The following is a 57,231-nucleotide window of genomic DNA, read 5'->3' as shown; positions in this document are numbered from 1 at the left end:
CATCGCGGGGCTCTGGCGCCGCTCACTGCGGTTCCGCACGATCCTGGTGACCATCGGCCTCACCGCGCTCGCCGTCGTGGTCGCGTGCGTGTGGATGGCACTCGCGATCCAGAACGATCTCTTCGCCTCGCGCAAAGACCAGGTGCTGATGGACGCCGAGCAGGCGCGTGCCGCTGCGCAGCGCACCCTCGACGCCTCCGTGCAGAACGACTCCATCCAGCTGCAGAACGTCATGACCCTGGCGTTCACGGCGCTGCGCGACCAGTCATCGGCCGTGATCGTCGGAGCGTACCGGATCGGGCCCCTCGTGCCGAACGCGCCGCAGGACTTCAGCACGAACGAGGAGGTGATGAACGAGCTGCTCACCATCCCGATGCGGGCGCTCGTGCGCACCAATGCCGACCAGCAGATCTGGCAGCCGGTCGCGCTTCCCGTCGGTGACGACTCCGCGGTCCCGGGGATCCTCGTGGGGCAGCAGCTCACGATCGAGGGGGTCGCGTCGTACGAGCTGTACCTCGCCTACGACCTCGCGAACGCCCCCGAGACGCTCACGTTCGTGCAGCGGACGCTGTGGGTGGTCGGCATCGGGCTCGTCCTGCTCATCAGCGGCATCGCCTGGTTCGTCCTGCGATCGGTCACGACCCCCATCAGCGAGGCCGCCGACACCAGCGCCAAGCTCGCGGCGGGCCGTCTCGACGTTCGCCTCGAGGTGCGCGGCGAGGACGAGCTGGCGACGCTCGGCCGCTCGTTCAACGCGATGGCCGACAGCATGGAGTCGCAGATCAAGGAGCTCGCTGATCTCTCGCTCGTGCAGCAGCGCTTCGTCTCCGACGTGTCGCACGAGCTGCGCACGCCGATGACGACGATCCGGCTGGCAGCCGACATGATCAACGACCAGCGCGACGAGTTCGACCCCGCGACCGCGCGGGCCGCGGAGCTGCTGAACGCGCAGGTGCAGCGCTTCGAGACGCTCCTCACCGACCTGCTCGAGATCAGCCGCTACGACGCCGGCTCCGTGCAGCTCGAACTCGAGCCGACGAGTCTCGCCCACCTCGCCGAGGACGTCATCGGGTCGATGCAGCAGCTCGCCGAGCAGCACGGCACGGACGTGCGTCTCGTCGCACCCGGGGGATACTCCCCGGTGGACATGGACCCGCGGCGCGTGCGCCGCGTGGTGCGCAATCTGCTCGGAAACGCGATCGAGCACGGCGAAGGGCGCCCCATCGTGGTCACCGTCGACAGCAACCAGCAGGCGGTGGCCATCGGCGTGCGCGACTTCGGCATGGGGATGAAGCCCGAGGACGTCGAGCACGTCTTCGACCGGTTCTGGCGCGCCGACCCCTCGCGCAAGCGCACCATCGGCGGCACGGGTCTCGGCCTGTCGATCGCGCTGGGCGACGCGAAGCTCCACGGTGGAGAGCTCGCGGTCTGGTCGGAGGTCGGTCGCGGCACCAACTTCGTCCTGACCCTCCCGCGGCAGGCGGTGCCGCTCGACGGGGAGTCTCCGATCCCGGTCGATCCGGGCGACGACGCAGTCGCCGCCCTCGACGACCTCGGCCTCACCGCGCCGATCGACCTGCCGCGTGCAGACGGTGCGCACGGCGGGAGCAGAACGGATGCTGCGCCCCCCGGAGGATCCGCATGACCCGGGTACGCGGCATCCTCGCCCTCATCCTCGCGGTCTGTGCGGTGGTGGTGACCGGCTGCGCGGGCTTTCCCACGAGCGGGCCCCCGGAGTACGGCCTCGAGAACGGCAACACCGGCAACGGCTCGCAGAACGTGGCCTTCATCCCGAACCGGCCGCAGCCGGGGGCGACGCCGCAGCAGATCGTCGAGGGCTTCATCGACGCCGGCTCGGGTCCGGGAGTTCTGGGCAACTGGGCGGTCGCTCAGGAGTTCCTCGCGCCGTCCTTGCGCGGCACGTGGAACCCGGACGCCCAGGTGATCGTCGACGAGCGGGCCGATCGCGACTATGTCGAGACCGGGGAGGGAGTGGTCGACTTCGCCTCGGAGGTGGTGGGATCCGTCGATGACAAGGGCGCCTACCAGCCCGCCGAACTCTCGCCGGGCAACTGGACGTTCCGGCTGGAGCAGCAGGACGACGGCGAATGGCGCATCACCGAGGCACCCGACGGCATCTGGCTCGACGAGGCGCAGTTCCCGCAGGTGTTCCACCGCTACCCGGTGATGTACTTCGACCTCTCGTGGCAGTACCTCGTCCCCGACGTCCGCTGGTTCCCGGTCGCCAAGGCGGCGCGGAGCATCGCGAACGCGCTCGTCAACGAGCCGGTGAGCGAGTGGCTGGCGGAGTCGGTTCAATCCGCGTTCCCGGATGGCGTGTCGGCGGTGACGGTGGTCCCCACGGCGGAGGAAGGCGTCTCCGACGTCGCCCTCAAGGGAGACGGGATGCTGGCGGCGAGCAGCGACGCCCGCAACCGGATGCTCACGCAGCTCGAGGAGAGCCTGCGCGCCGCGGGCGTGACCGAGGTCGTGATGACCGTCGATTCCGCTCCGATCGACGCGCAGCCGGTCGCGGTGCGCTCGACCCGCGTGCCGGCGGCACCCCTGGTGCTGGCGGACGCCGGCTTCGGCTTCCTCACCGGCGAAGAGATCGACAAGATCCCCGGGCTCTCGGCCGCGGTGGAGGCGGCGTCGCCGGTCAGCGTGCAGGTCGGTGCCGAGCGCGATCTGGCCGCTGCGCGACTCGCCTCGGGCGCCGTCGTCCGGCTGAACTCGGCCGGCACCGAACCGGAGGTGCTGGACACGCGCGCGGGGCTGGTCGACCCGGTGATCGACCCGTCCGGGGTGGTGTGGAGCGTCCCGCAGAACGACCCGTCGGCGCTGCGCGCCTACCTCCCCAACGGGGATGTGATCGACATCGCCGACGCCTGGGGTGAGGCGACGGCCATCGCCGGCATGGCGCTGTCGCGCGATGGCACGCGCCTGGCCGCGGTGGTCAGTGCCGGCGGCCGCACAGTGGTGTCGGTGGCCGGTGTCGTCCGTGAGGACGGCGTGCCGGCCCGCATCGGCCAGCCGATCCAGCTCGCGGTGGCGGGCGGTGCCGTCGTCGGCGTCACGCGGATCGGCGTCACCTGGATCGACGACGTCTCGGTCGGCGTCCTGACCAGCGGCGCCGACACCGACTCGACGGTCATCGAGCAGGTGGTCGGCGCGCCGACCGCCACCTCGACGGCCCCCTCCGGCATGGCTTCGATCGCCGGCGGCACGGGGATCTCGAGCCTGCGGCTGCGGGCCGAGGACGGCACGCTCTACGTCAAGCGCGGCACGAGCTGGCAGCCGACGGCGACCGGCATCGGGGTTCTCGCGACCCAGCAGGGGGCGCCGCAGTAGCGGCTCCTCCACAAGCCGCTGCGCGAGCCGACGGTCCACCGATCGAGGCGGTGACCGCCGGGCCGGTCCTTCCGCCCGGGATCCTGGGGCGGTGCTGTCGGAGATCGTGCTCGCCGTGCGCGAGGCCTGTGCGGATGCACTGGCGCTGCTTCTTCCCGTCTCGTGCGCGGGGTGCGACGAAGCGGACGTCGTCCTGTGCGAGCGCTGCGCGCTCGCCCTCGCTCCCGACCCCCGCGAGCAGATCGTGGCTGCGCCCGGCGGAGCCGTCGCGGTGTGGAGCGGGCTCGCGCTCGAGGGGGTCGCCGCCCGGGTGCTGCGCGCCGTCAAGGAGGACGGGCGCACGTCTCTGGCGGCCGCGCTCGCGCCCGCGCTGTCGTCGGCCCTCGCCCACGCGGGTGAGGCGAACGCCGTGCTGGTGCCGATGCCCACGTCTCGCCAGGCGTACCGCCGGCGCGGCTACCGCGTACCGGACCTCCTCGTGCGGCGCACCGGACGCCGACCCCGGCGCCTGCTGCGCCACGCCCGGCGCACGTCCGACCAGCGCGGTCTCGACCGCGACGCCCGGGCGCGGAATGTGGCGGACAGCCTGGTGGCTTCGGATGCTGCGGGGCTGCGCGTCGTCGTGGTCGACGACGTCGTGACCACCGGCGCCAGCCTGGGCGAAGCGGTCCGCGCGCTGCGCGCCGCGGGGGCCGATGTGGTGGCCGCGGTCACCGTGGCGGCCACCCCGCGGAGGCTTCCCACGGGCCGGTGAACACGGTCCTGACGCATTCGAAACTCACAGGTGACAGAGTCCGAACGCGCGGCTAGCGTGGGAGTGACAAGGCGACTGAAGGTCCGCCCTTGGCCGGGTGGACCGGAACAAGGAGGTCAGGGATGGAAACCAGCATCGTCGGCGTGGGAGTGGGGATCACAGATCGCTTCCGCGGTGTCGTCGAGGAGAAGGCCGCCCGCATCGAGAACCTCGCTCCGCGCGCTCAACGCGTGGACGTCAAGGTCACACACCGTGCTTACCACAACGGTCGCATGGAGGATGAGACCGTCGAGCTCACCGTCAACGGCAAGGGTCCCGTCATCCGGGCGGAGGCCACCGACGGCGACAAGTTCACCGCACTGGACCTCGCGGTCGACAAGCTGTGCGAGCAGCTGCGCCGCGCGAAGGACAAGCGCGTCGACGCGCGCAACCACCCCCGTGGCGCCAAGTTCGAGAAGGGCAGCGGCGCGCTCCAGGGGATCGATCTGCAGCCGGCTTCCGTCGACGTGCTCCGTGCCGTCGCCACCGGTGAGATCCCGATCGTCACGGGAAACGAGGAGGAGGAGGGCTACACGCCCGTCGTCATCCGAACCAAGGAGTTCCACCCTGAATGGATGTCCGTGGAGGAGGCCGTCGATCGCATGGAGCTGGTCGGCCACGACTTCTTCCTGTTCATCGACGCACGCACCGACCACCCGAGCGTCGTGTACCGCCGCAAGGGCTGGGACTACGGCGTCATCTCGCTGACCACGATGGCGCAGCCGGAGGAGCTGGCGTCCTGACACACGTTCTCCGAGGGGTGCGGCTGCTTCGGCGGCCGCACCCCTCGCGCATCTCCACGGGGAAGGGATGCCGCCCTCGACGGAAGCCGATGGTATTCGGTATACCATCAACAAGCCGGGCCGGCCGGGCCGCGGCATCCGTTCGTCCGTCGAGAGGCACCTGACGTGATCATCCGCAATGCGCGCCCGTGGGGCGCGGACGCCGCAGACGTCGTCCTGGAGGGCGACCGCATCGTAGAGGTGCGTCCTCACGACGGTTCCGCACCGGCCGCGGACGACGTCGACGGCCGGGGCCGGCTGCTGCTGCCGTCGTTCAGCGACGTGCACGTGCACCTCGACTCGTCGCGTATCGGACTGCCCTTTCGCCCTCACACGGGCGCGCCCGGAGTGTGGGGCATGATGCTCAACGACCGGAACAACTGGCGGGACACCGACGTGCCGCACGCCGAGATCGTCGCCGGGACGCTCGAGCAGATGATCGCGAAGGGCACGACACGCGTGCGCACCTATGCGCAGGTCGACGTCGACTGCAAGCTCGAGAAGTTCGACTCCGTGCTCGCCGCGAAGGAGAGATTCCGTGAGCATGCGGACGTGCAGATCATGACGTTCCCGCAGGCCGGCATCCTCCGCGAGGCGGGCACGGTCGAGTACCTCGAGGAGTCGCTGAAGCAGGGCGCCGACGTCATGGGCGGAATCGATCCGTGCCAGCTCGACCGCGATCCGGTCACACACCTCGACACCGTGTTCGGGCTGGCGGAGAGGTACCAGGTAGAGGTCGACATCCACCTCCACGAGCCCGGTGCCTTGGGCGTGTTCAGCACCGAGCTCGTGCTGGAGCGCACCCGCGCGCTGGGCATGCAGGGCAAGGTCACGATGTCGCACGCCTACGACCTCGGCTCGGTGTCGGAGGCCGTGAGCCGCCGCCTCATCGACGAGTTCGCCGAGCTCGACATCGCGATGGCGACGGTGGCGCCGTCCACGACCGGGCACCTGCGCCTCGTCGACCTCGCCGAAGCGGGCGTGCGCGTGGGGCTCGGCGAGGACGGCCAGCGGGACTACTGGAGCCCGTACGGCAACTGCGACATGCTCGACCGCACCTGGCAGCTCGCGTTCGTCAACGGATTCCGCCGCGACGACCACATCGAGCTCGCGCTCGCCGTCGCCACGATGGGCGGCGCGTCGATCATGAGCCGCACGTCGCCGCGGGTGGCCGGTGTCGGCGACCGGCCCGGAGTCGCGGCCGGCGACCGTGCCGACCTCGTGCTCGTCGACGGTGAGACGCCGACGAGCGCCGTCATGGACCGCGGCATCGACCGCACCGTGATCCACGACGGCCGCGTCGTGGCCGACGGCCTGAAGGTGCTCCGCCGCTGACGCCTCCGCCCAGGGGGGGCGAAGACGGGCCGGGGTTGAGATGTGCCCGGATCTCAGTCGATGAAGCCGTCCAGGATGCTGCCGATCACGAGGCCTCCGAGGATGCCGCCCATGAGGTCGCTGCCGCCGCTTCGACGACCGCCGCCCCATCCCTGCTGGCCGTAGCCCGGCCCGCCCCACTGATCGGGCTGCGGACGAGCGGCGTCGATGTCGCGCTGGGCGAGCTGCAGCGCCTCGCTGGCGAGGAACGCGGCGCGGCGGGCCATCGCGAACGCCTGCTCCCGGTGGTCTTCGTCGATCACGGTGACCGCGGCGGCCGAGGCGCCGAGGTACCGGTCCAGGTCGAGGCGCACGCGCTCGGCCTCGGCGAACCGCGTGCGGGCGTCGGCGCCGATCCAGCCTCGGTGCCCGGCGATCACGTCGCGTGAGACGGCGAGCTGACGATCGGCGTCGTCGATGGCGTGGCGCACGTGCTCGAGGGGCGGAATCGGACGCGCGGCGCGCTCGCGCGCGGCGGCGATCGCAGCATCCAGTCCCGCGTTGGCCTCGCGCAGGCGCGAGAGCTGCTCGAAGGGGTCGGTGTTCACCCCTGCCGCAGGCAGAGCGGCCAACGCGGCCTGGAGCTCCTCGATGGCGGCCTGCACGGCAGGGGAGTGCGGCTCCTTGAGTGCGACGACGATGTCGCCGCGAGAGTCCTCGACGATCGCAGCGAGGGTGGACTCTGCGCGCAGCGCCTCGACCTCGAAGGTCTCGACGGCGTCGAGCAGCGTCTCGGCGCGGCGTACCGATTCGGTGGATGCCTCCAGCGCCATGTTCGCCTGCTCGCGCTGGCCCGCCTCGCGCCGGCGCTCGGCGACGCCCGCACTGTGCTCGGCGAAGCCGAGCAGCTGCTCCGCCTCGGCAGGATTCGCGTCGATCTGTGAGAGTGCGTGCGGCGAGTAGCGGACGGCCAGCCGCTCGACGGTGGAGCGGGCATCGGGGAGCCGCAGGCGCAGGCGCGCCGCATCCGCCCGCACCTTCGCGATGATCTCGGGGGCGCGACGGGCGCGCTCGATCGGCGCCGCGAGCGCCTCGGTGCGGTCGTCGAGAAGGTCTTCGGCCCATTCGCACAGCTGCACGATGCGCGCATTGCGGGTGCGCAGCTCTTCGCGCGTGTCGGGGATCTCGTCGTGGTTGAGCTGGTGGAGGTGGAACGCCTCCTGCAGGTGCGTGCGAACCGATTCGAGTGCCTCGCGCAGCTCCTTGGTGGGGCCGGGGCCCAGTTCGGCGTCGGCGAAGGCCAGCTCGTCGGTCGTCAGGCGGATGCGCTCGTCGGCAGCGACCAGCGCCTGCTGCGCGCGCCGCGCCAGGTCGGCGTCCTGCGTGTTCAGTTCTTCCTGCTCGCGCTTGCGTCTGCCCCAGAATCCGGCCATGGATCGATCCTACGGGGGCCGCTGGGAGCGGGCTGAGGCGGGAGGTCGTGACGGAGGAGTGTTCGCGCAGAGCGTGGCTCTGGCGCCCGTGCGTGTTCCGTCCTGAAGGCCGTGCGGGCCTTCCCGGCGAAACAGGGCACGACCGGCTCACCCGCCTGAACCGGGGGAGCCGGATGCTGCGACCTGCGCCGGGGAGTGTCAGCTGTCGCTGCGCTTGTGGCGCGGCTTGCGGGCCGGGCGGTCGTCGCCGTACGAGGCGCGCGCGCCTGAGTCGCGGTACGAGCCCCGATCACGCGAGCGGTCGCCGTAGCCGCCAGAAGCCCGGTCGTCGCGACGAGCGCCGCCGGTCGCATCCTTGCGGCGCTGCGGGCGGCCGGTGTCGGGACGCAGCTCGATGAGCTGCCCCGAGATGCGCGTGTCGGCCAGTCGATCCAGCGCGCCGGCGGGGAGGTTCGCCGGCAGCTCGACGAGCGAGAAGTCGGGCATGATCTTGATCGCGCCGAAGTCGTCTCGGCGCAGCCCGCCCTCGTTCGCGAGCGCCCCGACGATCTGGCGCGGCTCGACGCGCTGCCGCTTGCCGACGTTGATGCGGTAGGTCGCGAAGCCCTCTCGCGGCGTGCGGCGCTCGGGCCGGTCGCCGCGGTCGCCGAATGCAGGGCGCTCGCCGCGGTCGGTGCGCTCCCGGCGCTCGCGCGTCGGGGCCGGCTCGGGGTCCGGCTCGAGCAGGAGCGGGGTCTCGCCCTGTGCGACCACCGCGAGCGCGGCGGCGACATCGACCTCGGGCACGTCGTGGTTGCGCACGTAGTGGGCGACGATGTCGCGGAACGCCTCGATGCGCTCCGCCTCTTCGAGCGCGGCCGTGATGCGGTCGTCGAAGCGCGACAGGCGCGTGACGTTGACCTCGTCGACGCTCGGCAGGGGGATCTCGGTGAGCTCCTGACGGGTCGCGCGCTCGATCATCTTGACCAGTCCGCGCTCGCGCGGCGTGACGAAGCTGATCGCGTCGCCCGAACGCCCGGCGCGACCGGTGCGGCCGATGCGGTGCACATAGGATTCGGCGTCGGTGGGGATGTCGTAATTGACCACGTGCGAGACGCGCTCGACGTCGAGACCGCGCGCGGCGACGTCGGTGGCGACCAGGATGTCGAGCTTGCCCGACTTGAGCTGGTTGACCGTCTTCTCGCGCTGCGGCTGGGCGATGTCGCCGTTGATGGCGGCGGCGGAGTAGCCGCGGGCGCGGAGCTTCTCGGCGATCTCCTCGGTGATCGACCGGGTGCGCCCGAACACGATCATGCCGTCGAAGTTCTCGACCTCGAGGATGCGCGTGAGGGCGTCCATCTTCTGCTGCCACGCGGTCACCAGGTACCGCTGCGAGATGTTGGCGGAGGTCTGGGTCTTCGCCTTGACCGTGATCTCCTCCGGGTCGTGCAGATACTGCTTCGACATGCGGCGGATGGTCGCGGGCATCGTCGCCGAGAACAGAGCGACCTGCTTGGTCTCGGGGGTCTCGGCGAGGATCGTCTCGACGTCCTCGGCGAAGCCCATCTTGAGCATCTCGTCGGCCTCGTCGAGCACGAGGTACTGCAGTTCCGACAGGTCGAGCGTGCCCTTCTCGAGGTGGTCGATGATGCGGCCGGGGGTGCCGACGACGATGTGCACGCCGCGCCGCAGTGCCGACAGCTGAACGCCGTAGCCCTGGCCGCCGTACACGGGAAGGATGTGCACGTCCTTCAGGTGGGCCGCGTACTTCTCGAACGCCTCGCAGACCTGGAGCGCGAGTTCGCGTGTGGGTGCCAGCACGAGAGCTTGCGGGGTCTTCTGGCCGAGGTCGAGACGGTCGATGATCGGCAGCGCGAAGGCGGCCGTCTTGCCGGTTCCGGTCTGCGCCATGCCCACGACATCGCGGCCGCCGAGCAGGGTCGGAATGGTCGCCGCCTGGATGGCCGACGGGGTCTCGTAGCCGATGTCCTTGAGAGCCTTGAGGACGGGCTGGCTCAGCCCGAGGTCGGAGAAGGTCATCGCTGCGGGCTCGGTCTGAGCCTCGGCTTCGATCTGGTCGGCGTTCGTGTGCACAGTTAACCGTAGCGGGGTGCGCCTGTGAGGCGACAGGATGCCGCTTCCCTGCGCGTGCGCGACCGGTCAGGTGATCGCGGTGCGGCGGGTCAGTTCGGGGTGCCGCGGGGGCGCGAGCCAGGCGGCCACCGTCACGGCGGCCGGCAGCGCGAAGCCGAGGACAGCCAGCCACAGCCAGGGCGTGTCCGCCAGGAGGTACGACTGCGGGTTCGCCTTCGCGTAGCCCCAGACCGACAGCGCCCCGGTCGCCGTGCCGATGACCGCTCCGACGCCGACGATGATCGCGGCCTGCCATGCGTTCACGTTGCGCCGCAGCAGCCGGCTGCCGCCGATCGCGGTCAGCGTCGCGTCGTCGGGCCGGCGCTCGAACCGCGCGAGGCCGAGACTCACCGCCGCGGCGGCGACGACGAGCGCGATGGCGACAGCCGTGATGAGCCAGAGCCACGGATCGATCGGGACGGGGCCGGTCTCGACGTGCGCGTACAGCCCGGCTCCGGCCGAGACGCGGAGGTCGACCGTCTGCCCCGTCAGCTTGTCGACCGTCGCGGTGGGCAGCGGCTCCTCATAGGTCGCGACGATCGCGTTCGGCTGCAGCGTCACGCCGAGAGCGGCCGCCGTCTCGGGTGCGATGATGATCTGGAACGGCTGCTGATGGCCGGGATCGACCAGGGCCGCGGACAGCCGATGCTGCGCCGCGGGCTGCGCGGTCGAACCGCCCATCTGCATCAGCTCGAGATAATCCGCGACCGTCCACTCCGTCACGACCAGCCGGCCGTCCGCCGCGAGGTAGCCGGGATCGGTGACGATCGCGCCGCCGTCGCGCAGCGTCGCACGCGCCGCGGCGTCGAGCGGTATGCCGAGCAGCGTCTCGACGTCGGAGGCGTCGACGATCGACAGCGTGCCCTGCGCGAGCTCGTGGGCTTCCAGGTCGCAGTCCGGCGCGCACCAGTCATAGCTCTGGCGCGCGGCGGCGAACGTATGCGCTCGGGGATCGGAGGGAGTGCCCGTCGCAGCGACCGCCGGCCATGCCGGCGTCTCGACCAGCGCCGTGGAGCGTGGCGCCGTCGACGCGACGATCTCTTCAGCCGCCGCCATCAGTTCGTCGGTCGCCTCGGTGCCCGTCTGCCACAGTTGCACCGACAGTGCGCCTTCGGGCGCCTGGTACCAGTGCTGGCGGGCGTTGCCCGCCGCCGTCATCGCGGTCAGCGAGAGCACGAACGACGCGGCGAAGATGCTCGCGCCGATGACGGCGAACGCCGGCACCACGCGTGAGGGGTGCGCGGCCGCGTCGCGACTGGCGAGGCGGGGTGCGAGCCCGACGCGCGATGCCGCCTTCGAGAGCTGCACGAGCACCCAATGCGACGGGATCAGCAGCCCGATCTGGAAGATGATCGGCCCGAGCGCGACCGCGTAGACCGCGACGTAGAAGGGCGGGGTGTCCGTGTCGCCTCCGGTCATGACCGTCGCCGCCATGTACATCCCGCCCACGACGAGCGCGACGATACCGGTGATGATGACGAGGAGGCCCCACAGCGGCCGGCGTGGTGTGAGCCGCGCGGGGCGCCGGGCGCCGCGCAGTGCCGCGAGCGTGTCGCCCCGCATCGCCGCGCGTGCGGGCGCGACGGCCGCGATCGTGCCGACGAGCACGGCGAAGACGACGATCGGCACGATCAGGTGCCAGGGCACGGTGAAGCCGAAGTTGCCCCAGAAGGTGCCGAGCGCGCCGCGGTCGGTGGCCGCGAGCACGATCGCCGCGCCTCCGAGCCCGACCGCGGTGCCCACGAGCCCTCCGACGGCGCCGAGGACCGTTCCCTGTAGCAGCACGACGCGGAAGACGTCGCCGCGGGCCGCGCCCACGCTGGCTGCGACCGCGAGTGCCTGCTGCTGCCGGCGGGCCGTCACTGAGAAGGCGGCGCCCGACAGGAGGACGGTGATGTAGCCGCAGATCGCGGCCGCGATCGCCCCGACGAGCAGGATGTTCCACAGCTCCGGCGACCCGTCACCCCACGTCGTGCGCGCCGCTCCGGGCGGCGGATCCAGCACGAGGTCGCGGGCGAAGGCGATGAACCCCTCGCGATTGAGCGCGGCGAGCTCAGCGACGCCCGGCTGCCAGTCCGCCACGTACCAGCGCTTCGTCGCCGGCCCGTCGGGCGTGGCCATGCTCGCCGGAAGGAACAGTGTGACGCTCGTCGCCTCGGCGCCCACGGGTCGCAGCGTTCCGGTGACGGTGAGCGAGACGCCTGCGTCAGGGAAGTCGACCGCATCGCCGATCTCCGCGCCGATGCGCTTCAGCGCGCCGGGCGTCGCCATGAACTCGTCGGGCTGCGTCGGCGCGACGCCGTCGATCGGCACGTACAGGCCTGCGAACGACGGGGCCCAGACCTCGCCCGATGTCATCGTGAGCCACGCGACGCCGTCCGGGGTCTCGACGGCGGCCGACCCGTACTGCTGCACCGGTAGCACCGTCGCATCGTCGGGGACCACGTCGGGCAGTTCGGTCGGAAGCGGGAGGAACGGGTTAAGCGGGTTTCCCGACTCGTCGGTGGCCACCCCGTTCTCGTAGGGCTGATCGACCGCCTGCCATCGCGTCGGATCGGCCCCGCCTGTCACCTCGAGCCAGGCTTCGTTCGCGCCCAGTTCGAGCCCGACGCGCTCCTGAGGCGACGCATTGTGGGATTCCCAGAAGGCCGCTGTGCCGGCCAGGCCCGCGACGGGCAGCGCGACGAGCGTCACGACGAGCGTGCTCGCCCCCTTCGTGCGCCAGGTCTGGCGCCGCGCCAGGCGCGCCGCGATCCGCCACCGCCCCCAGCCCGGCGCGGGGCGAGGGCGCATCGCGTCCGTCGTGTCCGCACGGGGCGCTTCGAGCAGTTCCGTCATCGCGATCCGGTGAGCAGCGAGTCCGCACTCGCGCGGCGCGACTCGTCGACGATGCGACCGTCGCGCAGGAACACGATGCGGTCGGCGAAGGCGGCGTGGCGGGCTTCGTGGGTGACGAGCATCCCCGCCGCCCCGGCATCCACCCGCGCGCGCAGCATCTTCAGCACCATCTCGCCGGTCACCGAGTCCAGGGCGCCGGTGGGCTCGTCGGCGAGGATCAGCCGGCGCCCGCCGACCACCGCCCGGGCGATGGCGACGCGCTGCTGCTGGCCGCCCGACAGGTCGTCGGGGTAGGAGTCCGCCTTGTTCTCCAGGCCCACCGACGCGAGGGCGTCACGCCCCGCCCGTCGGGCAACCCGCGACCGGAACCCGTCGAGCTCGAGCGGCAGCGTGACGTTCTCGAGCGCGGTGAGCGTCGGGATGAGGTTGAAGTCCTGGAAGACGAAGCCGAGCGAGCGGCGGCGCAGCCGTGCGAGCTGCGCCGGCGTCTGCTCGCTCAGGTACTGTCCCTCCACGATCACCTCGCCGGTCGTCGGGATCGCGAGCCCTCCCGCGATCGACAGCAGCGTCGACTTGCCCGAGCCCGACGGGCCCATCACCGCGACGAGCTCGCCCTGGCTCACCTCGAAGTCGACGCCGGAGAGCGCCGAGACGGCCGTCGCGCCCGTTCCGTACTGCTGCGTCACCCCGATGAGGCGCAGCACGGTGTCGGTCATCGCGACTTCTCAGGGGCGACGGATGCTGCGGCACGAGCCGGGCGGCCGCGTTTGGGCTTGTCGGTCGAGAGCTCGAGCGCCATGGCGTGATCCGGGTGCAGCGCCAGCCGCTGCTCGGAGTGGTCGAGCCAGCGGACCTCCGCCTCGGCCGCGAAGATCATCGAGTCGACCACGAGCGACCAGGCGAGCTCCTCTGGTCCGTCGGGATTCGCCCCGGCGTATTTGGCGCGGTTGAGCTCCTGCAGCTGCACGAGCGAGGCGCGGCGCTGCGTCTGGATGATGTCCGTCACGTCCACGCCCGGCAGGGTCGCGGCGACCGCGAGCTTGATCGCCAGCTCGTCGCGGGTGCCCTGTGCGCGCTGCACCGGGGAAGCCAGCCAGTCCCGCACCTCGGCGGCGCCGGCATCCGTGATCTCCCAGTAGACGTGACCGTGCTCGTCGACGTGACCCTTCTCGACCAGTCCGTCGCGCTCGAGGCGGTCGAGCGTGTTGTAGATCTGGCCCACGTTGAGCGGCCAGGTCGATCCGGTGCGCCGGTCGAACTCGGCGCGCAGCTGGTAGCCGTAGCACGGTCCCTGATCGAGGATCGCGAGCAGGCTCTGACGGACGGACATGGGATCTCCTTCGGGTCGGAGGTGAGGAGGGCGCTCAGAAGCGGAGGGCGTCGATGACGTTGGAACGCACGGCCATGAGCGCGGGGATGAAGCCGGCCAGCGCGCCGATCGCGACCGCGGCGACGAGTCCGGTGACGGCGGCGCGCACCGGGAAGGGCGGGATGTCCTGCAGCCCGGAGAACATGTCCATGACGAACGGGGCCCTCAAGACCGCGACCGCGATCGCGATGCCGATGACGCCCGCCACCGCCGTCGCCACGACGCTCTCGAGCAGGACCGAGGTGAAGATGCGGCCCTGTGTCGCGCCGAAGCTGCGGCGCACGCCGATCTCGCGGATGCGCTGGCGCATCGCGACGAGCTGGATGTTGACGAGTCCGAGACCGCCGAGCAGCAGCACGAGGCCGGCGATGCCCCCGGTGACGACCTCGAACGCGGCCATCGAGCTCTGCGCGTCGGGCCGCGAGGCCCAGTCGGTGCGGTTGACGTTGACCTGGATGTCGTCCTGTCCGGCGCGCAGATCCGCCGCGAGCGCCGGCCCGAGGTCCGCGACGCCGTCCTCGGGCACCCATGTCTCCCACACGATCATGGCGTCGGCCGGCAGCGCATCACGGCGCGCGGCGTAGGAGTCGAACATGAGCGTCACGCGCTTCTCCTCGTCGCCGGCGTACAGGCGGGGCGTCACGCCGACGACCGTGTAACGGCCGGCGAGGTCGCCCTGCAGGCTCAGCGCGAATCCGGGGCCGAGCGCGGGGCGCCCGTAGACGTCCCACAGTGCCTCCGTGATCACGATCGGGGGAGCGAGGAGCTCGGAGTCCGCGTCCTGGAACCAGCGTCCCTCCAGGATGGGGGAGCGGTGGATCACCGCGTACGCCGGGTCGACGAGGCGCCCCATCACGGGCCGCACCTGCTCGGGCGTCTGCACCTGCAGCTGCACCGGGTCGACGATGCGCGTGAGGTGCGAGAAGGAGTAGCGCTCCGCGACGCGATCGAGGTGGGTGTCGAAGGACTCCCAATCCATCGGCGCACCGTCGGTGCGCGACGCCGTGATCGACAGGGTGGCGGGGCGGCCGCCGCTCTGGTCGGACTGCTCGGCCATCTGCTGCCGCTGGTACTCGCTGAGAGCCACGACGGCGGTCAGCGCGCCGACCGAGACGGCGATGCCGATGAGGCTCAGCAGCACCCGCAGCTTGTGATGGCGAAGCTCCGCCCACGCCTCGCCGAGAGCTCCGACGACACCACTCACGACGCCACCTCCGCGGGCTCTGCCTCGTCCTGCCGTGGCGCGCGGTCGACGGATGCCTCGGCCTCGGCGTCCGGCTCCGCCACGCTCGCTGCGAGCTCGGGTGCGGAGGAGTCCGCTGCGGACGGCGTCGGTGCGCCCTCGAGGTCGAACGGCGTGAGAACGCCGGTGTCGAGGCGGAAGTGCCGCCGCGCGCGGGCGGCGACGTGGAGGTCGTGCGTGATGGTCACGAGCGCGGCGTCGGCCTCCGATGCGATGTCGTCGAGGAGTTCCATGACCGTCGCACCCGTCTCGACGTCCAGGGCGCCGGTGGGTTCGTCGGCGAGGATCAGCGCCGGGCGGCGGACCAGGGCGCGGGCGATCGCCACGCGCTGCTGTTCTCCGCCCGACATCTGCTCGGGCGTCGATTCGATGCGGTGGCCGAGGCCGACGCGCTCGAGCATCTCGGTCGCTGTGCGCCGGCGGCGCCAGAACTCCCGGCCGGTCGCGTAGCCGAGCGGCATCTCCACGTTCTCCAGCGCCGTGCGCCCGGCCAGCAGATTGAACTGCTGGAAGACGAAGCCGACGTTGCGCCCGCGCAGCCTGTCGAGCCTGCCGCGCCTCATCTTCCGGACCGGTTCACCGCGGAACCACACCGCGCCCTCGGAAGGGCGGTCCAGCATGCCCATGAGGTTCAGGAGGGTGGACTTTCCCGAGCCGCTGCGCCCGACGATCGCGACATGGTCTCCCGCGGCGACGGCGAGGTCGATCCCGCGGAGGATGTCGAGGCGGGTGTCATCGGGCAGCAGGACGTGCTTGGCCACGCCCTCGAGGCGGACGAGGGTCACCAGCTCCACCCCGCCGGCTCGCAGTACTCGCCGCCCATGCCGTCGTCGTAGCAGACGGGCTCCTCGCCCGCGAGGACGCCGGGCACGTACTGGCGCACCTGCTCGCCCTCCTCGAGGCCGGTCGTCACCTCGACGATGACTCCGTCGCTCACTCCCAGCGAGACGTCGCGCTCCTCGAGCTCGCCGGTGCCGGCATCCACCCACACGACCCCGGTTCCCGACCCGCCCTTGACGGCCGTGGTCGGCACGACGAGAACGTCCGACACCGTACCGAGGTCGATGTCGAGCTGCGCCTGGAGTCCCGCGAACACGACCTGATCGACCGGCACCGCGCAGGTGACGGTGGTTGTGCCGTCCTCGGCGACCGCGACCTTCAGGCCGGTGCAGGTGAACGGTGCAGGGCCGCCCTGGATCGTCACGGATCCCTCCGACGGCGCGCCCTGCAGACGGTACAGCTGCACCGGGTCGACCGTGGCCTGCACGTGGAACCGGGCGGGCGTGAGCGTCGCGAGCTCACCGCCGATCGATGCGGGCTGCCCCTTCACGACCGTGATCTCGGTGATGTCGCCCGCCTCGCGGGCCAGGACGTCGATGTTCCTGACCGGGTCGGCCTGCTTGATCGTGAAGAGCTTCTGCCCCGCGGCGACGGCCTGGCCCGCGCCGACATGGACCGCGGTGACGGCGCCGTCGATCTCGGAACGGATCGGATACGCGCCATCCCGGGCGATCGTGCCGGGCAGGCTGAGCGCGTTGGTGACCTCGCCGCGCTCGACGGGGACCACCGGATCGGCGATCTGCGCGGACGGCTGCGCGGCGGCCGCGGGAGCCGTGTCGGGGAAGAAGGCGATCTTGACCAGCGCTGCCGCGGCCATTCCCAGCACGAGCACCAGCAGGATCGGGAAGACCCATCGACGCCAGACAACCATGTCGCAACCTCTCCGTAGGGGCATACCGAGTATGTAGTCACCGAGTATATGCATACTCGGAATGCAACCGGACGCATGCGCCTTGCGCGTGTCCAGCGCTCGCGTGCGTGCGCTGCACACCCAGCGCACACCAAGGTCACGGGTGGATAACATAGGCAGGTATGCCTGGGGCCATGCACCCGGGCGGCACTGGCGCCGTTGCGCCGCTCCCGAAAGCCAGAAGATGGAGACACTCCGTGGCCAACCCCCTCGAGAAACTGCTTCGCGCCGGTGAGGGTCGCATCCTCCGGCGGCTCCAGCAGGTCGTGAAGGCCGTCGGCGCGCTCGAAGAGGACTACGAGCACCTCACCGACGAAGAGCTCCGGGGCGAGACCGCGGAGCTGCGCGCGCGCTACCAGGCCGGCGAGACCCTCGACCAGCTCATGCCCGAGGCGTTCGCCGCGGTGCGAGAGGCGGCGAAGCGCACCCTTGGCCAGCGCGCCTACGACGTTCAGATCATGGGCGGCGCCGCCCTGCACCTCGGCAACATCGCCGAGATGAAGACCGGTGAGGGCAAGACCCTCACCGGCGCCTTCCCCGTCTACCTCAACGCCATCGCCGGTGAGGGCGTGCACGTCGTCACCGTCAACGACTTCCTCGCGTCGTACCAGTCCGAGCTGATGGGCCGCATCTACCGCGCCCTCGGCATGACCACCGGCACGATCGTCGCCGGGCAGACGCCCGAGGTGCGTCGCGAGCAGTACAACGCCGACATCACCTACGGCACGAACAACGAGTTCGGCTTCGACTACCTGCGCGACAACATGGCGTGGCGCAAGGAAGACCTGGTGCAGCGGGGTCACTTCTACGCGATCGTCGACGAGGTGGACTCGATCCTGATCGACGAGGCCCGCACGCCGCTCATCATCTCGGGGCCCTCGTCGGGAGAGGCGAACCGCTGGTTCGTCGAGTTCGCGAAGATCGCCAAGACCCTCGAGGCGGGCGTCGACTACGAGGTCGACGAGAAGAAGCGCACCATCGGTGTTCTCGAGCCCGGCATCGAGAAGGTCGAGGACTACCTCGGCATCGACAACCTCTACGAGTCGGCGAACACGCCGCTCATCTCGTTCCTCAACAACTCCATCAAGGCGCTGGCGCTGTTCAAGCGCGACACCGACTACGTCGTGATGAACGACGAGGTCATGATCGTCGACGAGCACACCGGCCGCATCCTGGTCGGTCGCCGTTACAACGAGGGCATCCACCAGGCCATCGAGGCCAAGGAGGCGGTGCCGGTCAAGGCCGAGAACCAGACGCTCGCCACCGTGACGCTTCAGAACTACTTCCGCCTGTACAAGAAGCTCGCCGGCATGACCGGTACCGCCGAGACCGAGGCCGCCGAGTTCATGTCGACGTACCAGCTGGGCGTCGTTCCGATCCCGACGAACAAGCCGATGATCCGCAAGGACCAGCCCGATCTCGTCTACAAGAACGAGACGGCGAAGTTCGCCCAGGTCGTGGAAGACATCGCCCAGCGTCACGAGGCCGGGCAGCCCGTGCTCGTGGGCACGGTGAGCGTCGAGAAGAGCGAGTACCTGTCGCGGCTTCTGGCCAAGAAGGGCATCAAGCACGAGGTCCTCAACGCGAAGAACCACGCCCGTGAGGCCGAGATCGTCGCGCGTGCGGGGCGCCTGGGCGCCGTGACGGTCGCGACCAACATGGCCGGTCGCGGCACCGACATCATGCTCGGCGGCAACGCCGAGTTCCTGGCGGTGCAGGAGATGAAGACCAAGGGCCTCGACCCGGTCGAGACTCCCGACGAGTACGAGGCAGAGTGGGACGCCGTGTACGAGGCGATGCGCGACCGCGTCGCCCAGGAGGGCACGAAGGTCGTCGAGGCCGGCGGCCTGTACGTCCTCGGCACCGAGCGCCACGAGTCCCGCCGCATCGACAACCAGCTGCGCGGTCGCTCCGGCCGTCAGGGCGACCCCGGCGAGAGCCGCTTCTACCTGTCGCTCACCGACGACCTCATGCGCCTGTTCCAGTCGGGCGCGGCCGAGGCGATCATCGCCCGCACGAACTTCCCCGACGACGTCGCCATCGAGTCGGGCATGGTCACGCGCGCGATCAAGTCGGCGCAGAGCCAGGTCGAGGCGCGCAACGCCGAGATCCGCAAGAACGTCCTCAAGTACGACGACGTCCTCAACCGCCAGCGCGAGGCGATCTACTCCGATCGCCGCCACATCCTGCAGGGCGACGACATCGCCGACCGCGTGCAGCACTTCATCGAAGACGCGATCAACGCCGTCATCGACGACCACACCGGCGCGGGTCACAGCGAGAACTGGGACTTCGACGCGCTGTGGACGGAGCTGAAGACCCTGTACCCGGTGGGCGTCACCATCGACGAGGTCGTGGCCGAGGCGGCGGGGCGCAAGGGCGGCATCACGTCCGAGGGCCTCAAGCGCGAGATCCTCTCCGACGCGCGCATCGCGTACGAGACCCGCCAGAACGCCCTGGGTGAGGCCGCCACGCGCGAACTCGAGCGCCGCGTCGTGCTGCAGGTGCTCGATCGGCGCTGGCGCGACCACCTGTACGAGATGGACTACCTCAAGGACGGCATCGGCCTGCGCGCGATGGCCCAGCGCGACCCGCTGATCGAGTACCAGCGCGAGGGCTACCAGATGTTCCAGGCGATGATGGGGCAGATCAAGGAGGAGTCGGTCGGCTACCTCTACAACCTCGAGGTCGAGGTGCGCCGTCAGGGCGAGGCCGGCACCGATCAGGTCACGCAGGTGGAGGCCAAGGGCCTGGGCGCGCAGCCCGTCGAGACGCAGCGGCTGCAGTACTCGGCGTCGAACGACGCCGGCGAGGTCGAGGTGCGCAACGATCGCGGCCAGGTGCAGCAGGCGGCGACCACGCGCCTGCGTCAGGCGGCCGCCGCGGCCGCTGCGGCGCCCGCTGCGCAGCAGGCGCCCGCCGCCGAGCAGCAGCGCGGCGCGTTCGGCCAGCGGACGGATGCCGAGGCCCCGCCCGCGGCGCCGGCGCCGCTGAACCGCGCGCAGCGTCGCGCGGCCGAGCAGCGCAAGAAGTAGGACACTGACCGGGTGGCCCGCCGAGGAGCGCGGGCCACTCGGCGTTCATTGGCCCTCCTCGGCCGCGGATATCCTGGGGCGATGAGTCCCCTCCGCCCTCTCGACCAGTCGAGCAAGCTCCAGAACGTTCTCTACGAGATCCGCGGGCAGGCACTGGCAGAGGCAGACCGTCTGGAGGACGAGGGCCACACGATCCTCAAGCTCAACACCGGCAATCCGGCGGTGTTCGGATTCGAAGCGCCATTCCAGATCGTGCGCGACATGATCGAGGCCGTGCCGCACGCGCACGGCTACAGCGACAGCAAGGGCATCATGTCCGCGCGGCGCGCGGTCGTCTCGCGCTACGAGCAGGTGCCGGGCTTTCCGCAGTTCGACCCCGACGACGTCTACCTCGGCAACGGGGTGTCCGAGCTCATCACCATGACGATGCAGGCGCTGCTCGACGAGGGGGACGAGGTCCTGATCCCGGCGCCGGACTACCCGCTGTGGACGGCGATGACGAGCCTGGCGGGCGGCACCCCGGTGCATTACCGCTGCGACCCCGACGACGGCTGGCAGCCCTCCCTGGAGGACATCCGCGAGAAGGTGACGCCGCGCACCAAGGCCATCGTGGTGATCAACCCCAACAACCCCACCGGTGCCGTCTACAGCCGCGAGGTGCTCCAGGGGATCATCGACATCGCGCGCGAGAACTCGCTGCTGCTGCTCTCCGACGAGATCTACGACCGCATCCTGTACGACGAGGCGCAGCACATCCCGCTCGCGACCCTCGCGCCCGACCTGCTGTGCCTCACCTACAACGGCCTGTCGAAGACCTACCGTGTCGCCGGCTACCGCTCTGGCTGGATGGTCGTCACCGGACCCAAGAAGCACGCCGCCGGCTTCCTCGAGGGCATCCAGCTGCTCGCGTCGACGCGCCTGTGCCCCAACGTTCCGGCCCAGCACGCCGTTCAGGCCGCGCTCTCCGGGGTGCAGTCGATCGACGCGCTCATCGCTCCCGAGGGGCGCCTGCACGAGCAGCGCGATGCCGCATGGGAAGGTCTCGAGAGCATCCCCGGCGTCACATGCCTCAAACCCCAGGGCGCGCTCTACGCGTTCCCGCGCCTCGACCCGAACGTGCACGAGATCCGCGACGACGCCAAGCTCGTCTACGACTTCCTCGTCGCCGAGCACGTGCTGCTCGTGCAGGGGACCGGCTTCAACTGGCCGACCCCCGACCATCTCCGGATCGTCACACTGCCCGAGGCGCGTGTGCTGTCGGAGGCCGTCGAGCGCCTCGGCAACTTCCTCTCGTCGTACAAGCAGTGACCGGACGGATGCTGCGTGCCGCGGCATCCGTCAACCCCCTCGTGTGACGGGGGACGGCGTCGTAGCTTCGCGGCATGTCGATCGAGCTGAACCAGCCGGCGCTACGCCACATGCGCGCACTCATCCGCGACGGCAAGGTCGTGCGCGATGAACGCGACGATTGGTCGGAGGCCGCTCCGACCCCCGACGAGGAGAACTCGTTCATCGAGCGAGAAGGGTGGACCGAGTACTCCCACTGGCACATCGGGATCGACCATCGCGAGAACGCGGAGACGAAACAGGCGTATTCGTTCCCGGTGGGCGACTTCAAGAAGGTGCACCGGTCGGGGGTCATCTCGGCGGAGAGCCGCGCGGGTCAGTACGACCACGACGAGATCCGCGACGCTCTGCGGTCGCTGCTCGAGCTCATCGACAAGGACGACAAGAGCTGACGACGGGACCGGCCGCATCGTCGGGGCCGGTTCCGTCGTCGGATCGTGGGCGCAGCGCCGGCGCGCACGGCGCTGGACGGGTGCGCGGTGCCGGCGGGGGTGCGCGGTGCCGGCGGGGCGTCAGAGCAGCGCGAGCGAGGTCGCGCGCCAGCGGCTGTCCATGCCCTCGATCCGCACGGCGAGGGCGCGGGTGCGCGCGGGTCCGCGGACGACGATGACCGCTTCGATGATGCCGTCGGCGGGGGAGGACTCGTGCACCGACATGATCGCGTGCACCGGTCGCTTCGCCGCCACGCCGCGCGCGCTGCGTGCACGCGTCGCGAGGTTCGCGCGCGTGACGAGCTTGCGGTAGGCGTCCTCGGTGAGCCAGCGAGCGAGCTGGTCGACCTCACGGACGCCCGCGAAGACCTCGAGCACGCCCACGGTGAGGTTGCGCAGGAACGTCTCCGAATCAGGGAGGGCGATGGACGGCGTCCGCTGCGGCGCGAAGAACTCTGCGACCTGCGCGCTGCTGCGGGATGCATACGGTGCGCGGGCGGTGCCCGCGGGCGTCGGTGCCATGGGTGCCAATCTCGACAGGGGGATGTCTTCCCGGACAGTAGACCACACAGCGAACTCTCAGGAAAATCCGACCCGGTGGGCTGTGGATAACTCGCGGACCGATCGGCCGTGGTGCCCTACTCTCGCTGAGTGCGCTGGGACCGCTTCTTCGACGACCTCGAGGATCAGCTCGCCTCCGAGTGGGAGGCGGAGCGCGCCGCGCTCGACACCGAAGCCGAACGCCTGCGGCTGTCGCGGGTGCAGCTCTCGGAGCGGCTGACGCTCCTCGCCGCCCGCGACGGAGCGGCGCCGACGGTCGCCTCGTTTGATCTCGCCGACGGCGCGACGCTGCGCGCGTCGGTGACAGGGGTGGGAGCCGACTGGGTCGCCCTCGCGCTCGCCGACGGACCCGGCGGCGCGGTCGTGGTCCCCTTCGGCGCGATCGGCGCGATCGGCATGCCGCACGCCGACCTCCTGCGCACGGCGCGCCCCGCACCGCCGCGCTCGCCCCTCGCCGACCGGCTCACTCTCGGCTTCGTGCTGCGCGACCTCGTGCGCCGGCGGGCGGGGGTCGCCGTGCACCTCGTCTCGGGGCGGGTCCTCACCGGCACGATCGATCGCGCCGGGGCGGACCACCTCGACCTCGCCGTGCACGACCAGGGCGCACCCCGACGCGCCGACGCCGTGTCGGGCTATCGGCTGGTGCCCTACACGGCGATCGCCTGGGTCCGGGCCGACGAAGCGCCCGTGGTCCCGTGACCTGCGGCCGGCACGCCGGCCCCCGCGTTCGGAGTGTTCCCGGGCTCAGTCCGGGTGCCGGACGATCCGCCCGCCCCACAGCTCGGGGAAGCTCGCGGTCTGGGACTGACGCCACAGCGCCATGCGTCGCGCCTCCTCGGCCTGGTCGTCGAGATACTCGCCGACGCTCGCGGCATCGATCCGCCAGCGCGCCGGCGCGCCGACGCGCAGGCCCCGCAGACGGCCTTCGTGCACCAGTGCCATGACCTCGTCGACCGACACGCCGAGCACCTCGCCCACCTGGGCGGGTGCGTACAGCCGCACGTCGGACGTCGGGTCATCTGACATGCCCCCATTATGGACCCGCCTCCCCAGAGCGGGCCGGGCCCCCTCACCCCTGTGGATAACGCCCGACGCCCTCGCGACGAGTCCGCGACGATGGACGCATGACCGCCGCCCACGATCCCGTCCGCACCCCGCGCCGCGCCTTCTGGGGCGACGCCCGGTTCTTCCTCGGTGTGCTCCTGGTGGCCGCATCCGTCGTCGGCGTGTGGCTCGTCGTCTCGGCCGCGCGCCAGACCGTCCCGGTGTACGCCGCCGCGCACACGATCGTCCCGGGTGAGGCGATCGGCACCGGCGATCTGAAGGTCGTCGACGTCGCGCTCGGTGCCCTGGCCGGCACCTACCTCACGGCCGACGGCCTCGACGAGCCCGTGGTCGCGACGCGCACGATCGAGGCGGGGGAACTGGTGCCCGCAGCATCCGTCGGCGACCCCGCCTCCGCACGCACCACGAGCGTCGTGGTCCGCAGCGCCGTCGACGTGCCGGCATCGGTCGACGCGGGCAGCGTCGTCGAAGTCTGGTCGGCTCCCCTTCTGGAACAGGGCGCGTACGACGAGCCGCGCATCCTGGTCGCCGACGCCACCGTCGTGTCCGTGACGCGCGACGACTCCATGATCGGGGGCGGTGCGGCCGCCCTCGAACTCGTGATCCCGCGGGCGGACGTGCCCGCCACCCTCGCCGCGATGGCCGACGAGTCGGCGCTGTCCATCGTTCCCACGACAGGGTCCGGCTCGTGAGGGTCGTCGTCGCGGTCGACGACGCCCAGCCCCTCGCCGAAGGGCTGCGTCGCGAGGGGATCGACGTGATCGCGGAGGTCGCGGCATCCGCTCCCGCCCTCGCCGCGGCGGATGGGATGCTGGGCGCCGACGCCGAGTCGGTGCTCCGTGCCCTCGCCGACGCCGACGCGCTGGTGGTCGCCGTGTCGCGTGCCACGATGTCGCCCACCGTCGTCGCGCTCTGCGACCGTGCCGGTACACGCGTCGTCCCGCTGGTCGAAGACGCGGCGGGGGAGCGGATCGCCGCATCGTGCGGACTCGAGGCCCCGCTGAGCCTGCACGCCGAGCCGTGGCGCATCGCCGCGGCGCTCTCGTCCGCACCCCGGGCATCCGCACCCGCAGCGCGCGTGCGCCCTCAGCCTCGGGTGATCGCGGTGTGGGGCCCTGCCGGCGCACCGGGCCGCTCCACGGTCGCGGCGGAGCTGGCCGTCGAGCTCGCGCGCGGCGGACGCCACGTCGCGCTCGTCGACGCCGACACGATCGCTCCGTCGCTCGCGCTGACCCTCGGCCTCGCCGACGAGGGCCCGGGGTTCGCCGCCGCGTGCCGGCAGGCCGAGCTCGCCGGCCTCGACGCGCGCGAGCTCACCCGCATCGCCGTGCCTCTGGGCCGCACCGGCGTCGACGTGCTGACGGGCATCAACCGGCCCTCCCGCTGGCCGGAGCTGAGCGACCGGCGTGTGGGCGCCGCACTCGCCGCCTGTCGAGAGTGGGCCGACTACACGGTGGTGGATGTCTCGTCGTCGCTCGAGCGCGACGAAGAGATCATGAGCGACCTCGACGGCCCGCGCCGCAACGCCGCGACGCTCGCTGCGCTGCGCGCCGCCGACCTCGTGGTGGCGGTGGTCGCGGCCGACCCCGTCGGCGTCGCACGGTTCCTGCGTGGGCACGCCAACCTGCGCGCCACCATCGGGGCGACCCCGGTGGCGGTCGTCGCCAACCGGCTGCGCCCCGGGACGCTCGGCATCGACGCCCGCGGACAGGTGCGCCGGACCCTCGACCGCTTCGGCGGCATCGAGGACGTGTGGTTCCTGCCGCAGGATCCGAGATCAGCGGATGCCGCGATCCTCGCGTCGCAGCCGATCGCCGACGTCGCCCCGCGATCGCCGTTCACGCTCGCACTGCGGCGCTTCGTGGGCGAGGCGATCGTGCCGGCGCCGGAGCCGCAGCGGGGCGCGAAGGCGAGGCGGCGGGGCGTTCACGGTGGCCGGTCCGGGCGACCGGCGCACGTCGGCACCGACGAGGCGGCACGTGTCGGCGAACGGGTCGTGTGAGCAGCGCGCTCTAGGCTAGGGGGCGTGTCGACCCTCAGCGATCTCGTTTACGCCCAGGGCCGCTCCAGTGAAGAGGACGTGGAGTGGCTGCACCGTCTCGCGGGGGACGGCCAGCTCCTCGCCGATCTGGCTTTCGCCGACATCGTGCTCTGGGTGCCGACCTCCGACGACTCCTTCGTCGCCGTCGCCCACACGCGGCCGGGCGGCGCGGCGACACTCTTCTACCGCGACATCGTCGGCGACCGCGTGCGGCCGCAGTGGCGCACGCAGGTGCGCGAGGCGTTCCAGACGGGCCTCATCGTCGACTCGGCTTCGCCGGACTGGTTCGAAGAGACCCCGACGCGTGTGCGCGCGGTGCCGGTAGCCCGCAAGAGCGGGAAGGAGGTGTCGGTGATCGGCGTGATCACCCGCCACACCAACCTCGGAGAGGCGCGCACGCCCTCGCGGCAGCAGATCACGTTCAACGATTGCGCCGATGATCTGTTCGGCATGATCGCGTCGGGCGACTTCCCCGACCTGACGGCGCCCACCTCGCCGCGCCGCGGGGCGCCCCGAGCGTCGGACGGCCTGGTGCGCCTGGACGTCGACGGCATCACCACCTTCGCCAGCCCTAACGCCCTGTCGGCGTTCAACCGTCTCGGCTTCGACGACGAGCTCGAGGGGGAATCCCTGGTCGAGGTCGTGACGGGCATCCTGCCCACGAAGCGCCAGTTCGACGAGTCGCTGCCGGTCGTGGTGACCGGCCGCGCGCCGTGGCGCGCCGACCTCGAGGCACGCGGCGTCACGGTGTCGCTGCGAACGATCCCGCTGCGCGATCACGGCACGCGCATCGGGGCGATCGTCCTGTGCCGCGACGTCACGGAGATCCGCCACCAGGAGCAGGAGCTCATCACCAAGGACGCGACGATCCGTGAGATCCACCACCGGGTCAAGAACAACCTTCAGACCGTCGCGTCGCTGCTGCGCATCCAGGCCCGCCGCTCCCACACGGAGGAGGCCCGCGACGCGCTCACACAGGCCATGCGGCGCGTGTCGGCCATTGCTGTCGTGCACGACACGCTCTCGGAGGGCCTCGCGCAGAACGTGGACTTCGACGAGGTGTTCGCGCGCGTGCTCAAGCTCGTCGCCGAGGTCGCCGCAGCCCCCAACACGCGCGCGAAGACCCACTCCACGGGCCGCTTCGGCACCCTCCCCAGCGAGTACGCGACGCCCCTCGCCCTGGCTCTCACCGAGCTCGTCACGAACGCCGTCGAGCACGGGCTCGCCGGTCAGGAGGGCGACGTCGAGATCATCGCCGAGCGTTCCGACGACCGCCTCGAGGTGCGTGTGCGCGACACCGGCTCCGGCCTGCCGGAAGGTCAGGTCGGCCGCGGCCTCGGCACTCAGATCGTGCGCACCCTGATCCAGGGAGAGCTCGGCGGCACGATCGACTGGCACACGATCATGGGCAGTGGCACGGAGGTCACGATCGACATCCCGCTGCGCTACATCGAGCGCGCGAAGAATTGACAGCGATGAGCGGATGCCACGATCTGCGACATCCGCTCATCGAATGCTGTGTGGCGCCTTGAGGATCAGGAGGCGCGGCGCGCGCGGGCGGCGCGGCGCTTGAGGGCGCGGCGCTCGTCCTCGGAGAGCCCGCCCCACACGCCCGAGTCCTGGCCGGTCTCGAGGGCGTACTGAAGGCAGATCTCGGTGACGGTGCAGCGTGCGCACACCGACTTGGCCTTCTCGATCTGATCGACGGCCGGTCCGGTGTTCCCCACGGGGAAGAACAGTTCGGGGTCGACGGTCAGGCAGGCGGCCTTGTCGCGCCAGTCCATGGTGGTGCTCCTTGTGACAGAGGGGTGGGGATGAGGGGCCCGGTTCGGGTCCGGTACCCTGTGGGATGTGCGAGAAGATCTCGCCCCACGTCGCTGTGGGAGCACACGGCTTCACCAATCGTCCCATAGCGGTTTACCTGAATCAAGGGTTCATCGGCGGGTTTGTGTAGGACTTGCTGAGTGTTCCCCGGGGGCAATGGAGGGTTCGCACAAACCGCTGTCGGGGGAAGAAGGAGTCGACGGAGAATGCGGACAAATCTGTCCGGAAGGATCGCCGCAGTGCTGGTGGGGATCGAGGGACTCGGGCTCGCCGCGCTCACGGTCCGCGAGATCGTCGCGATCGCCTCGGGCGACACCGGCTCGATGGAGAGTGCGATCGCCCTGGCCGTGCTCACGCTCGTCGGCGCCGCCGCGGTGATCGCGTTCGCGTTCGCGATCTGGGGCGGGCAGTCGTGGGGCCGTTCGGGCGGCATCGTCACGCAGCTGCTGATCCTCGCCGTCGCCTTCGGCGCCGCCACCGGCGCGTTCGCCGTTCCTGCAGTGGCCCTTGCGCTCGCCGCTCCGGCTCTCGTCGTGCTGGTGCTGCTCGTCATCGCCGTGCGAGACGCCGGCCGCGCCGCGCGCCGTCAGCGCGATGAGGAGGCAGGCGGACAAGCCCCGGGGGCTTAGGCGCCCGCTCCGACCCGCCGGGCCAGGACCGCTCTCAGACGCCCAGGAGCGTTCGCACGCGCGCGACGTGGCCGGTCGCCCGCACGTTGTACAGCGCGTGCGTGATGCGGCCCTTCTCGTCGATGACGAAGGTCGAGCGGATGACGCCCATGAAGGTCTTGCCGTAGTTCGTCTTCTCGCCCCACGCGGCGTACTTCTCGAGCACCTTGTGGCCGGGGTCGCTCAGCAGGTCGTAGGTGAGAGCGTCGCGCTCCTTGAACCGTCGGAGCTTCTCGGGCTCGTCGGGAGAGATGCCGAGCACCGTGTACCCGGCCGCCTGGAGCGGGGCGAGGCTGTCGCGGAAGTCGCACGCCTCCTTGGTGCAGCCCGGGGTCATCGCCGCCGGATAGAAGAACAGGATCACCCGTCCGCCCCGCAGATCCTTGAGCGTCACGGCCTGCTCGTCCTGGTCGGGGAGCGTGAAGGCAGGGGCGAGGGAACCGGGTTCGAGGCGCGTCGTGGTCACCGTCCCACTCTAGGTGGCGGAGTCCTGGGCCTTCTTCGCGAACGTCTCGAGCAGACGCTGCAGGGAGTCGAGGCGGGCGGCGCCGCCCGGGCCGAGCCGGCCCGCCTCGACAGCCTCGACGATGGCGCAGTCCGGGGCGTCGGGCAGATGCGTGCAGCCGCGCGGGCAGTCCTCGGCGATCTGGGCGAGGTCGGTGAAGGCGCGCAGGATGTTGGCGGGATCGACATGGCCGAGGCCGAACGAGCGCACGCCGGGAGTGTCGATGACCCAGCCGTTGCCCCGAACCCCGCCGTCGAGCGCCTCCCCGCGGTAGCGCAGTGACACGGTCGAGCTCGACGTGTGCCGCCCGCGTCCGGTCACGACGTTGACGTGCCCGGTCGCGCGTTTCGCGTCGGGAACGAGCGCGTTGACGAGCGTCGACTTGCCGACGCCCGAGTGCCCGACGAACACCGTCGAGTGGCCGACGAGCGCCGCGCCGATCCGCTCGAGGGGCATCTGCTCGCGCCCGCTCGTGAACACCTCGAGGTCGAGGCCGTCGAAGTGCGCGAGGAACTCGGCGGGATCGGCGAGGTCGGTCTTCGTCACGACGAGGAGAGGACGGATGCCGGCATCCAGCGCGGCGACGAGATAGCGGTCGACGAGCCTCGGCCGCGGCTCCGGGTCGGCAGCAGCGACGACGACGAGCATCTGGTCGGCGTTGGCGACGATGACGCGCTCGACCTGGTCGGTGTCGTCGGCGCTGCGGCGCAGCAAGGAGGTGCGGTCCTCGATGCCGACGATGCGTGCGAGCGTGCCCTCGTCACCCGACGCGTCGCCGACCACGCGGGCCCGGTCGCCCGTGACGATCGGGGTCTTGCGGAGTTCCCGCGCGCGGGCGGCGAGCACCGTGCGCTCGGTCGGGAGGTCCTCGTCCACGAGCACCGTGTAGCGTCCGCGGTCGACGCCGAGCACGCGCGCGATCTCGGCGTCGCTGTGCGCCGGGCGGCGCTTGGTGCGAGGACGATTCGCCTTCGGGTTCGGGCGGACCCGGACGTCAGCCTCGTCGAACTCCGGTTCGTCGTCGTCGTCGAGGTCGTCGAGCCAGCTCACGGTGTCGTCCCGCTCATACGGTCATTCCGGGTCGGTCTGCGCTGCTCATCCCGATCGCTCCGCGAACCCATGCACGCGCCTTCTCACGAGGCGCGCATCGTCTCCTCGGGGAACCCGCCGTCGGCGTGCTCGCCGTCGAGCATCCGCTGCCAGATCTGCGGGAACTCGGGCATCGTCTTGGCGGTCGTGCCGATGTCGTCGACCTCGACGCCGGGCACGGCCAGGCCGATGAGCGCGCCCGTGGTCGCCATGCGGTGGTCATGGTACGCGTGCCAGGTCCCGCCGCGGAGCGGGCGGGGCACGATGCGGATGCCGTCGGGCAGCTCCTCGGCCTCACCGCCGAGGCTGCGCAGCTCCGCGACGAGGGCTGCGATGCGGTCGGTCTCGTGACCGCGGATGTGTCCGATGCCGTGCAGCGTGGACGGGGAGTCGGCGAAGGCCGTGAGTGCGAAGATCGTGGGGGTCAACTCGCCGGCGGCCGACAGGTCGAGATCGACGCCCTGAATGGCCGAGCCGGCGGTGACGGTCAGCGCGCCGCCGCGGCGCACCACGCGGGCGCCCATGAGGGAGAGGATCTCCGTGAGCATCGCGCCGGGCTGGGTGGAGTGCGCGGGCCAGCCGGTGACCGAGACGGAGCCGCCCGCGACCATCGCCGCCGCGAGGAAGGGCGCCGCGTTCGAGAGGTCGGGCTCGATCGCGACGTCCTTGCCGCGGACCGGGCCGGCCGGCACGATCCACTCGCCGACACCCGGACGCTCGACGTGCACGCCGCGGTGTCCGAGAGCTTCGACGGTCATGTCGATGTGGGGGATGCTCGGCAGGCGCTCGCCGGAGTGGCGCAGCTGCAGGCCGACGTCGAAGCGGGGCGCCGCGAGCAGCAGGCCGGAGACGAACTGGCTCGACGCGCTGGCGTCGATCGTCACTTCGCCGCCGCGGACGTGGCCGTGACCGCGGACGATGAAGGGGAGGGCCCAGTGGCCGCCGTCGTCGATGTCGACGCCGACGTCGCGCAGCGCGGTGATCATGGCGCCCATCGGGCGATGCAGCGCGCTCTCGTGCGCCGTGAGGGTGACGTCTCCACGGGCGAAGCCGCCGAGGCCGGCGACGAAGCGCATGACCGTGCCGGCCTGACCGCAGTCCACCACCGTGTCGCCGCGCAGCGGCCACACCGGAGTCACCTCGATGTCGTCCCCATAGATGCCGGTGCCCCCGACGAGCTCGACGCCGACGCCCAGCGAGCGCAGCGCGTCGATCATCCGCGCGGAGTCATCCGAGTGCAGCGGCGAGATCAGACGGCTCGGTCCGTCGGCGAGCGCGGCGAGGATCAGCTCGCGATTGGTCAGCGATTTCGAGCCGGGAACGGTCACCGTGGCGTGCAATGCGCCGTCCGCGACGGGCGCGGGCCAGTGGCCGCGCCCCATCGGCGCGGAGGGCGGGGAATACGCGTCGGCTGTCATCGGGTTCTACCCTACTGAACCCGGTGGGGACCAGCCGGGAGCAACCTACCTGAGCGGAGCCGGATGTTCGCCACTCTCGTGCGTCTCGATCACGAGGCGCCCCTCCTCGCCGGGCGTGACGCGCACGTCCCAGGTGCCCGGCAAGGGCCCCCCGTAGACTTGCGCGTGATGAGCGACTCGACCGACAAGGCTGCCGTGGCGGACCAGGACCAGGATCCCCGCGCGCAGTTCGAAGAGCAGGCGCTGCCCTTCATGGATCAGCTGTACGCCGCGGCCATGCGGATGACCCGCAACCCCGCCGACGCGGCGGACCTCGTGCAGGAGACCTTCGTCAAGGCGTTCGCCTCGTGGAAGACCTTCACGCAGGGCACGAACCTCAAGGCGTGGCTGTACCGCATCCTGACGAACACCTACATCAACACCTACCGCAAGAAGCAGCGCGAGCCGTACCAGGGCACGATCGACGACCTCGAGGACTGGCAGCTCGGCGGTGCCGAGTCGACAACCGCGACGAGCACGCGCTCGGCGGAGGCCGAGGCGATCGACCACATGCCCGCCTCGGTCGTGAAGGACGCGCTGCAGTCCATCCCGGAGGACTTCCGGCTGGCGGTGTACCTCGCCGACGTCGAGGGCTTCGCCTACCAGGAGATCGCCGACATCATGAAGACCCCCATCGGCACGGTCATGAGCCGTCTGCACCGTGGCAGGCGGATGCTGCGTGAGCTGCTGGCCGATTACGCGAAAGAGCGCGGCATCACCCCCGCCGCCACAAGGAGCACGAAATGACCGACTGCGGCTGTGAGAAGGCCCGGCGCGACCTGGAGGAGTACCTGCGCCACGAGGTCTGCAAGACCGAGCAGAGCGACATCGCCGAGCACCTGGCGAACTGCGAGGGCTGCCGCGACGAGGCGCTTGTCGCGACCACGCTGACCGAGGTGCTGGCCCGGGCCTGCAAGGAGAGCGCGCCCGAAGAGCTGCGCGACCAGGTGCTCGCCAAGCTGAGGGCGGTCCAGGCGGCTCACTGATGCCGCTGCGCTCCGCGTCAGCCGGCGGGCGTGAAGATCGTGAGGGCCCCGGGCACCACATCGACGGCCAGCGGCAGCGCGCCGATCGGGTCGCCGTCCGCATAGGCCGTCACGGCCGGTGACGCCAGCCGAACCGAGCGCACCCGTCGCATCGAGACCTCCGGCGCACCGGCGTGCGTACCCTGGTACACCCGGGGGAGCAGGCGCAGGAGACGCACACGCCCCGCCGGGCGCACGAGCACGAGGTCGAGCAGTCCGTCAGCGGGGTCGGCATCGGGACAGATCGGGATGCCGCCGCCGTAGGTGCGCCCGTTGCCCACGGTGGCCATCACCAGATCGCCGCGCACCTCTTCGCGCGTGCCGTCGGCGAGTTCGAGCTCCACGTCATACGGGATGCCGGCGAGCGTCAGGAACTCGACGAGGATCGCGATGTTGTATCGTGAGCCGCCGCGCGGCCACCGCATCGCGTTGGCGCGGTCGTTGACCTTCGAGTCGAACCCGCTGGCGAGCACGGATCCGTAATACCGCGTCGATCCGTCCTCGCGGGTGACGCGCGCGAGGTCGATCGCCCGGGTGGCGCCTGCGGCGATCGCGTCGGCCGCCGCAGGGACGTCGAGCTCTCGCAGGCCGAGCGTCGCCGCGAAGTCGTTGCCGGTGCCGGACGGCACGATGCCGAGCGGGGTGCCGGTGCACGCGACCTCCTGGATCGCGAGGTTCACGGTGCCGTCGCCGCCCGCGACGACGACGGCGTCGACGCCGACCTCGATCGCGGCTCGCAGCAGCGCGGACGACTCGGCCGCGCTGCCGCCGCTCAGCATCGACGTCTGCACGCCCTGCGCGCGGAGGCGGTCCGCGGCCTTCGTGGCGGCGCCGGTGTGCGCGCCCCCGCGGGCCGCGGGGTTGACGAGCAGCGCGACCTTCATGCGCGCGCCGCAGCGTCCCCAACGGGGGCGACCAGTGCGCCGGGATTCATGATGCCCCGGGGATCGAGCACGCTCTTCACCGCGCGCAGCACCTCGACGCCGAGCGGGCCGATCTCCGCCTCGAGATACGGCCGATGATCCCGCCCCACGGCGTGATGGTGGGTGATGGTTCCGTGGGCGTCGACGATCGCGCGGGACGCGGCATCCTTCGCCCTCATCCACTGGGTCTCAGGATCGTCGGTGAGGGCCGCGACGACGGTGAAGTAGAGCGATGCGCCCGCGGGGTACACGTGCGAGATGTGGCACAGCACGATCGGCTTCGTGCCGGAGGCGGCGAGGCTCTCGGTCAGGGCGGCGGCGACGGCGCCCTTGAGCGCGGGCAGGTTCGCCCACGTCGTCGCGGTCTCCAGGGTCTCGGCGAGGACGCCGACGTCCATGAGGGTGTCGCGCAGCGCCGGAGAGGCGAACCGGCCGCGCTCCCACGATCGCGCCGGATCCTCCCCGCGCGAGGTCGCGCCGTGCGCTCGGAAGACCGCGTCGAGCGCATCGCGTGTGGCCTCGGCCTCGGCGGCGGTCGCCCCTTCGAACGTCGCGACGGCCAGGCTTCCGCGCATCCGGGTGAGATGTCCGCCCATCGCGGCGTTCACGCGCGTCTCGGTCTCGTCGCTCAGCCGCAGGACGGTGGGACGGATGCCGCGCTGCGTGGCGTCGCGCACCGCCGCTGCTCCCGCGGCGAAGTCCGGGAACGACCACGCGCGGTACGCCGTGGCCGCGGGCACGGGCCGGATGCGGACCGTGACCTCGGTGAGGACGCCGAACGCACCCTCGGAGCCGAGGAAGAGCTCGCGCAGGTCGGGGCCGGCCGCGCTCGCGGGCGAGCGTCCGAGGTCGAGGTCGCCCGCGGGGGTCGCGACGCGCAGCGCGTGGACGAGGTCGTCGAAGCGGCCGTAGCCGCGCGAGGCCTGACCGCTCGAGCGGGTCGCGGCGTACCCGCCGATCGATGCGTACAGGAAGCTCTGCGGAAAGTGGCCGAGGGTGAACCCTCGGGCGCCGAGGAGCTCCTCCGCCTGCGGACCGGTGGTGCCGGCGCCGAACGTCGCGAGAAGGGACACCTCGTCGAGGGCGAGGAGGGCCGCCGTGCGGCTGAGATCGAGCGCGACCACCGCCCGGTGCGCGCCGCGCACCGGGTCGACGCCGCCCACGACAGAGGTGCCGCCTCCGAACGGCACGACCGCGATGCCCCGATCGGCGCATACGCGCAGCGCCTGTGCGACCTCGTCGTGGGCGCTGGGGGAGACCACCGCGTCCGGTGCCGTCTGCGGCTCGTCGAGGCGCCGCCGGAGCAGGTCGGGCGTGCTCTTGCCGCCGAGGTGCAGCATGCGCACCGCATCGTCGCGGGTCGCCGCATCGGCGCCGACCACTGCGGCGAGGGCGGCGAGGTCGTCGTCGGGCAGCAGCGACGGCGTGAGGACGGGTGCGGCGCGGTGTGGCACGGGGTGGGCTTTGCCCGGCAGCAGCGTCGCGACGATCGCCTTCGCGCCGGCGGGCAGGCGGGCGGGCTCGGACCCCCACGCATCCCAGTCGCCGCGCGGTCGGGGCGTCGGGATCGCGAGGGCACGCGCCGGGTTCGCGGGGTCGCCGGGGGAGTCGGTGTGCGCCGTCGCAGCCATGGCGACAGTATGACACATTCTGTATGGTTGTCACATGGCCGATGGAGTGCCCGACACCGAGACCGCGATCCTCGACGCCGCGCTCGCCGAAGTGCTGGCGCACGGCATCCGCCGGACGACCGCGTCCGACATCGCGCGTCGGTGCGGCATCGCCCGCCAGACCCTCTACCGCTACTGGCCCGATGCGCAGGCGGTGTTCGCCGCCCTCATCACGCGGGAGCTCGTCGCCGCGCTTCCCGGCGAGGCGCGGGACTCCGCCGACCTCGACGAGCTCGTCGCGCTGCTCGTCGAGACCGCCGACCGCGTGCGTCGCCTGCCCCTCGTCGACCGGCTGCGCGACACCGACCCCGAGCTGTTCGCTCGGTACATCCTCGACCGGCTGGGCACGAGCCAGCGCGCGATCCATGCGGAGACCGCCCGGCGCGTCGCCGCGGGCCAGCGTGCCGGGTTCGTCCGGGCGGGCGATCCGCCCCAGCTCGCAGCCATGGTTCTGCTGATCGCGCAGTCCGCGGTGCAGTCCGCCCCGCTCGTCGCCGAGTGGCTTCCCGAGCCCTCCTGGCGCGCCGAGCTCACCCACGCGCTGCGGGGCTACCTCGCACCGGCCCTCGGGGGGCGGCGATGAAGACGCGGATCGTGGGGCGCACACCCCGCCCGTCGGCCCTGTCGGCCGCGCGACGCGCGCGCGAGCTGGACGCCCTCGCCGACGAGCGCGAGATCGACGTGCTCGTCATCGGCGGCGGCATCACCGGCGCGGGGATCGCGTTGGATGCTGCGAGCCGGGGTCTGCGCACGGTTCTCGTCGAGCGGCACGACCTCGCGCACGGCACCAGCCGTTTCAGCTCCAAGCTCGTGCACGGCGGCCTGCGCTACCTCGCGTCGGGGCAGGTGGGGATCGCGCACGAGAGCGCGACAGAGCGCCACATCCTCCTCACCCGCACGGCGCCCCACCTCACGCGCGCGCTCGCGCAGGTGGTGCCTCTTCACGAGCCCGGCCACGTCGCGCGCGCAGCGTTCGTCGGCATGGGGTACGAGCTCGGCGACGGCCTGCGCCGCGCGGTCGGAACGCCGGGAACGCTGCTGCGGGCGCCCGGTGTCATCGGCTCCGCCGCGACGCTCGCCCTCGCTCCGGCCGTTCGCGCCGATGGACTTCGCGGCGGCGTGCGCGGGTGGGACGGGCAGCTCATCGACGACGCCCGTCTCGTCGTCGCTGTCGCACGGACGGCCGCCGGGTACGGGGCATCCGTTCTCACCCGTGTCGAAGCCGCCGCGGTCTCCGGACGCGAGGCGACCCTGCGCGACCTCGTGACGGGCGCGACGCTGAACGTGCACGCGCGCGCCGTCGTGAGTGCGACGGGGGTGTGGGCGGGGGAGCTGGACCACGACGTGCGGCTGCGGCCGAGCCGCGGCACCCACCTCGTGGTGTCGACCGCACGCCTCGGCGGATCGGACGTGTCGCTGACCGTGCCGGTCCCCGGCTCTTCGAGCCGGTTCGTCTTCACGCTCCCCGCGCAGCACGGCCGCACCTACATCGGCCTCACCGACGTGCCCGCCGACGGCCCGATCCCCGACGTGGCGCACGCGACCGAGGCCGAGATCGACGTGCTCCTCGGCACGGTCAACACCGTGCTGGAGGAGCCCCTGGCTCGCAGCGACGTGCTCGCGACCTTCGCCGGCCTGCGTCCGCTCCTCGCCGCTCGGGACGACCACGACACCAGCGACCTCTCCCGCCGCCACGCGATCATCGAGTCGGCGAGCGGCGTGCTCAGCGTCGTCGGCGGCAAGCTCACGACCTACCGGCGGATGGCCGAGGACGCCGTCGACGCCGTCATCCGGCGCGACCCGGGGTTCGCCTCCCGCCCCTCGCCCACCCGCGCGGTCCCGCTGGTGGGCGCGTGGCCCCGGCATCGCCTGGGCGAGATCGCCGCGGCCCCGCGTCTGGTGCGCCGCTTCGGCGCCGAGGCGCCCTTCGCGGCCGCCCTCCCTCCAGGGCCGTCGGCGGCGTGCGGCGTGACTGCGCAGGAGCTCGAGTGGGGCGTCGCGGTCGAGGGCGCCCTGGGCATCGCCGACCTTCTCGACCGGCGCACGCGCCTGGGCCTCGTCCAGGCCGACCGGGATGCGTCGACGGATGCTGCCACCGCCGCCTTCGCTCGCGCCGGCGTGGAGCCGATCGAGCAGTGACCCGCGCCCTGCCCGGCTTCCTCAGTTGAGGTGCAGTGCCGAGATGAGCGCCGACACGCCGTCGCCGGGTCCGCATCTCGACGCAGAACCTCGATTGAGGATCGCGCCCGGGCGGTTGGCAGGAATCCGCTCCAGGTCGGCGGCGTAGGCGCGGCCGGGTGTCGCAGGCGCCGGGCACACTGAGACGGTGACTCACAGCGGCACGCACGGCGGACTCGGCGTCGTCCAGGGCACGGCGCTCTACATCGCGTCGGTGCTGGGTACCGGGCTCCTCGTCCTCCCCGGCCTCGCGGCAGACGTGGCGGGTCCGGCATCGATCGTGTCGGTGCTCGCGGTGATCGTGCTCGCCGTGCCGCTCGCGGGCACGTTCGCCGCGCTCGCCGCACGCTACCCCGACCCCGGCGGCGTCGCCAGCTACGTGCGCCGTGCGCTCGGCCGCACGGCAGCCCGCGCCACGGGGTACTGGTTCTACTTCGGCGTGGCCGCCGGCTTCCCCGTGCTCGCCTTCCTCGGCGCCGAGTACCTGACGGCGATCCTGCACATCGATCGCGTCGCGGTGCCGATCCTCGTGTTCGCGATCCTCATCCCGCCGTTCGCCGTCAACATGCTCGGCGTGCGCGTGGCCGGCTGGGTGCAGTTCGTGCTGACCGGACTCCTCGTCGGCATCGTCGTCTTCGTCGTCGCCACGGCCCTTCCCGCGGTCGAGGCGTCGAGCTTCACCCCGTTCCTGCCCCACGGCTGGGCGGGCGTCGGCACCGCGATCAGCCTCTTCGTGTGGGCGTTCGCCGGCTGGGAGGTCGGCACGCACATCTCGGGAGAGTTCCGCGACCCCCGACGCAGCATCCCGATCGCCACCGCGATCGCGCTCGTGGTGACGGGCCTCGCGTATCTGCTGCTGCAGGTGGTCACGGTGGGCGTGCTCGGCGAGGAGGCCGGCGCCGGCGCGGTGCCGCTGCTCGCGCTCGCCGAGGCCGTGGCCCCCGGATTCGGGCCGACGGCCATCGGCGCTGTCGCGGCGATCGTCGTGCTCGGCGTGATGAACGCCTACCTCGCCGCGTTCCGAAAGCTGGGCGCTTCGCTCGCGTCGTCGGGTGATCTGCCCCGCGCGCTCGCACCGGGTGCCGAGTCGGGCGGCGTGCCGCGGCGCGCCCTGCTGCTGACGTTCGCCATCGCGATGGTCTACTGCGCGATCGCGCTCGCCACCGGCGGCGACCTGCAGACGTTCATCCTGATCCACACCAGCAACATGGTCTCGATCTACGCCGCCGGCATGATCGCCGCGGCCCTGATCCTGCCGCGCTTCACGGCGGGCTGGTTCATGGCGGTCGTAGCGGCGGTGCTGTCGATCGGCCTGCTGCTGCTGGCCGGAGCGAACCTGCTCCCCGCGGCGGTGCTCGCGCTGGCGGCGATCCTCGTGACGGTCGTCAAGCGGCTGCGGCGCGCCTCGCGGCGCGTCGACGCGCTCGGTGACCAGACGAACGGTGCCGACCTGGCCGCAGACTCCGGGGCCCTCGTCGAGGTGAAGACGACGGCGGTCCCGGCGGAACGCGGTTCGGCCCTGGGCTCCTCAGCGAAGAGCTGAGTCCTCCAGGGCCGAACCGGCGCGATGCCGCGCCTACAGCATGAGCGCCTGCTGCATGATCGCGGCCTGCTCGGCAGCGTGCACCTTCGGCGAACCGGTCGCGGTCGATGCCGCCGACGCGCGCGAGACGCGGCTGATGGTGCGACCGTTGAGGTTCTTCACGACCTCGAGGGCGATGAACGGCCACGCGCCCTGGTTCTCGGGCTCGTCCTGCACCCACACCAGCTCGGCGTTCGGATACGAGTCGATGACCGCGTTGAGCTCGTCGACGGGGGCCGGGTAGAACTGCTCCAGCCGCACCAGGGCGATCTCGGGGTTCGGGTTCTTGTCGAGCTCGGCGCGCAGATCCCAGTGGATCTTGCCGGCGTGCAGCAGCACGCGCTTGACGGCGGACTTGTCGATTCTCCGGTCGTCGTCGATCACCGGCTCGAAGCGGCCGCTGAGGAAGTCCTCGACCGGGCTCGTCGCGCCGCGCAGCCGCAGCATCGCCTTCGGGGTGAAGACGATGAGCGGACGGCGCGGACGCGAGTACGCCTGGCGGCGCAGCAGGTGGAAGTACGACGCCGGGGTGGACGGCCGCGCGACCGTCATGTTGTCCTGCGCGCACATCTGCAGGTACCGCTCGATGCGGGCCGACGAGTGGTCGGGTCCCTGGCCCTCATAGCCGTGGGGGAGCAGCAGCACGACGCTCGACTGCTGGCCCCACTTCTGGTCGGCGGCCGAGATGTACTCGTCGATGACCGACTGGGCGCCGTTGGCGAAGTCGCCGAACTGGGCCTCCCACAGCACGAGGGAGTCGGCGCGCTCGACCGAGTAGCCGTATTCGAACGCCATGGCCGCGTACTCGCTCAGCAGCGAGTCGTAGACGTAGAAGCGCCCCTGGTCCTCGCTGAGGTTCGTGAGCGGGATCCACTCCTGGCCATTCGCGCGGTCGTGCAGCACCGCGTGGCGCTGCACGAACGTGCCGCGGCGCGCGTCCTGGCCGGCCAGGCGCACGTTGGTCTTCTCGAGCAGCAGCGAGCCGAACGCCAGCAATTCGCCGAATCCCCAGTCGATCGAGCCGTTGCGGCTCATGTCCAGCCGCTTGTCCAGCAGCTGCTGCAGCTTGGCGTGGACCGTGAAGCCGTTCGGCTTGTTCACGAACGTGTCGCCGATGAGGGAGACCATCTCGCGCGAGACGCCGGTCGTCGCCGGCTCACCGGTCGCAGGCTGCGCGCCCGCGTCGGCGACGAGGATGGGCGAGGAGCCCGTCTCGGCCGCGTGCGTCTCGGCGAACGCGATCTCGAGGCGGTTCTGGAAGTCCTGCTTGGCCTTCTCGTACTCTTCCTCGGTGATGTCGCCGCGACCGACGAGAGCCTCGGTGTAGAGGCGCCGCACCGAGCGCTTCGCCTCGATGAGGTTCGTCATGAGGGGCTGCGTCATCGACGGGTCGTCGCCCTCGTTGTGACCGCGACGGCGGTAGCAGACGAGGTCGACCACGACATCGCGGTGGAACCGCTCGCGGTAGGCGAACGCCAGCTGCGCGACACGGGTGACGGCCTCGGGGTCGTCGCCGTTCACGTGGAAGATCGGCGCCTGGATCGTCTTGGCGACATCGGTGGCGTACACCGAGGTGCGCGCGTCGGTGGGGGTCGTCGTGAAGCCGACCTGGTTGTTGACGACCACGTGCACGGTGCCGCCCGTGCGGTAGCCGCGCAGCTGCGACATCTGCAGCGTCTCGACCACGACGCCCTGCCCGGAGAAGGCCGCGTCGCCGTGGACGAGGATGGGCAGCCACGTGAAGGTGCCGATGGGCTTGCGATCCTGCTTGGCCCGGACGATGCCCTCGAGCACGCCGTCGACCGTCTCGAGGTGCGACGGGTTCGCGGCGAGGTAGACCGGCAGCTCGGACTCGTTGTCGGCGACGAAGGTCCCCTCGGTGCCGAGGTGGTACTTGACGTCGCCCGAGCCGCTCTTCGAGCCGATCGCGACGGACCCCTCGAACTCGCGGAACACCTGGCCGTACGTCTTGCCGGCGATGTTCGTCAGCACATTGAGGCGCCCGCGGTGCGCCATGCCGATGGCGGCGCCGTCGAGGCCCGCCTCGGCCGCGCCCTGCAGGATCTCGTCGAGGAGCGGGATCAGCGACTCGCCGCCCTCGAGGCTGAAGCGCTTCTGGCCGACGTACTTCGTCTGCAGGAACGTCTCGAACGCCTCGGCCTGGTTCAGCTTGTCGAGGATGCGCAGCTGCTCGTCGTGGCCCGGCTTCTGGTACTTGACCTCGACGTTCTCCTGGAACCACGCGCGCTGCGACGGGTCCTGGATGTGCATGTACTCGATGCCGATGGTGCGGCAGTAGGAGTCGCGCAGCACGCCGAGGATGTCGCGCAGCTTCATCTGGCGCTTGCCGCCGAACCCATTGGTGACGAACTCGCGGTCGAGGTCCCAGAAGGTCAGGCCGTGCTGCTCGATCTCGAGGTCGGGGTGCGTGCGCTGCACGTACTGGAGGGGGTCGGTGTCAGCCATGAGATGACCGCGGACGCGGAACGAGTTGATGAGCTCCTGCACGCGCGCGGTCTTGTCGACGCGCTCGGCGAGGTCGACGTTGATGTCGGATGCCCAGTGGATCGGCGCGTAGGGGATGCGCAGCGCGGCGAAGATGTCCTCGTAGAAGCTGCGCTGACCGATGAGCAGCTCGTGCACCTTCTTCAGGAACTCGCCGGAGCCGGCGCCCTGGATGACACGGTGGTCGTAGGTGCTGGTGAGCGTGATCGTCTTGCCGATCGCGAGCTCGTTCAGCGTCTTGTCGCTCGCGCCCTGGAACTCGGCGGGATACTCGAGCGCTCCCGCCCCGACGATGCAGCCCTGGCCCTTCATGAGACGCGGCACCGAGTGGACGGTGCCGATGCCGCCCGGGTTGGTCAGCGAGATCGTGGTGCCCTGGAAGTCGGCGGCGGTCAGCTTGTTGCCCCGCGCGCGGGTGACCAGGTCCTCATACGTCGTCAGGTACTCGTTGAACGTGAGCTGCTCGGCGCGCTTGATGCTCGGCACGAGCAGCGCACGGGTGCCGTCGGGCTTGGGCAGGTCGATCGCGATGCCGAGGTTGATGTGCGCAGGCGCCACGAGCGACGGCTTGCCGTCGATCTCGGCGTAGAACACGTTCTGGCTGGGGAACTCCTTGAGCGCCTGGATGATGGCCCAGCCGATGAGGTGGGTGAAGCTCACCTTGCCGCCGCGGGTGCGCGACATGTGGTTGTTGATGACGATGCGGTTGTCGATCATCAGCTTCGCGGGCACGGTGCGCACGCTCGTCGCCGTCGGCACGGTCAGCGACTCGTCCATGTTGGCGGCGAGCGTCTTCGGCATGCCGCGCAGCGTCGTGACCACGTCGGCGTCCGCCTCGCCGTCGGCAGCGGAGGGCTGGGCCTTCGGAGCCTGCGCCGGGATCGGCTGGGGCGCGGCCGGCCGCGCAGTCGTGCGCGCCACCGGCTGGCTGCCGATCACCGGGATCGGCGCCGTCACCGGGCGCGGCTCGGACGCCGTCGACGGTGTCGGCGGAGCCGCGGTCGCCGGGGCGGACGCAGCGGGTGCGGCGGCCTCCGTCGGTGCTGGGCCGTCGGTGGGGTGGTAGGCCTCGAGAACGGGCCACCACGCCTTGTCGACGGAGTTCCGGTCGATCTTGAACTGTTCGTACAGCTCCTCGACGAGCCACTCGTTGGCTCCGAACTCTCCCTCGTTCGAAACCCCGACGCCCGTCACCTGGCTCGACACGCTGAATCGCCTGCTTTCATCGGTGAAGTTCTGGGATGCGCGGGGGGCGCGAAACGCCCTCACACACGACGGTTAAGCCTAGCTCAGTCTGCGAGGGCCGTTCCGGTCTCAGCCCTGCGCGAACCTGAAAGAACCCGCATGATTATCCGCACAGGAACTGTCACTAACCTTGGCGGTCATGGAGTTCTACGGCGAAACCCCCGACGTCGACCTGACCTACTCGGACGTCTTCCTCGTCCCGCGGCGCTCGGCGATCACGAGCCGGCTCGACGTCGATCTCGCCCCGGGCGACGGGACGACGGCCACCCTCCCGCTCGTCTCGGCGAACATGAACTCCGTCACGGGAGCGCGCCTCGCCGCCACGCTCGCCCGGCGCGGAGGCCTCGGAGTGCTCCCGCAGGACATGCCGCTGCAGGAGCTCGACGCCGCGATCCGCTGGGTGAAGGCGCAGCCGGTCTCGTGGGACACGCCGCTCGTGCTGCCGCCGGACGCGACCGTCGCCGACGCGGCGCGGCTTCTTCCCGCGACCGAGGGGCACGGCATCGTGGTCGCCGACGCGTCCACGGGTCACGTCGACGCCGACGACATCCTCGGCGTCGTCCCGGCCACCCGTCTCGGCACGGCCCTGCCCGACGCGCGCCTGGGCGACCTGGCGCGCGGGCGCGCAGCATCCGTCGACGCCGACGACATCGAGAGCGCTCGCCATGCGTTCGACGTGATCGTCGCCGCTGAGGCCGAGACGGTCTGCGTGCTGCATCACGGGCACCTCGTCGGCACCCTCTCCCGCCGCAGCGCCCTGCGCTCGACGCTGTACCGGCCTGCGCTCGACGCGTCGGGGCGCCTCATCGTCGCCGCCGCGGTGGGCATCAACGGCGACGTCGCCGCGAAGGCGCAGGCGCTCGCCGGCGCGGGTGTCGACGTGCTCGTCGTCGACACCGCGCATGGCCACCAGGAGGGCATGCTCCGGGCGCTCCGCGCCGTCGCCGACCTCGACCTCGGCATCCCGATCGCGGCGGGCAACATCGTCAGCGCCGAGGGCGTGCACGACCTCGTCACCGCCGGGGCGACGATCCTCAAGGTCGGCGTGGGCCCGGGCGCCATGTGCACCACCCGCATGATGACCGCGGTCGGCCGCCCGCAGTTCTCCGCGGTGCTCGAGACGGCCGAGGCCGCACGCATCATGGGCGCGCACGTGTGGGCCGACGGCGGCGTCCGCTACCCGCGCGACGTCGCGCTGGCGCTCGCGGCGGGTGCGGCATCCGTCATGATCGGCTCCTGGTTCGCAGGGACCATCGAGGCACCGGGTGAGCTGCAGGTGGATGACGCCGGCCGCGCCTACAAGGAGTCGTGGGGCATGGCCTCGACGAAGGCCGTGCACGAGCGCTTCGGCCGGCTCGACCCGTACGAGCTCGCGCGCAAGGAACTCTTCGCCGAGGGCATCTCGTCGTCGAAGATCTACCTCGACCCGCTCCGGCCCGGACTCGAGGACCTGCTCGACATGATCACGTCGGGCGTACGGTCCTCCTTCACGTACGCCGGCGCCTCGACGGTCGCCGAGTTCCATGACCGCGCCCGCGTCGGCCTGCAGTCGGCGGCCGGCTACGAAGAGGGCAAGGCGCTTCCGGTCAGCTGGTAGGTGAGGACGGATGCCGCCTCCTCGCGGCATCCGCCCCGCTCAGGGTCTCCCGGTCAGCGCTTCTCGCCGGCGTCGCGTGTCCGTGCGACGGCGCGGTCGCCGTCGCCGGCGTCGTCGTCGCCGTCGTGCTGCTCGCGGATCCGCCGCCCCTCCTCGATGTCCTTGCGTTCCTTCTCCTCGGCCTTGTCGCTCTTGCGGGTGTCGCGCGGCGGCAGCTGGATGTCCTCCTCGGCGGCGATGCCCGCCTGCAGCTGTCGGCCACGCTCGAGCTCGGCGTCGAACTCCGCGCCGAACAGCAGGGCGATGTTCGCGATCCACAGCCACAGCAGGAAGATGATGACGCCGGCCAGGGACCCGTAGGTGCGGTCGTAGTTCGAGAAGTTCGCGACGTACAGGCCGAACAGCACCGACGCGACCACGAGGGTGAGGATCGCGAGCAGCGACCCGAGACTGATCCAGCGGAACTTCGGCTGCTTCGCATTGGGCGTCGCGTAGTAGAGGATCGCCACCATCAGCACCACGATGAACGCGAGCACCGGCCACTTCACGATCGACCAGACGGTGGTGGCCACCTCGCCCAGCCCCAGCGCCTCGCCGACCGCATCGGCCACCGGTCCCGACACGACGAGGATCACCAGCGCCACGACGATCAGCGCGACGCCGATCACCGTGATCAGCAGCTGTGCCGGCCGCAGCTTCCAGAACGGGCGCCCTTCGGGGATCTCGTACACCCGGTTCATCGCGCGGCTGAACGCCGCGACGTAACCGGAGGCCGACCAGATCGCGAGCAGCAGCCCGAGGACGAGTCCCCACCCCGCCGCGGGCGAGTCCGCCAGCTGCTCCAGCGGACCGCGGAGCGTGTCCGCCGCGTCCGGGGCGACACCCTCGACGACCCCCAGGATGGCGTCCGTTGCCTGCCCGTTGCGCGCGATCAGGCCGAAGATCGAGAAGACCGCGACGAGTCCCGGGAAGATCGCGAGCACGGAGTAATAGGTCAGCGCGGCGGCGATGTCGGTGCACTCGTCGGCAGAGAACTCGCGCGCCGTCTTCACGAAGACGTACTTCCACGAGCGCTTCTCGATCTCGCGGGGGCTGTCCGGTTTGTCGGGATGCTCCGGGCTCGGAGCGTTGCGGGGGTCTGTCTGCCGGTCGGCGCTCGTGTCGGTCATGCCGACAGCCTGGGCGCCGCCGTGCTCGGCCGCAGAGGGGGTTGACAGCGCCGGGTGATCCGGATGCCGCGGCGCGCGGCATCCGTCGCCCGCCAGGAATCGCGGGCAGGCGCCTGTCGTAGAATGGGCGGCACGATGGACGACCCTCCTAGTTGCAGACAATCGCCCCACCGACCCACCACCCCGATGAACGGGCCTGACCGCCGGTTGCAGCAAGGGGGGAGTGCGTGATGGATTACGTCATGTTGGGCGTGGGGCTTCTGCTCACAATCGGCACCGGCCTGTTCGTCGCGAGCGAGTTCGCGCTCGTGAACCTCGACCGGGCGGACCTCGAGGCCCGTCAGGCAGCCGGCGAAAGCCGGCTCTCGCTGACGATCAGCGCGCTGCGCATCACCTCGACCCACCTCTCCAGCGCGCAGCTGGGCATCACCCTGACGACCCTGCTCACCGGTTACACGATGGAGCCGGCCATCTCGAACCTGCTCGCTCCCGTGTTCGACGCGTGGGGAATCCCCAGCGGGGTGTCGCGACCGGTCGCCGCGATCATCGGCGTGTCGATCGCGACGGTGTTCTCGATGATCCTCGGCGAACTCGTGCCGAAGAACTTCGCACTGGCCGTCCCGCGCCAGACCGCCAAGCTCGTCATGCCGTTCCAGGTGGCGTTCACGACGGTGTTCCGTCCGGCGGTCGTCGTGCTCAACGGCAGCGCGAACGGCGTGCTGCGGGCCGTCGGCATCGAGCCCAAGGAGGAGCTCTCCGGCGCCCGCACGGCCGAGGAGCTGTCGAGCCTCGTCCGCCGCTCGGCGAGTGCCGGCGTGCTCGAAGAGGACACCGCGTCGCTGCTGGACCGCAGCCTCACCTTCGCGCGGCTCTCGGCGGCGGACGTCATGACGCCGCGCCCGAGCATCCACGCGCTCGCCGCCGACGACTCGGCCGAGGACGTCATCCAGCTCGCCCGCCGCACCGGCCACAGCCGGTTCCCGGTGTACGGCGAGGACATGGACGACATCACCGGCATCGTGCACCTGAAGGCGGCCGTCGGCGTTCCGCGCGAGCGCCGGGCCGATGTGCCCGCCGCGGCGCTCGCGACCGAGCCGCTGCGCTTCCCGGAGGCCGTGCACCTCGATGTGCTCGTCGCCGAGCTGCGCGCCCGCGGGTACCAGATGGCCGTCGTCGTCGACGAGTACGGCGGCACCGCCGGCGTCGTCACCCTCGAGGACCTCGTCGAGGAGATCGTCGGCGAGGTGCTCGACGAGCACGATCGCCGTCGCGCGGGCATCGTGCGAGTGCAGGACACCGTGATCTTCCCCGGTGAGCTGCGGCCCGACGAGGTGCGCGACCGCACCGGCATCCGCATCCCCGAGGGAGATGTGTACGACACCGTCGGCGGCTACATCATGAGCGTGCTGGAGCGCATCCCGGTCGTCGGCGACAGCCTCGAGATCGAGGACGGCACGATCGAGGTGCAGCGCATGGACGGCCGCCGGGTCGACCGTGTGAGGTTCACTCCCACGCCGATGCCCCACGAAGGCGCGACCGAGGGGGGTGATCGCCGATGAGCGACTGGGCCGGAATCGCCTGGCTGGTGGTGCTCCTCATCGCCAACGCCTTCTTCGTCGGCGCCGAGTTCGCCGTCATCTCGGCACGCCGCTCGCAGATCGAGCCTCTCGCCGAGAAGGGTTCGCGCGCCGCGAAGACCGCGCTGTACGCGATGGAGCACGCGACGCTCATGCTCGCGACGAGCCAGCTCGGCATCACGATCTGCTCGCTGCTGATCCTGAACGTGTCGGAGCCCGCCATCCACCATCTGCTGGCCGAGCCGCTGGGCCTCACCGGCTGGTCGGAGGCCGTGGTCGACGGCGTCGCCTTCGCGGTGGCGCTGATCCTGGTGTCGTACCTGCACGTCGTGTTCGGCGAGATGGTGCCGAAGAACCTCGCGTTCTCGGTGCCCGACCGCGCGGTGCTCATGCTCGCGACCCCGCTGGTGTGGGTGTCGAAGGTCTTCCACCCGGTGATCGTGAGCCTCAACTGGACGGCGAACCACATCGTGCGGCTGTTCCGCGTCGAGCCGAAGGACGAGGCCGCCTCGACCTTCACGCTCGAGGAGGTCGCGACGATCGTCAACCAGTCCCGCATCGAGGGCGTGCTCGACGACGCGTCGGGCACCGTGGCCGCGGCGGTCGAGTTCACCGACAAGAAGGCCGCCGACATCGCCGTGCCGCTGTCGCAGCTCGTGACGCTTCCCGAGGTCACCACGCCCGACGAGATCGAGCGCGCGGTCGCCAAGCACGGCTTCTCGCGGTACGTGATCGTCGACCGGACGGGCCTGCCGCTCGGCTACGTGCACCTGAAGGACATCCTCCGCGCCGCGGAGGGACCGGATGCGGCGACCGACGTCGCCCTCCCGATCGCGACCAAGCGCATCCACCACATGGTGCCGGTTCTCGAGTCGACCGATCTCGAGGACGCGCTGGCCGTGATGCGCCGGGCAGGACGCCACCTCGCCCAGGTGCGCAACGAGGCCGGTGAGATCACCGCCGTGCTGTTCCTCGAGGACATCATCGAGGAGCTCATCGGCGAGGTGCAGGACGCGACCCGCCGTCGCGGCTTCTGACGGACGGGAGGAGCGGATGCTGCGGCCCCGGGCCGCAGCATCCGCTCACCGCATTTCAGCGTCGGTGATTCGGGATCGGGGCGCGACACGGACGCTCGGGGCGCACGACGCGCGCCCCGAATGCACGCGCAGCGCCCCGAACCCCCGGCAACCTCCTCCGCGTCAGAGGCGGGCGCGGAGGTACTGCGCGGGCCAGTAGTCGATCTCGGCGCCGAGCTCGGATGCGGCGCGCAAGCCGTAGTGCGGGTCGCGCAGCCACTCGCGGCCGGCCATGACGGCGTCGGCGAGGTCCTCGGCGAGCACGCGCTCGGCGTGCGCCGCGTCGTCGATCATGCCCACGGCGTTGACCGGCACGCCGGCCTCGCGCCGCACGCGCGCAGCGAGCTCCACCTGGTAGCCGGGCCCGGTCGTGAGCCTCTGGTGTGCCACGAGGCCGCCGCTGGAGATGTCGAAGAAGTCGGCGCCGCGCTCCGCCGCCCAGCGGGCGACCGTCGCGGTCTCGTCGGGGTTCCACCCGCCGTCCGCCCAGTCGGTGGCCGAGAACCGCACGATGACGGGAACACCGGGGGCGGCGTCCGTCACGGCGTCCAGCACCCGCAGCAGCAGTCGCGCGCGGTTCTCGAGCGAGCCGTCGTACTCGTCGTCGCGCAGGTTCGACAGGGGCGACAGGAACTGGTGCAGCAGGTACCCGTGGGCGCCGTGCAGCTCGAGCACCTGGAATCCGGCCTCGACCGCGCGGCGGGCGGCCGCCGCGAAGTCCTCGACGACGCGGTCGATTCCGGCACGGTCGAGGGCGACGGGCTCGGCGTAGCCGTCGAACGCGATGGCGGACGGGCCGACGGTCGTCCAGCCGCCCTCCTCGGCGGGGACGGATCCCCGGCGCCCCGAGAACGGCGACCACGTCGACGCCTTGCGTCCCGCGTGCGCGAGCTGCACACCGGCGACGGCGCCGCGGCTGCGGATCGCCGCGACGATGGGCGTCCACGCGTCACGCTGCTCGTCGTTCCAGAGGCCCGTGTCCTCGGGGGAGATCCGGCCCTCGGGCGACACCGCCGTCGCCTCCGCGACGACCATCCCCGCACCTCCCGACGCGAACTGCGCGAGGTGGGTGTGGTGCCACTCCTGCGGCACGCCGTCGACGGCGCTGTACTGGCACATGGGCGAGACCCACAGGCGGTTGCGCACGGTCACGTCGCGCAGGGTGAGAGGGGTGAAGAGGCGGGTCATCGGGTCTCCGGATCGGGTCGGGCGCGCGGTACTGTGGCCGCATGGTGAGGACGTGGACGCGCGCCGATGCCGCGCGCGCCCTGCGGAGGCCAACCGCCGCCGACGACAAGTATTCCCGAGGCGTGCTGGGCATGCGGACGGGGTCGGAGGCGTATCCGGGCGCGGCGGTGCTCGGGGTCGAGGCGGCGTGGCGCGCCGGACTCGGCATGGTGCGCTACCTCGGACCCGACCGTGCCGCCGACCTGGTGCTGGCACGACGGCCCGAGACCGTGACCGCCGACGGACGCGTGCAGGCCTGGGTGGTCGGATCGGGAACGGATGCCTCGGCCCGCACTCCCTCCGATACCGCCGCGCTGCGGGCGCTGCTGTCCGACACCGACCCCGTCGTCGTCGACGCGGGCGCCCTCGACCTCGCCGCCGAGGCCACGGCGCCGCGGATCCTCACGCCCCACGACCGCGAGCACGCGCGGCTGCGCGCCGCGCTCGGCCTCGCACACGCGCCCGCCGACCGTGTCGACGCCGCGCGCGAGACCGCTGAGGCGACGGGAGCGGTGGTGCTGCTCAAGGGCGCGGTGACGGTCGTGGTCGCGCCGGACGGCTGGGCCGCGACGGTCGAGGCGGGCACGCCCTGGCTTGCGACCGCGGGGACGGGCGACGTGCTCGCCGGCGTCATCGGAGCACTCGTCGCAGGTGCGGTGGCCCAGAACGGGCACACGGATGCCGCCTCCCTCGCGGCTCTCGCCGCCTCCGGCGCCTGGCTGCACGGGCGGGCGGCCGCGATCGCCGCCCAGGGCGCGAGCATCGCGGGGGCGCCGAGCTCCGCGCCATTCGGCGACGGCCCGATCACGGCGCTGGACGTCGCCGACGCGCTGCCCCAGGCGGTCGCCGAGACCCTCGCCCGCGCCTGACTTCACGCGACGTTCCTGTGCGCGTCAGGCCGCCCGTCGGCGCTCTCTAGGATGAAGGGGTGTTGCGGCGGACGTGGGTGTGGGTCGCGTTCGTCCTCGTCCACGCGGTCGTGATCTGGCTCGGGTTCACCGACGACCATGCCGCCTCGTGGGATGTCGACCAGCTGTATCGCTGGTGGGCAGGGCTCATGCTCACGGGCGATGCGCTGCCCGGCATCACCGAGGACTGGATCTACCCGCCGCTGGCTCAATTGCCGATCGTGCTCGTCGGGGCGTTCCGCAGCGTTGTGGACTACACCCTCGCCTGGGGGCTGCTCGTGACGCTGCTCGACGCCGCGGCCTTCGCGGTGCTCGTCGGCCGGGGGAGCTCTCGCGGCCGCATGATCGCCGCATGGTTCTGGCTGGCGGCGATCCTCGCGCTCGGCGGCGTGGGCATGTTCCGGCTCGACGGGGTCACTGTGCCCTTCGCCGTCGCCGGCTCGCTGTGGCTCGTCGGACGGCCCTGGCTCGGCTCGGTGCTGCTCGCCGTCGCCACATGGATCAAGGTGTGGCCGGCGGCGCTCCTCGCAGCCGCGGTGATCGCGGTGCGCCGCAGGCTCGCGATCGTCGGGGGTGCGGCGGCGGTCTCGGCGGTCGTCGTGGTGGCGGTGCTGCTCGCCGGAGGCGGGGCGCACCTGCTCGGGTTCGTCGGCGACCAGACCTCCCGCGGGCTGCAGATCGAAGCGCCGGTGAGCAGCGTGTACCTGCTGCTCGCCCTGGCAGGCGTGCCCGGTGCGCGGATCTTCTATGACCCGGACCTGATCACGTTCCAGATAACCGGCCCCTCGGTCGACACCGTCATCATGCTGATGACACCGGTCCTCATGCTCGGGATGCTGACGATCGCGGCGATCGGCGCCGTCAACGCATGGCGCGGCGCGTCCTTCGTCGCGCTCTTCCCGCCGCTGGCGGTCGCGCTGGTGCTCGGCTTCATCGTGCTGAACAAGGTGGGGTCGCCGCAGTACATGACGTGGCTGATCGCGCCGGTCGTCGTGGGCCTCGCGATCGATCGGCGCCGATGGCTGCCGCCTGCGGTGGTCACGGTGGTGATCCTCGCCCTCACGCAATGGCTCTTCCCGTTCGCCTACGACTGGCTTCTGACGCTGTGGCCGGCAGCCGTCTGGCTCCTGGTCGTGCGCAACGCGATGCTCGTGGCGCTCTTCGTGTGGATGGTGGTGCGTCTCGCCCGCGTGCCCGTGCGGCGGGCGGTGCGGGTGAGCGTGTCAGAGTAGACGTCGGGCTGCGGCATCCGTCGCCCCATCCGCCCCTGAAAGTCGGAGGTCCCCATGCTCGTCGCTTTCTCCGTGGCACCCAGCGGAACCGGCCGCGCCGACGGCTCGGTGCACGATGCCGTCGCAGCCGCGGTGCGCGTGGTGCGCGACAGCGGTCTGCCGCACCGCACGACGTCGATGTTCACCGAGCTCGAGGGGGAGTGGGACGAGGTGTTCGACGTCGTCAAACGCGCGACCGACGCCGTCGCGCCCTACGGCTCGCGGGTCTCGCTCGTGCTCAAGGCCGACATCCGGCCCGGCTATTCGGGGGAGCTCGACGGCAAGATCGAGCGGCTCGAGGCCGCCATCGACCGCCAGGCGGACGAGGCCGACCCGGAGTGAGGCCGCGCGTCCCGTCGCACACGATGACGACGCCGCGGGTCGACCGCTGCCGAATCGATTCGACATGCAGCTGCGTCCGCCATTAGCATGACGGCGTGACCTCCTCGAATCTGACGAGGGGGGCGGCGACGTGGGCGCTCCTTTCCCTCGCCGTCGGCAGCTTCGGCATCGGCATGACCGAGTTCGTCGTGATGGGCCTCCTGCCGAACATCGGCTCCGACCTGCTGCCGTCGCTCTGGCAGCTGCGCCAGGAGGATGCGATCTATCAGGCCGGCTGGCTCATCTCCCTCTATGCGCTCGGCGTCGTCGTGGGCGCGCCGACGATCGCCGGCGCCGTCGCGAAGTACCCGCGCCACCGTGTGATGATCGGTCTGGCGCTCGCGCTCACGGTCTTCAATGCGCTCACGTTCCTGGCACCGACCTTCGAATGGGTCGCGGCATCCCGGTTCCTCGCGGGACTCCCGCACGGCGCGTACTTCGGCATCGGGGCGCTCGTCGCTGCGGAGGTGCTGGGCCCGGGCAAGCGGGCGAAGGGCGTCGCGTTCGTCTTGACCGGACTCACCGTCGCGAACGTCGTCGGCGTGCCGCTGGGCACCTACCTCGGTCAGCAGCTCGGGTGGCGCGCGGCGTTCATGGTCGTGGCGGGCATCTTCGCGGCCGCCACCGTGCTCATCGCGTTCTTCGTGCCGGAGCATCCGGGGGATCCGTCACGAACGCTGCGGGCGGAGCTCAAGGTGTTCCGCATCGGGCAGGTGTGGCTGGCGCTGGGCGTGGGCGCCATCGGCTTCGGCGGCTTCTTCGCGGTATACAGCTACGTCGCGCCCCTGGTCACCGAGGTCGCCGGATCGCCCGAGTGGCTCGTGCCGATCGTGCTGGTGGTGATGGGGCTCGGCATGACGGTCGGGAATCTCATCGGCGGCCACCTCGCCGACGTCGACCTCAAGCGGACTCTCGTCGGCGGGCTCCTGGCACTGGCGCTCGTCTTGGCACTGCTTGCGGTGACGGCCCAGTGGATCTGGGCGCTCGCCTTCTTCGTGTTCGCCACGGGGCTCGTCGCCTCCGCGCTCAGCCCCACGATCCAGACCCGGCTGATGGACGTCGCGCAGGACAACCAGTCGATCGCCGCCGCGCTCAACCACTCCGCCCTCAACATCGGCAACAGCCTCGGCGCGTTCCTCGGCGGTGTCGTGATCGCCGCCGGCTGGGGCTTCGCCGCGCCGGCGTGGGTCGGCGTCGCGCTCGCCGCGGGCGGGCTCGTGCTCGCGACCGCCAGCCTCCTCGACGAACGGCGCAGGGTGGCTGTGGCGGTCTGACCCGCTCCGGTGGCGGGCGCGATGGATGCTCCGGTGGCGGGCGCGGTGGATAGAGTGTGCGGATGCCGCAGCCGTCGCCTTCCGCCGACCGGGCGCTCCAGGCGCTCAGCGACTCGATCGGCGGCGCGCGGTCGCGCCGCCCCGAGGATGCGACGGATCCGGCGGTGCCCGTGGCCGCGACGGTGATCCTGCTGCGGGACACCGCCGAGGGGCTCGAGGTCCTCATGATCGAGCGGCCGGACCGCGGCTCGTTCGCGGGCGCCTGGGTGTTCCCCGGCGGCAAGCTCGAGCCGGGCGACCGCCATGCGGCCGCAGAGCTCGAGGAGGCCGTCGCTCGCCGCGCGGCGGTGCGCGAGACGGCCGAGGAGACCGGACTGGACCTCGACGCCGAGGCGCTCGTGACCCTGTCGTGCTGGGACCCGCCGCCCGGGCTGGCGCTGCGGATCCGCACGTGGTTCTTCGTGGCGCCGACCGCCGGGGGCGTGGTGTCGCTGTCGGCCGACGAGGCGGTGGCGGCGCAGTGGCTGCGCCCGGCCGACGCGCTGGCCCGCCACGGACGCGGTGGGTTGACGCTGTACCCGCCGACCTGGGTGACGCTGCACGGTCTCGCCGAGCACGCCGATGTCGAGTCCGTCCTCGGGGCGGCGCGTCTGGGCGGCGTCCAGCGCTTCGAGACGGTCGCGCGCCGCGGTGGCGAAGGCCCCCTGCTGCTCTGGCAGGGTGACGACGAGTGGGATCCGGATGCTGCGGCCGCAGCATCCGGATCCCGTCATCGCCTCGAGATCGGCGAGCTTCCATGGCGCTATCAGCGCACGGTGTGACCGACTCTCAGGCGCCGATCACCTTCGCGACGCGGACGAGGTCCGCGAACGTGAAGCTGCCGGGGGTCGCCCCCAGCGTCGGGGCGAACGCGACATTCAGCAGCGACAGGGCGTCGCGGCGCAGCATCCGTACGAACGTGTCCGCCACGATCTTGGCACCGAGGGGTCCGAGGTGCTCGCCGCCCGTGGCCACCATCGCCTCGCGAAGGATGTAGTACCACAGCGGCGTCTTCTCGAGGAGGAGACCGCCCTCCTCCTCCAGCACGGCGATCTCGTCCGCCGGGAGCCCAGCGGTCAGTGCCGCGCCCGAGATGACGGGCACACCGAGGGCGGCCGCCGTCGCCTGCCCGCTCGGCAGGCCGAGCACCAGGCCGCGCAGCAGGTTGCGCGCCGCCAGAACGCCCATCAGCTCGTTCGGGAGGCCGTTGCCGTCGAGGTCCTCGAGCGCGCTCGCCAGCACGCTGTCGATCTTGCGCGCGCTGTTGAACACCGGCACCGCGATGCCGGTCTCGAAGAACGCGTTGAAGTCGACCACCCAGTTCGAGCGCACCGGCAGGTGCGGCTCGTGGATGAATCTGAAGACGTCCGTCATCGGCTTGTTGCGCAGCTCGAAGTTCAGCCAGTATTCGTCGCGGATCATGCTGTGCCCGAACCGGTAGGCGGCGACCGAGAACTCCACCGGCATGCGGAAGGGGCTGTTCGGGTGTCCGAGGTCCGTCGCCGCCAGTGCTGCGTCGACGGCCGCCTGCCCGCAGATACGGGGCAGGAAGTCGTGCACGACCGCCCACTGGTAGTGCAGCGTCGCCTGGCGCTTGGCCTCCACGAAGACGTCGCCGGTGAATCCGGATGCGACCAGCGAGTCCACGATGGCGTTGTGGAACCGCAGCATCGCGTGGTGCAGCTGCGAGACGATGAGGTTCTCGTTGTTGCGCGGATCCCCGATGATCGCAGTGAGCGCGGAGGTGCGCGGCACATCGAAGTCGGTGTGCGCGACCATCCCCGCGGCTCCCGCCGTTCCGCCCGCGCCGCCCAGGCCGCTGGGGAGGTTGCTTCCGAGCAGCATGCGGAACGCCGATGGCGGCTCGCCCGGCGCCGGGGCGGCATAGAGGAACGCGTCGACTGCGGGTCCCTTGCCGTACACGCTGTCGAGGTCGAGCATCGGCGAGCGCATGTTGTTGATGACGTTCGCATCGACGAGCTCCGGCGCGTCCAGCGCCGACGACACGTCGAGCGTGATGTCGTGGTCCACGAACTGGCCGACGTAGGTGAAGCCCGAGGGCGTCGCCGAGTCGGGTGCCGTCTCGCGGCCGCTGTTGCCCATCAGGTGCCCGAGCTTCTCGAGCAGAGCGCGCGAGGTGGCGTTGAGCGGCAGCCGGCTCCTCGCGCGCACCCTGGGCTTGGTCAGGTAGCCGAACTTGTCGGCGTCGGTGGCGAACACGTCATGCGCGGGGAAGTAGCCGAGCGAGAACTTCGCACCGTGGAATCTTCCGTGCGAGGGTCTGACGAGCTCGAGCGAGGCTCGGATGTCGACGGGAAGGCGGCTGTGCCCGCCGTCGTCGGCCCGGTCGGCCCCGCCGTCACCGTTTCGGTCTCCTCCGCGAGAGCGGGCGCCGTCGAGGCCGAGCTGCTCGCGAAGGAAGGGCTGTGCGACGAACGCGTCTGCGGGCGACTCGGCGCCCGGTTGGGTATCAGTGCTCATTGTTCCCTCCTTGGGACTCTGCCCAAGTGAGAGCACCGTCCGGGCAACGGTGATACTGCGAGCGGCGGTCAGGCCTCGAGGAGCCGCCGCAGGTGCGTGCCGACAGCCGTCGTCTCGATGAGGAAGCCGTCGTGGCCGAAGTCGCTGGAGAGGACGACGGCGCGGTCGCCGTCGAGCGTGTTGCGGATGCCGCGTGCGATGCGGTGCTGCCCGTCGATGGGGAAGAGCCGGTCGCTGTCGATGCCGAGCACCAGGGCCTTGGCGGTGACGAGTGCGAGGGCGTCGTCGACGCCGCCACGGTCGCGACCGACGTCGTGCGAATTCATCGCCTCGACGAGCGTGATGTACGAGTTCGCATCGAAGCGCCGCGTGAACTTGTTGCCGTGGAAGTCGAGGTACGACTCGACGGCGAATCGTCCGCCGTGCCCGAGCGGGCTCACGCCCGACTGCCAGGTGCGCTGGAACCGCTGGTTGAGCTCGGTGGGGGAGCGATAGTTGAGCAGGGCCATGCGGCGCGCGAGAGCGAGCCCGCGGTTGGGGCCGTCGCCGTCGCCGGCGTCGTAGTACTCGCCGCCCTGGAACCGCGGGTCGATGCGGATCGCCTCGAGCTGCACGGAGTTGAGGGCGACCTGATCGGCCGTGTTGACGGGTGGCGCCGAGAGGACGGCGACCCGCTCCACGCGCTCGGGGCGCGAGATCGCCCACTCGAGGGCGTGCATGCCGCCCATCGACCCGCCGACGACCGCGGCCCACACGTCGATGCCCAGCGCGTCGGCGAGGCGCACCTGCGCGGCGACCTGGTCGCGGATCGTGAGGTACGGGAAGCGCGAGGCCCACTCGTATCCGTCGGGACCGATCGACGCCGGGCCGGTGGAGCCCTGACAGCCCCCGAGCATGTTCGGGGCCACGACGAACCAGCGGTCGGTGTCGATCGGCGCACCAGGGCCGACGATGTCGTCCCACCAGCCCGACGTCGGGTGTCCCGCCCCGGCCGGCCCGCGCACGTGGCTGTCGCCGGTCAGCGCGTGCAGCACGAGCACCGCGTTGTCGCGGGTGGCGTTGAGCTCGCCCCATGTCTCGTAGGCGAGTCGATATGCCGGCAGCTCGCGCCCGCCCTCCGTGCGGAACGCCCCGAATGCGGCGAAATGGCGCTCGCCCAAGGGATCGCCGTCGCGCCACGCACCCGTGGCCGGAGGGCGGCCGAGCAGCAGGCGGGCGTCGGCCTCCGTCACGGGCGCGCTGGGCACCGTGTCTTCGGAGGTCTGCCAGTCCATCCGTCCATTCTCGCCTGCGCATGCGGGGTGATGCCGTCTGTTACACCGCGCATGGCAGAATGCGCGCATGTCGACCGCCGAGCCCTTCATGCCCGCCCACGAGGCCCGCCCCGCGGAGCCGCCGCAGGATCACGACCTCGATCACGACACCGACGTCATCTTCGACGAGGCCGGCAGCGATGGCGCCGACGTCGACCCGCAGCCCTGGCACACGGACGACGCCGCGCCGACGCTGCCGCGTCCGGTTCCGGGTGCGCATCTCACCGCCGAGGAGCTGGCGGCCGACTTCGAGGCGGACGAGCCCGCTACCGACCGGGAATGACGGATGCCCCGGCCCGGCGCAGCGCGCCGGACCGGGGCATCCGTGTCCCGAGGAGGGGATCAGGCGCGAGCGGCCTCCGACACCCGGCGAGCCGCCGCGAGCGCCTGCTCGAGGTCGGCCTTGAGGTCGTCGATGTTCTCGAGGCCCACCGAGAGGCGCACGAGGCCCGGCGTGACACCGGTCGTGAGCTGCTGCTCGGGGGTGAGCTGCGAGTGCGTCGTCGAGGCGGGGTGGATCACGAGCGAGCGCACGTCGCCGATGTTGGCGAGGTGGCTGAAGAGCGTGAGCGAGTTGACGAACTCGCGGCCCGCCTCGACGCCGCCCTTGAGCTCGAACGACAGCACCGCGCCCACGCCCTTCGGGGCGTAGGTGTTGGCCGTGGCGTACCACGGCGAGGTGGGCAGGCCCGAGTAGTTGACCGAGGCGACGTCGGAGTGGTTCTCGAGCCACTCGGCGATCTCCTGGGCGTTCTGCACGTGGCGCTCGACGCGCAGCGACA

Annotated in this window: 49 protein-coding genes (2 of these 49 cut by a window edge); 27 read left to right on the top strand and 22 right to left on the bottom strand. The window is 71.4% G+C overall.

Annotated features, from left to right (window positions below; genetic code table 11):
• From mtrB to JNB61_RS10075, 5 genes are all read left to right on the top strand, one after another.
• Positions 1–1,645, top strand: the 3' portion of a protein-coding gene (gene mtrB / locus JNB61_RS10095) for an MtrAB system histidine kinase MtrB (RefSeq protein ID WP_220339505.1). Its footprint begins 80 nt before the window's first position; only the last 1,645 of its 1,725 coding nucleotides appear in the window; its start codon lies beyond the left edge, outside the window; it ends in the stop codon at positions 1,643–1,645.
• Positions 1,642–3,351: an LpqB family beta-propeller domain-containing protein gene (locus tag JNB61_RS10090; RefSeq protein ID WP_220339504.1), complete on the top strand. Its 1,710-nt coding sequence runs from the start codon at positions 1,642–1,644 to the stop codon at positions 3,349–3,351. The genes mtrB and JNB61_RS10090 overlap by 4 nt, the downstream gene beginning before the upstream one ends.
• 91 nt (positions 3,352–3,442) lie before the next feature.
• Positions 3,443–4,105, top strand: coding sequence for a phosphoribosyltransferase family protein (locus tag JNB61_RS10085; RefSeq protein WP_220339503.1), 663 nt, complete (start codon positions 3,443–3,445; stop codon positions 4,103–4,105).
• A 122-nt stretch (positions 4,106–4,227) separates the two neighbouring features.
• Positions 4,228–4,887 carry a ribosome hibernation-promoting factor, HPF/YfiA family gene (gene hpf / locus JNB61_RS10080; protein ID WP_159845635.1) on the top strand — a complete coding sequence of 220 codons (660 nt, stop codon included), beginning with the start codon at positions 4,228–4,230 and terminating at the stop codon, positions 4,885–4,887.
• 165 nt (positions 4,888–5,052) lie between these two features.
• Positions 5,053–6,261, top strand: a complete 1,209-nt coding sequence (locus JNB61_RS10075; RefSeq protein WP_220339502.1) for an amidohydrolase family protein — start codon at positions 5,053–5,055, stop codon at positions 6,259–6,261.
• A gap of 53 nt (positions 6,262–6,314) precedes the next feature.
• Here the strand turns inward: JNB61_RS10075 and JNB61_RS10070 are convergent, their stop codons facing one another.
• From JNB61_RS10070 to JNB61_RS10035, 8 genes are all read right to left on the bottom strand, one after another.
• The gene (locus JNB61_RS10070) at positions 6,315–7,673 is read right to left on the bottom strand and encodes a hypothetical protein (protein ID WP_220339501.1); all 1,359 of its coding nucleotides are present in this window, start codon (positions 7,671–7,673) and stop codon (positions 6,315–6,317) included.
• Positions 7,674–7,871: 198 nt separating this feature from the next.
• The gene (locus tag JNB61_RS10065) at positions 7,872–9,692 is read right to left on the bottom strand and encodes a DEAD/DEAH box helicase (protein WP_220339536.1); all 1,821 of its coding nucleotides are present in this window, start codon (positions 9,690–9,692) and stop codon (positions 7,872–7,874) included.
• A gap of 120 nt (positions 9,693–9,812) precedes the next feature.
• Positions 9,813–12,623, bottom strand: a complete 2,811-nt coding sequence (locus JNB61_RS10060) for an ABC transporter permease (RefSeq protein ID WP_220339500.1) — start codon at positions 12,621–12,623, stop codon at positions 9,813–9,815.
• A complete protein-coding gene (locus JNB61_RS10055; protein ID WP_220288212.1) occupies positions 12,620–13,339 on the bottom strand; it encodes an ABC transporter ATP-binding protein in 720 nt (239 codons plus the stop codon). Before JNB61_RS10055 ends, JNB61_RS10060 begins: the two co-directional genes overlap by 4 nt.
• Complete coding sequence (locus JNB61_RS10050; protein ID WP_159845623.1) at positions 13,336–13,953, bottom strand: PadR family transcriptional regulator; 618 nt, start codon at positions 13,951–13,953, stop codon at positions 13,336–13,338. Before JNB61_RS10050 ends, JNB61_RS10055 begins: the two co-directional genes overlap by 4 nt.
• A gap of 34 nt (positions 13,954–13,987) precedes the next feature.
• A complete protein-coding gene (locus JNB61_RS10045) occupies positions 13,988–15,196 on the bottom strand; it encodes an ABC transporter permease (protein ID WP_220339499.1) in 1,209 nt (402 codons plus the stop codon).
• A complete protein-coding gene (locus tag JNB61_RS10040) occupies positions 15,193–16,020 on the bottom strand; it encodes an ABC transporter ATP-binding protein (RefSeq protein WP_220339498.1) in 828 nt (275 codons plus the stop codon). Before JNB61_RS10040 ends, JNB61_RS10045 begins: the two co-directional genes overlap by 4 nt.
• Positions 16,017–16,946: an efflux RND transporter periplasmic adaptor subunit gene (locus JNB61_RS10035; RefSeq protein WP_220339497.1), complete on the bottom strand. Its 930-nt coding sequence runs from the start codon at positions 16,944–16,946 to the stop codon at positions 16,017–16,019. The genes JNB61_RS10040 and JNB61_RS10035 overlap by 4 nt, the downstream gene beginning before the upstream one ends.
• Positions 16,947–17,182: 236 nt before the next feature.
• Between JNB61_RS10035 and secA the strand changes: the two genes are divergently transcribed.
• The 3 genes from secA (at position 17,183) to JNB61_RS10020 (ending at position 21,759) form a co-directional block, all read left to right on the top strand.
• Entirely contained in the window at positions 17,183–20,020 is a 2,838-nt protein-coding gene (gene secA / locus JNB61_RS10030) for a preprotein translocase subunit SecA (RefSeq protein ID WP_159845611.1), read from the top strand.
• Between the two features lie 81 nt (positions 20,021–20,101).
• The gene (locus JNB61_RS10025; RefSeq protein WP_159845608.1) at positions 20,102–21,328 is read left to right on the top strand and encodes a pyridoxal phosphate-dependent aminotransferase; all 1,227 of its coding nucleotides are present in this window, start codon (positions 20,102–20,104) and stop codon (positions 21,326–21,328) included.
• A gap of 74 nt (positions 21,329–21,402) precedes the next feature.
• Complete coding sequence (locus tag JNB61_RS10020) at positions 21,403–21,759, top strand: hypothetical protein (protein ID WP_220339496.1); 357 nt, start codon at positions 21,403–21,405, stop codon at positions 21,757–21,759.
• Between the two features lie 120 nt (positions 21,760–21,879).
• On the opposite strand, the gene JNB61_RS10015 is transcribed toward JNB61_RS10020, so the two are convergent.
• Positions 21,880–22,320 (bottom strand): Rv3235 family protein, encoded by a 441-nt coding sequence (locus tag JNB61_RS10015; protein ID WP_220339495.1) that lies wholly within the window; start codon positions 22,318–22,320, stop codon positions 21,880–21,882.
• A 129-nt stretch (positions 22,321–22,449) separates the two neighbouring features.
• Between JNB61_RS10015 and JNB61_RS10010 the strand changes: the two genes are divergently transcribed.
• Positions 22,450–23,058: a hypothetical protein gene (locus tag JNB61_RS10010; RefSeq protein WP_220339494.1), complete on the top strand. Its 609-nt coding sequence runs from the start codon at positions 22,450–22,452 to the stop codon at positions 23,056–23,058.
• A gap of 45 nt (positions 23,059–23,103) precedes the next feature.
• On the opposite strand, the gene JNB61_RS10005 is transcribed toward JNB61_RS10010, so the two are convergent.
• A complete protein-coding gene (locus JNB61_RS10005) occupies positions 23,104–23,385 on the bottom strand; it encodes an excisionase family DNA-binding protein (protein WP_220288207.1) in 282 nt (93 codons plus the stop codon).
• 98 nt (positions 23,386–23,483) lie between these two features.
• Between JNB61_RS10005 and JNB61_RS10000 the strand changes: the two genes are divergently transcribed.
• The 3 genes from JNB61_RS10000 to JNB61_RS09990 are packed head-to-tail and all read left to right on the top strand — an operon-like array spanning position 23,484 to position 26,935.
• Positions 23,484–24,116, top strand: a complete 633-nt coding sequence (locus JNB61_RS10000) for an SAF domain-containing protein (RefSeq protein ID WP_159845593.1) — start codon at positions 23,484–23,486, stop codon at positions 24,114–24,116.
• A complete protein-coding gene (locus JNB61_RS09995) occupies positions 24,113–25,426 on the top strand; it encodes an AAA family ATPase (RefSeq protein ID WP_220339493.1) in 1,314 nt (437 codons plus the stop codon). The genes JNB61_RS10000 and JNB61_RS09995 overlap by 4 nt, the downstream gene beginning before the upstream one ends.
• A gap of 24 nt (positions 25,427–25,450) precedes the next feature.
• Positions 25,451–26,935, top strand: a complete 1,485-nt coding sequence (locus JNB61_RS09990; protein ID WP_220288205.1) for a sensor histidine kinase — start codon at positions 25,451–25,453, stop codon at positions 26,933–26,935.
• A gap of 65 nt (positions 26,936–27,000) precedes the next feature.
• Here the strand turns inward: JNB61_RS09990 and JNB61_RS09985 are convergent, their stop codons facing one another.
• Complete coding sequence (locus JNB61_RS09985) at positions 27,001–27,249, bottom strand: WhiB family transcriptional regulator (RefSeq protein ID WP_018171995.1); 249 nt, start codon at positions 27,247–27,249, stop codon at positions 27,001–27,003.
• 246 nt (positions 27,250–27,495) lie between these two features.
• On the opposite strand from JNB61_RS09985, the gene JNB61_RS09980 reads away from it, so the two are divergent.
• Positions 27,496–27,918 carry a histidine kinase gene (locus JNB61_RS09980; protein WP_220339492.1) on the top strand — a complete coding sequence of 141 codons (423 nt, stop codon included), beginning with the start codon at positions 27,496–27,498 and terminating at the stop codon, positions 27,916–27,918.
• A gap of 34 nt (positions 27,919–27,952) precedes the next feature.
• Here the strand turns inward: JNB61_RS09980 and bcp are convergent, their stop codons facing one another.
• The 3 genes from bcp to aroA all read right to left on the bottom strand — a co-directional run bounded on the left by bcp (position 27,953) and on the right by aroA (position 30,969).
• Complete coding sequence (bcp, locus tag JNB61_RS09975) at positions 27,953–28,423, bottom strand: thioredoxin-dependent thiol peroxidase (protein ID WP_220339491.1); 471 nt, start codon at positions 28,421–28,423, stop codon at positions 27,953–27,955.
• Positions 28,424–28,432: 9 nt separating this feature from the next.
• The gene (rsgA, locus tag JNB61_RS09970) at positions 28,433–29,512 is read right to left on the bottom strand and encodes a ribosome small subunit-dependent GTPase A (RefSeq protein ID WP_220288202.1); all 1,080 of its coding nucleotides are present in this window, start codon (positions 29,510–29,512) and stop codon (positions 28,433–28,435) included.
• A gap of 83 nt (positions 29,513–29,595) precedes the next feature.
• Positions 29,596–30,969, bottom strand: a complete 1,374-nt coding sequence (gene aroA / locus JNB61_RS09965) for a 3-phosphoshikimate 1-carboxyvinyltransferase (RefSeq protein ID WP_223214746.1) — start codon at positions 30,967–30,969, stop codon at positions 29,596–29,598.
• Between the two features lie 168 nt (positions 30,970–31,137).
• Between aroA and JNB61_RS09960 the strand changes: the two genes are divergently transcribed.
• Together JNB61_RS09960 and JNB61_RS09955 are read left to right on the top strand one after the other, a co-directional pair.
• Positions 31,138–31,755: a sigma-70 family RNA polymerase sigma factor gene (locus JNB61_RS09960; protein WP_201448806.1), complete on the top strand. Its 618-nt coding sequence runs from the start codon at positions 31,138–31,140 to the stop codon at positions 31,753–31,755.
• Positions 31,752–31,994, top strand: a complete 243-nt coding sequence (locus JNB61_RS09955; RefSeq protein WP_045297433.1) for a zf-HC2 domain-containing protein — start codon at positions 31,752–31,754, stop codon at positions 31,992–31,994. The genes JNB61_RS09960 and JNB61_RS09955 overlap by 4 nt, the downstream gene beginning before the upstream one ends.
• A 17-nt stretch (positions 31,995–32,011) precedes the next feature.
• On the opposite strand, the gene JNB61_RS09950 is transcribed toward JNB61_RS09955, so the two are convergent.
• A complete protein-coding gene (locus JNB61_RS09950; RefSeq protein ID WP_220339490.1) occupies positions 32,012–32,917 on the bottom strand; it encodes a diacylglycerol kinase in 906 nt (301 codons plus the stop codon).
• The gene (locus JNB61_RS09945; RefSeq protein WP_220339489.1) at positions 32,914–34,587 is read right to left on the bottom strand and encodes an FAD-binding oxidoreductase; all 1,674 of its coding nucleotides are present in this window, start codon (positions 34,585–34,587) and stop codon (positions 32,914–32,916) included. The genes JNB61_RS09950 and JNB61_RS09945 overlap by 4 nt, the downstream gene beginning before the upstream one ends.
• A 34-nt stretch (positions 34,588–34,621) precedes the next feature.
• Between JNB61_RS09945 and JNB61_RS09940 the strand changes: the two genes are divergently transcribed.
• The 3 genes from JNB61_RS09940 to JNB61_RS09930 all read left to right on the top strand — a co-directional run bounded on the left by JNB61_RS09940 (position 34,622) and on the right by JNB61_RS09930 (position 38,347).
• The gene (locus JNB61_RS09940) at positions 34,622–35,209 is read left to right on the top strand and encodes a TetR/AcrR family transcriptional regulator (RefSeq protein ID WP_220339488.1); all 588 of its coding nucleotides are present in this window, start codon (positions 34,622–34,624) and stop codon (positions 35,207–35,209) included.
• Positions 35,210–35,220: 11 nt separating this feature from the next.
• The gene (locus JNB61_RS09935; RefSeq protein WP_308291244.1) at positions 35,221–36,765 is read left to right on the top strand and encodes a glycerol-3-phosphate dehydrogenase/oxidase; all 1,545 of its coding nucleotides are present in this window, start codon (positions 35,221–35,223) and stop codon (positions 36,763–36,765) included.
• A gap of 187 nt (positions 36,766–36,952) precedes the next feature.
• The gene (locus tag JNB61_RS09930; protein WP_220339486.1) at positions 36,953–38,347 is read left to right on the top strand and encodes an APC family permease; all 1,395 of its coding nucleotides are present in this window, start codon (positions 36,953–36,955) and stop codon (positions 38,345–38,347) included.
• 33 nt (positions 38,348–38,380) lie between these two features.
• On the opposite strand, the gene JNB61_RS09925 is transcribed toward JNB61_RS09930, so the two are convergent.
• Positions 38,381–42,097, bottom strand: coding sequence for a multifunctional oxoglutarate decarboxylase/oxoglutarate dehydrogenase thiamine pyrophosphate-binding subunit/dihydrolipoyllysine-residue succinyltransferase subunit (locus tag JNB61_RS09925; RefSeq protein ID WP_220339485.1), 3,717 nt, complete (start codon positions 42,095–42,097; stop codon positions 38,381–38,383).
• A gap of 178 nt (positions 42,098–42,275) precedes the next feature.
• Here JNB61_RS09925 and JNB61_RS09920 point away from each other — a divergent pair, with 178 nt between their 5' ends.
• Positions 42,276–43,733 carry a GMP reductase gene (locus JNB61_RS09920; protein WP_220288196.1) on the top strand — a complete coding sequence of 486 codons (1,458 nt, stop codon included), beginning with the start codon at positions 42,276–42,278 and terminating at the stop codon, positions 43,731–43,733.
• 53 nt (positions 43,734–43,786) lie between these two features.
• Here JNB61_RS09920 and JNB61_RS09915 read toward each other — a convergent pair whose 3' ends face one another.
• A complete protein-coding gene (locus JNB61_RS09915; protein ID WP_220288195.1) occupies positions 43,787–44,902 on the bottom strand; it encodes a YihY/virulence factor BrkB family protein in 1,116 nt (371 codons plus the stop codon).
• A gap of 230 nt (positions 44,903–45,132) precedes the next feature.
• Here JNB61_RS09915 and JNB61_RS09910 point away from each other — a divergent pair, with 230 nt between their 5' ends.
• Complete coding sequence (locus JNB61_RS09910) at positions 45,133–46,461, top strand: hemolysin family protein (RefSeq protein ID WP_220288194.1); 1,329 nt, start codon at positions 45,133–45,135, stop codon at positions 46,459–46,461.
• On the top strand, positions 46,458–47,516 hold the full coding sequence (locus JNB61_RS09905) for a hemolysin family protein (RefSeq protein ID WP_220288193.1): 1,059 nt from the start codon (positions 46,458–46,460) through the stop codon (positions 47,514–47,516). The genes JNB61_RS09910 and JNB61_RS09905 overlap by 4 nt, the downstream gene beginning before the upstream one ends.
• Before the next feature lie 162 nt (positions 47,517–47,678).
• Here JNB61_RS09905 and JNB61_RS09900 read toward each other — a convergent pair whose 3' ends face one another.
• Positions 47,679–48,743, bottom strand: a complete 1,065-nt coding sequence (locus JNB61_RS09900) for an NADH:flavin oxidoreductase/NADH oxidase (protein WP_220339484.1) — start codon at positions 48,741–48,743, stop codon at positions 47,679–47,681.
• Between the two features lie 41 nt (positions 48,744–48,784).
• Here JNB61_RS09900 and JNB61_RS09895 point away from each other — a divergent pair, with 41 nt between their 5' ends.
• The 5 genes from JNB61_RS09895 to JNB61_RS09875 all read left to right on the top strand — a co-directional run bounded on the left by JNB61_RS09895 (position 48,785) and on the right by JNB61_RS09875 (position 53,437).
• The gene (locus JNB61_RS09895) at positions 48,785–49,651 is read left to right on the top strand and encodes an ADP-dependent NAD(P)H-hydrate dehydratase (protein WP_220339483.1); all 867 of its coding nucleotides are present in this window, start codon (positions 48,785–48,787) and stop codon (positions 49,649–49,651) included.
• A gap of 59 nt (positions 49,652–49,710) precedes the next feature.
• Positions 49,711–50,922, top strand: coding sequence for a hypothetical protein (locus tag JNB61_RS09890; RefSeq protein ID WP_308291243.1), 1,212 nt, complete (start codon positions 49,711–49,713; stop codon positions 50,920–50,922).
• Between the two features lie 54 nt (positions 50,923–50,976).
• The gene (locus tag JNB61_RS09885) at positions 50,977–51,303 is read left to right on the top strand and encodes a thiamine-binding protein (protein WP_220339482.1); all 327 of its coding nucleotides are present in this window, start codon (positions 50,977–50,979) and stop codon (positions 51,301–51,303) included.
• A gap of 95 nt (positions 51,304–51,398) precedes the next feature.
• The gene (locus tag JNB61_RS09880) at positions 51,399–52,616 is read left to right on the top strand and encodes an MFS transporter (protein WP_308291242.1); all 1,218 of its coding nucleotides are present in this window, start codon (positions 51,399–51,401) and stop codon (positions 52,614–52,616) included.
• 62 nt (positions 52,617–52,678) lie between these two features.
• On the top strand, positions 52,679–53,437 hold the full coding sequence (locus tag JNB61_RS09875; RefSeq protein WP_220339481.1) for an NUDIX hydrolase: 759 nt from the start codon (positions 52,679–52,681) through the stop codon (positions 53,435–53,437).
• Positions 53,438–53,444: 7 nt separating this feature from the next.
• Here JNB61_RS09875 and JNB61_RS09870 read toward each other — a convergent pair whose 3' ends face one another.
• Together JNB61_RS09870 and metX are read right to left on the bottom strand one after the other, a co-directional pair.
• The gene (locus JNB61_RS09870) at positions 53,445–55,136 is read right to left on the bottom strand and encodes a peroxidase family protein (protein WP_220339480.1); all 1,692 of its coding nucleotides are present in this window, start codon (positions 55,134–55,136) and stop codon (positions 53,445–53,447) included.
• A gap of 68 nt (positions 55,137–55,204) precedes the next feature.
• The gene (metX, locus tag JNB61_RS09865) at positions 55,205–56,410 is read right to left on the bottom strand and encodes a homoserine O-acetyltransferase MetX (protein WP_159845527.1); all 1,206 of its coding nucleotides are present in this window, start codon (positions 56,408–56,410) and stop codon (positions 55,205–55,207) included.
• Positions 56,411–56,477: 67 nt separating this feature from the next.
• Here metX and JNB61_RS09860 point away from each other — a divergent pair, with 67 nt between their 5' ends.
• Positions 56,478–56,732, top strand: a complete 255-nt coding sequence (locus JNB61_RS09860) for a hypothetical protein (RefSeq protein WP_220339479.1) — start codon at positions 56,478–56,480, stop codon at positions 56,730–56,732.
• 59 nt (positions 56,733–56,791) lie between these two features.
• Here the strand turns inward: JNB61_RS09860 and JNB61_RS09855 are convergent, their stop codons facing one another.
• Positions 56,792–57,231, bottom strand: the 3' portion of a protein-coding gene (locus tag JNB61_RS09855; protein ID WP_220339478.1) for a bifunctional o-acetylhomoserine/o-acetylserine sulfhydrylase. Its footprint extends 883 nt past the window's final position; 440 of the gene's 1,323 nt are visible here — the last part of the coding sequence; its start codon lies off the right edge, out of view; the stop codon is at positions 56,792–56,794.

The organism is Microbacterium ureisolvens (genome assembly GCF_019511645.1).
In the GTDB taxonomy this organism is placed as follows: Bacteria; Actinomycetota; Actinomycetes; order Actinomycetales; family Microbacteriaceae; genus Microbacterium; species Microbacterium ureisolvens_A.
This window is presented reverse-complemented; position numbering and strand designations above follow the sequence as displayed.

Bases quoted from the DNA above. Each gene is read 5' to 3' on its own strand.
- JNB61_RS10090 (WP_220339504.1), top strand. From the start codon at position 1,642: ATGACCCGGGTACGCGGCATCCTCGCCCTCATCCTCGCGGTCTGTGCG.
- hpf (WP_159845635.1), top strand. From the start codon at position 4,228: ATGGAAACCAGCATCGTCGGCGTGGGAGTGGGGATCACAGATCGCTTC.
- JNB61_RS10070 (WP_220339501.1), bottom strand. From the start codon at position 7,673: ATGGCCGGATTCTGGGGCAGACGCAAGCGCGAGCAGGAAGAACTGAAC.
- JNB61_RS10065 (WP_220339536.1), bottom strand. From the start codon at position 9,692: ATGACCTTCTCCGACCTCGGGCTGAGCCAGCCCGTCCTCAAGGCTCTC.
- JNB61_RS10060 (WP_220339500.1), bottom strand. From the start codon at position 12,623: ATGACGGAACTGCTCGAAGCGCCCCGTGCGGACACGACGGACGCGATG.
- JNB61_RS10055 (WP_220288212.1), bottom strand. From the start codon at position 13,339: ATGACCGACACCGTGCTGCGCCTCATCGGGGTGACGCAGCAGTACGGA.
- JNB61_RS10050 (WP_159845623.1), bottom strand. From the start codon at position 13,953: ATGTCCGTCCGTCAGAGCCTGCTCGCGATCCTCGATCAGGGACCGTGC.
- JNB61_RS10035 (WP_220339497.1), bottom strand. From the start codon at position 16,946: ATGGTTGTCTGGCGTCGATGGGTCTTCCCGATCCTGCTGGTGCTCGTG.
- JNB61_RS10025 (WP_159845608.1), top strand. From the start codon at position 20,102: ATGAGTCCCCTCCGCCCTCTCGACCAGTCGAGCAAGCTCCAGAACGTT.
- JNB61_RS10020 (WP_220339496.1), top strand. From the start codon at position 21,403: ATGTCGATCGAGCTGAACCAGCCGGCGCTACGCCACATGCGCGCACTC.
- JNB61_RS10015 (WP_220339495.1), bottom strand. From the start codon at position 22,320: ATGGCACCGACGCCCGCGGGCACCGCCCGCGCACCGTATGCATCCCGC.
- JNB61_RS10005 (WP_220288207.1), bottom strand. From the start codon at position 23,385: ATGTCAGATGACCCGACGTCCGACGTGCGGCTGTACGCACCCGCCCAG.
- JNB61_RS10000 (WP_159845593.1), top strand. From the start codon at position 23,484: ATGACCGCCGCCCACGATCCCGTCCGCACCCCGCGCCGCGCCTTCTGG.
- JNB61_RS09985 (WP_018171995.1), bottom strand. From the start codon at position 27,249: ATGGACTGGCGCGACAAGGCCGCCTGCCTGACCGTCGACCCCGAACTG.
- JNB61_RS09980 (WP_220339492.1), top strand. From the start codon at position 27,496: ATGCGGACAAATCTGTCCGGAAGGATCGCCGCAGTGCTGGTGGGGATC.
- aroA (WP_223214746.1), bottom strand. From the start codon at position 30,969: ATGACAGCCGACGCGTATTCCCCGCCCTCCGCGCCGATGGGGCGCGGC.
- JNB61_RS09960 (WP_201448806.1), top strand. From the start codon at position 31,138: ATGAGCGACTCGACCGACAAGGCTGCCGTGGCGGACCAGGACCAGGAT.
- JNB61_RS09955 (WP_045297433.1), top strand. From the start codon at position 31,752: ATGACCGACTGCGGCTGTGAGAAGGCCCGGCGCGACCTGGAGGAGTAC.
- JNB61_RS09950 (WP_220339490.1), bottom strand. From the start codon at position 32,917: ATGAAGGTCGCGCTGCTCGTCAACCCCGCGGCCCGCGGGGGCGCGCAC.
- JNB61_RS09945 (WP_220339489.1), bottom strand. From the start codon at position 34,587: ATGGCTGCGACGGCGCACACCGACTCCCCCGGCGACCCCGCGAACCCG.
- JNB61_RS09940 (WP_220339488.1), top strand. From the start codon at position 34,622: ATGGCCGATGGAGTGCCCGACACCGAGACCGCGATCCTCGACGCCGCG.
- JNB61_RS09920 (WP_220288196.1), top strand. From the start codon at position 42,276: ATGGAGTTCTACGGCGAAACCCCCGACGTCGACCTGACCTACTCGGAC.
- JNB61_RS09915 (WP_220288195.1), bottom strand. From the start codon at position 44,902: ATGACCGACACGAGCGCCGACCGGCAGACAGACCCCCGCAACGCTCCG.
- JNB61_RS09910 (WP_220288194.1), top strand. From the start codon at position 45,133: ATGGATTACGTCATGTTGGGCGTGGGGCTTCTGCTCACAATCGGCACC.
- JNB61_RS09905 (WP_220288193.1), top strand. From the start codon at position 46,458: ATGAGCGACTGGGCCGGAATCGCCTGGCTGGTGGTGCTCCTCATCGCC.
- JNB61_RS09900 (WP_220339484.1), bottom strand. From the start codon at position 48,743: ATGACCCGCCTCTTCACCCCTCTCACCCTGCGCGACGTGACCGTGCGC.
- JNB61_RS09895 (WP_220339483.1), top strand. From the start codon at position 48,785: ATGGTGAGGACGTGGACGCGCGCCGATGCCGCGCGCGCCCTGCGGAGG.
- JNB61_RS09885 (WP_220339482.1), top strand. From the start codon at position 50,977: ATGCTCGTCGCTTTCTCCGTGGCACCCAGCGGAACCGGCCGCGCCGAC.
- JNB61_RS09875 (WP_220339481.1), top strand. From the start codon at position 52,679: ATGCCGCAGCCGTCGCCTTCCGCCGACCGGGCGCTCCAGGCGCTCAGC.
- JNB61_RS09870 (WP_220339480.1), bottom strand. From the start codon at position 55,136: ATGAGCACTGATACCCAACCGGGCGCCGAGTCGCCCGCAGACGCGTTC.
- metX (WP_159845527.1), bottom strand. From the start codon at position 56,410: ATGGACTGGCAGACCTCCGAAGACACGGTGCCCAGCGCGCCCGTGACG.
- JNB61_RS09860 (WP_220339479.1), top strand. From the start codon at position 56,478: ATGTCGACCGCCGAGCCCTTCATGCCCGCCCACGAGGCCCGCCCCGCG.